Source organism: Ottowia sp. oral taxon 894 (assembly GCF_001262075.1).
GTDB lineage: Bacteria > Pseudomonadota > Gammaproteobacteria > Burkholderiales > Burkholderiaceae_C > Ottowia > Ottowia massiliensis.
In genome coordinates this window covers 1,467,092-1,522,403 of sequence record NZ_CP012073.1, presented here as the reverse complement: position 1 = coordinate 1,522,403, position 55,312 = coordinate 1,467,092, and the positions used below count along the sequence as shown (strand labels likewise).

The window sequence follows — 55,312 nt, the reverse complement described above, 5'->3', positions numbered from 1 at the left end:
TGCGCAGGGGCGCGCCCCAGAAGGCCATGACGCAGTCGCCCATGTATTTGTCGATGGTGCCTTCGTGCTCGCGGATGACTTGCGTCAGGCGCGTGAAGATGCGGTTGAGCAGGGCCTGCAATTGCAGCGGCGCCATCGTTTCCGACAGGCTGGTGAAGCCGCGCATGTCGCAGAACATGACGGTGATTTCCCGCGCCTCGGCCCGCATGGTGTACAGCTCCGGCTGGCTGGCCATGCGTTGCACCAGCTCAGGCGGCACATAGGTGCCAAAGAGGTCAATCAGGCGGCGGCGGGCGCGGCTTTCGATGAAGTAGCCATAGCCCAGATTGAGCATGAGCAGCGCCATCACCACGAACAGTTGCGCGGCCAGCGGCAGGGCCAGCCCTTGGGCGGCGTAGAGCCAGAAGTTGAGCGCGGCCAGCGCCGCCGCCAGCCCCAGGCCCAGCGCCAGCGCGCCTGCCACGCCCAGGGCGGGCAGCAGCAGCGCCAGCAGCAGGCCGCTGGCCAGCAGCAAGGCGGCGTCCAGCACGGGGGCGTAGCCGGGGCGGGCGGGCACGCGGCCATCGAGCATGCCGGAGATGAGGTTGGCGTGCACTTCCACGCCGGGATAGACGGCGCTGACGGGCGTGGCACGCAAGTCCATCAGGCCCGGCGCCGTAAAGCCCAGCAAAACGATGCGGCCTGCCAGCGCGCCTTCGGGCAGGCTGCCGCGCAGCACGTCCGCCGCCGGGTAGTAGCGAAAAGACCCGCCCCGCGCTCCGCCCGGGCCGCGATAGGGCGCCAGCGCCGCGCCGCTGGCCGTGAGCGGCACGTGCAACGCCTGCCCCGGCCCGCCTCTTGTGTGCGGCAGCCGCAGGCCTTGCAACAGGGGCGGCTCGCCCGCCCACTGAAGCGCTGGCGCGGGCAAGGCCCGCGAAGACGCCTGGGCCACGCCGCCATACAGGTACTGGCGCACCACGGCCAGCGCGAGCGATTCGCGCCAGCCGCCATCGACGGCGGCGACCAGCGGCACGGAGCGCACGATGCCGTCGCTATCGACCAGTGCGTTGAAAAAGCCCTGCGGCGCGGCGCTGGCCAGCTTGGCGATGCTGGCTCCGTAGCCATCCCAGAGCATGAGGGCGGGTGTGTCCTGCGCCGCCAGCAGCGGCGCGATGGGCGCAGGCAGCGCACCGCTGCGGCGGCCCTGGCGGTCGCTGGTGAGGTAGTAGCCCAGCACGGCGGGCCGGCCTTGCAAGGCGGCGGCAAAGCGCGCGTCGCTTTCTTCGCTGCCGCGCCCGGCTTCGGCAAACACGGCGTCAAAGCCGATGACGCTGGCGCGCTGGCGGCGCAGCACTTCTTCCACCAGCTCTGCCATGCGCTCGCGCGGCCAAGGCCACTGGCCGAGTTCGGCCAGGCTGGCCTCGTCCACATCCACGATGACCACGCGCTCGTCCAGCGTGGCGGGCATGAACAGGCGCAGCCGCGCGTCATACAGCCGCTGGTCGGCCAGCGTCAGCAGGTCCGATTCATGAACGCCCAGCGCGTGCAGCAGGGCCAGCGTGAGAACGGCCAGCGCCAAGGCCATGCGCCAGAAGCGGTGGAAGGGCAGGCGCATGGAGCAAGGCTTTCAGCAGCGAAGCGAAGGCTGCGGCGCGCTGGCGAACAGGCGGCGGGCAGACGCGGAATTCGCTCCTGTATCAATAGCAATGGGTCCTAGTGGAATGAGCGCTGATGCCATTTTTGATGCCGCTGATTTCGCTCTTCTTTTTGAATATCTGCGCGCTGGCAGCCCGCACCCGCCCGCTCTTGGCGAGGCTGCCGCAGCAGGTGAAGCGGCAGCAGGCTCAACCGTCAATGAACTCCATGCGGATGCCCGCCAGCTCAATGCGGTCATGGTTGCGCAGCATGATGGGGCCGTCATCCAGCGCCACGCCATTGACGGTGGGCACGTATGCGCCTTCCATCAGCGCCAGCTCGAAGCCTTGCGGCTTGCGCGTGATGGAGGCAACTGAAACGCCCGGCTTGCCGATGGTGGTGACTTCCTTGGTGAGCAGCAGCTCGCGCCCCGTGGCCGAGCCGTTGAGCACGCGCACGCGCGGCCCCGCTTTCTTGGGCGCGGCCGGGCGCGAGTCTTGAAAGCCCGTGGCGGCAAAGGCCGATGCCGCGCCAGCCGCCTGCTGGGCAGGCGCAGACGCTGCGGGTGAAGACGCCGGCTTGGCAGGCGGCGTCTGAGGCATGGACGGCGTGGCCCGGGCGGAGCCGGTGGCGTGGTAATCAATCTTGTAGCGGCCCACCTCGATGCGATCGCGATCGGCCAGCTTCTGGCTTGTGATGCGCGCGCCATTGACATAGGTGCCGTTGGTGCTGTGGCAGTCTTGCAGGATGACGTCGCCGTTTTGCATGAGGATGACGGCGTGCTCGCCGCTGACGGCAAGGTGGTCAATCACGATGTCGTTGTAGGGCCTGCGGCCCAAGGTGGTCCGGTCTTTGGTCAGCTGCGCTTCCTTGACCACCACTCCGTCCACCGAAATCACCAGCTTTGGCATGTATCTTTCTCCTCTGAGGCCCGCTCACGCACGCATGGACGCGCCCTGTTTGGTGCGGATCGTCATTTTCGTTGCAATTTTGAAAGAAATCCTGTTTTTTTCGCCGGCCCGGTAAAGCGGCACAACGCCACTGAAACGTTGTCGCGCCCGCCGTTGGCGTTGGCCTCGTCCACCAGGGCGCGCGCCGCTTCGTGCAGCTCGGCCGACTGGGCCAGCAGGCTGGCCAGGCGGCTGTCGTCCACCATGTCGGTCAGGCCATCGGAGCACAGCAAGATGACGTCGCCCGTGCGTGCGCGCATTTCGCTGACGTCCAGCTGCACCCAGTCTTCCACGCCCAGCGCGCGCGTGACAAAACCGCGAAAGCCCGATTCCGCCGCTTCTTCGGGCGTCATCAGGCCGGCATCCATGCGCTCTTGCAGCAGGGAATGGTCGCGCGTGATGCGCGTGAGTTCGCCGCTGCGCCACAGGTAGGCGCGCGAGTCGCCCACGTGGCCCACGTGCACACAGTCGCCGTGGCATACGGCCATGACCAGCGTGGTGCCCATGCCCAGGCATTCGGCCCGCGTGTGGGCAGCTTCGAAGATGGCGTGATTGGCGCTGGCCACGCTGGCATGCATGGCGCGGGCGATGTCCTCTGGCGCGATTTCGCCGCAGCTTTCGGCCAGCCACTGCGCCAGGGCGCTGGCCACCAGCTCGGTCGCCAGGGCGCTGGCCACTTCGCCTGCGTTGTAGCCGCCCATGCCGTCGGCCAGCACGGCCACGCCCTGCTCGGGGTGGATGACGATGGCGTCTTCATTGTTTTGCCGCACGCGCCCCACGTCGGTGAGAGTGGCGTAGCGCCACAGCGGGCTTGTGCTGGCTTCACTGGGCATGGCAAGCCGCCTTTTTGCCCCTGGCGCGCCGCGCCTTCAGCGCCTGGCCAATGGCCAGCACCAGCAGGGCGCCCGCCGCGCCCAGGGCGTAATGCCAGGACTGTTCCTGCGGAATGAGGTCTTTCAGCATGGGGTCGGTCTGGAACATGCCGCCCGCAATCCAGCCCAGCAGCATGCCGCCCAGCAAGATGATGACGGGGAAGCGGTCCATGAGCTTGAGAACGATCTGGCTGCCCCAGACGATGATGGGAATGCTGACGACGAGGCCGAGAATGACCAGCGCCATCTGGTGCTGCTCGCCCGCATTTTGCGCCGCTCCGGCAATGGCGATGACGTTGTCGATGCTCATGACCAGATCGGCCACGATCACGGTTTTGACGGCGCTCCAGAGCTTGTCGCTGGCCTGGATGTTGCCGTGCGCGTCTTCGTCGTGCGGCGTGATGAGCTTCACGCCAATCCATATCAGCAAAGCAGCGCCGGCTATTTTGAGAAAAGGCACTTTCAGCAGCGAGATGGCAAAGGCAATGAGCGCCACACGCAGCAAAATGGCGCCCGCCGTGCCCCAGAGAATGCCCTTGAGCCGCTGGTTTTCAGGCAATTGGCGGCAGGCCAGCGCAATGACGACGGCGTTGTCCCCGCCCAGCAGGATGTCGATCAGGATGATCTGGCCCACGGCCACCCAGAAATGGGCTGTCAGGAACTCTTCCACGGTCGTGCGTCTTTCTCAAGTGCATGAAAAAGCCGGATTATCCCGAAGGGAAATCCGGCTTGCCGGTCTGGCTGGCGGCGCCCTTCATGGGGCGCGCGTTTCAGAGCAGGCTTTTGAGCAGCTTGCCCATTTCAGACGGGTTGCGCGTGACCTTGAAGCCGCACTCTTCCAGGATGGCGAGCTTGGCGTTGGCCGTGTCAGCGCCGCCGGAAATCAGCGCGCCGGCATGCCCCATGCGCTTGCCCGCAGGCGCGGTAACGCCAGCGATGAAGCCGACCACGGGTTTTTTCATGTGCTGCTTGCACCAGCGGGCGGCATCGGCTTCGTCGGGGCCGCCGATTTCGCCGATCATGATGACGGCGTCGGTGTCCGGGTCGTCATTGAAGGCCTTCATCACGTCAATGTGCTTGAGGCCGTTGATCGGGTCGCCGCCAATGCCCACGGCGGAAGACTGGCCAATGCCCAGCTCGGTGAGCTGCGCCACGGCTTCATAGGTCAGCGTGCCGGAGCGGCTGACAACGCCGACGCGGCCTTTTTTGTGAATGTGGCCGGGCATGATGCCGATCTTGATTTCTTCCGGCGTGATGATGCCGGGGCAGTTGGGGCCGAGCAGCAGCGTTTTCTTGCCGCCGGCGGCTTCCTTGGCGCGCATCTTGCTGCGCACTTCCAGCATGTCTTTGACGGGAATGCCTTCGGTGATGCAGATGACGAAATCCAGATCGGCCTCCACGGCTTCCCAGATGGCGGCAGCAGCGCCTGCGGGCGGCACGTAGATCACGCTCACGGTGGCGCCGGTTTGCTGGGCGGCTTCCTTGACGGTGGCGTAGATGGGCACGTCAAAAATCTTTTCGCCAGCTTTTTTCGGGTTCACGCCCGCCACGAAGCAGTGCTTGCCATTGGCGTATTCAATGCACTTTTCCGTGTGGAACTGCCCGGTCTTGCCGGTGATGCCCTGGGTGATGACTTTGGTGTCTTTATTGACGTAAATCGACATGTGTGGCTCCGGGGCTGGTTTACTTGACGGCGGCGACGATCTTGGTGGCCGCATCGGCCATGGTGTCGGCTGCAATGATGGGCAGCTTCGAGTCGGCCAGGATTTTCTTGCCTTCTTCTTCAAAGGTGCCTTTCATGCGCACCACCAGCGGCACTTGCAGATTGACGGCCTTGCAGGCGGCCACCACGCCTGTGGCGATGGTGTCGCAACGCATGATGCCGCCGAAGATATTGACCAGAATGCCCTTGACCTTGGGGTTCTTGAGCATGATCTTGAAGGCTTCGGTCACTTTTTCGGTGGTGGCGCCGCCGCCCACGTCCAGGAAGTTGGCCGGCTCGCCGCCGAAGAGCTTGATGGTGTCCATCGTCGCCATGGCCAGGCCCGCGCCATTGACCATGCAGCCGATGTTGCCGTCCAGGCTGATGTAGGAGAGGTCGAACTTGCTGGCTTCCAGCTCGGCCGGGTCTTCTTCGTCCAGATCGCGCAGGGCCACGATTTCGGGGTGGCGGAACAGTGCGTTGCTGTCGAAGTTGAATTTGGCGTCCAGCGCGATGATGTTGCCCTTGCTGTCGCGGTTCAGCGGGTTGATTTCAACGAGCGAGGCGTCCGTGTCCATGTAGCACTTGTAGAGCTTCTTGCACACGTCGATGAACTGGGGCACGCTGCCTTCGGGCATGTTCACGCCTTTGGCCAGCTCCTGGCCTTGCGCGTCAGTCAGGCCCGTCAGCGGGTCGACGAAGACCTTGACGATCTTCTCGGGGTGGCTGTGCGCCACTTCTTCAATGTTCATGCCGCCTTCGCTGCTGGCGATGATGGCCACTTTCTGCGAAGCGCGGTCGGTCAGCACCGACAGGTAATACTCTTTCTGGATGTCCGCGCCTTCTTCAATGTAGAGGCGGCGCACTTTCTGGCCTTCGGGGCCGGTCTGGTGCGTCTTGAGCTGCATGCCCAGAATCTGGCCGGCCAGCGTCTTGACTTCATCCAGCGTCTTGGCCACTTTCACGCCGCCGCCCTTGCCACGGCCGCCTGCGTGAATTTGCGCCTTGACCACCCACACGGGGCCGCCCAGCTTTTGCGCAGCCTCAACCGCTTCCTGCACGGTAAAAGCGGGAATGCCGCGCGGCACAGGCACGCCGAAGCTGCGCAGAATCTCCTTGCCTTGGTACTCGTGAATCTTCATGGATTTCCTCTGTGAAAAGAGAAGCAGACCGGAGGGCCTGCATGAACGAAAGAATCTTCGCAGGGCAAATGTATCATGCGGCAACACCCCGGCCGCCCCAAAAACCGCCCTCAACCCGTCTGCGAGTGGCGCAAAGCGGTTTTCCCTGATTGAACGCAAATGACGAAAAAAGTATTCATCGACGGCGAAGCAGGCACCACCGGCCTGCAAATCCGCCAGCGCCTGCAAGATATGGCTGGCGTGGAGCTGGTCAGCATTGATCCGGCCTTGCGCAAAGACCTTGCGGCCAAGCGCGCGCTCATGGCAGGCGTTGATCTGGTCATTCTTTGCCTGCATGACGACGCCGCGCGCGAATCCGTCGCGCTGATTGACGAGCTGCCCGCGCCCCGCCCGCGCGTGATTGATGCCTCAACAGCCCACCGCGTGGCGCCTGGCTGGGTGTTTGGCTTTGCCGAGCTGGCGCCCGGCCAGCGCGAGGCCATTTGCCAAGCCGAGCGCGTGGCCAACCCCGGCTGCTACGCCAGCGGCGCCATCGCCTTGCTGCGCCCGCTGGTTGATGCGGGCGCGCTGCCGCCCGATTACCCCGTCACCTTGCCCGCCGTCAGCGGCTACACGGGCGGCGGCCGCGCCATGATCGAGGCTTACGAGGCGGGGCAGGCTCCCGCCTACGAGCTGTATGCGCTGGGCCTGTCGCACAAGCATCTGCCTGAAATCATGCGCTACGGCGCGCTCACGCGCCGCCCGGTTTTCATGCCCGCCGTCGCCAGCTTCGCGCAAGGCATGCTGGTGGAGCTGCCCCTGCATCTGGATTTGCTGCCCGGCCAGCCTTCGCCTGAAAGGCTGCTGCAAATCTACGCCGCCCATTACGCGGGCAGTGAATGGGTCACGGTGCAGGCCTCGCCTGAAAACGGCAAGCTGGACGCCCTGGCGCTGGCGGGTTCCGACTCGCTGGAAATCCGCGTGTTCGGCAACGCCGCCCACCATCAGGCTGTGTGCGTGGCCCGGCTGGACAACCTGGGCAAAGGCGCCAGCGGCGCGGCCGTGCAGAACTTGCGGCTGATGCTGGGGTTGTGAGAACCTGTTCAAAGTCTGGCTGGAAACCGCCTCCCAGGCCCGGGCATTCAACTTGGATTTCTGGCTCCCATTTAGCTACTGTATTCGTAGCATGAGGTCCTAGTAGAAAGAGTGCAGAAGCCTCTTTTAGACCCTCTAAATTCGCTCCTTTTTCTGAACCTATTCAGCCTCTTTGACAGCGCGCAAGCGGGTTTTCGGTGCAAAAAAAAGCCCCGGGCCGAAGGGCCTGGGGCTTGAATCCACCTTAGGAGGGGTGGAGGAGACAAGGAGTGCAAAGCGGTCTGACCGTTTCAGCCAGGCTGTCTGCGTGGGCGCGGAGTGTAGACCCATCCCCGTTTTTCTGCACGCCAACCCGCCATCCAACCTGACAGACGGTCGTTTTGTTGCGGCGAAGCGCCCAGGCATGTTGCTTTCGGGCCAAAAATTGGCGCTTTCGCGTTTGGTTTTGCGCGTTTTCCTCAGACTCTGAACAGCTTCCCAAACCCTTCACCACAGGAGAAACCCATCATGGAATGCACCGTCAGCTGGAGCGCCCCCGCCGGGTCGCGCTCGGGCATGAGCTTCATCGCCGAAACCGGCAGCGGCCACGTTCTCGCCATGGACGGCGCGCCCGACGCTGGCAGACCCGAGCAGGGCGGGCAGAACCTGGCGCCGCGCCCGCTGGAGGCCATGCTGGCAGGCGCGGGCGGCTGCACGGCGTATGACGTGGTGCTCATCCTGCGCCGGGGCCGCCATGACGTGCGCGGCTGCACGGTGCGGCTGAGCGCCGACCGCGCCGAAACCGACCCCAAGGTTTTCACCCGCATTCACATGCACTTTCGCGTGACAGGGCGCGAGCTGCCCGCGCAGGCCGTGGAGCGGGCCATCCACCTGAGCCACAGCAAATACTGCTCGGCAGCCATCATGCTGGGCAAGACGGCGGAAATCACCACCTCTTTTGAAGTGCTGGATGCCTGAGCCGAAAACGCCATCTTCCGCAGCGCCATCCTCCGCGCCGCCGCCTGCCCAGCAGCCCATCGAAACGCACCCCTTCGCCGCCGTGCTGCCGCCGAAGGCCACGGTGATGATGATGGGCAGCTTTCCGCCCGCGCCCGAAAAGCGCTGCATGGACTTTCACTATCCCAACTACCAAAACGACATGTGGCGCATCTACGGGCTGGCCTTCTTTGGCGACGTGGCGCACTTTCAGGTGGCGGGCAAAAAGCGTTTTGATGCCGTGCGCATCCGCGCCTTTCTCATGGAGCGCGGCATTGCCCTGTGCCCCGCCGTGCGCCGCGCGCGGCGCGAGCAGGGCAATGCGTCCGACGCCTTCCTGACCGTGATCGAGCCGGTGAACCTGGCCGCCGTGCTGCCCCAGGTGCCGCACTGCCGCACCCTGTTTGCCACCGGCGGCAAGGCCGCCGAAGTGCTGCTGGGCCTGCTGGCGGCCCAGTCACCCAAAGCCCCTGCGCCCCAGCTGCCCAAACCCGGCCACAGCATTCCTTACGGCTACGCGGGCCGCAGCTTGCAGCTGTACCGCCTGCCATCCACCTCGCGCGCCTATCCCATGCCGCTGCTGCAAAAGGCGCAAATCTGGCGCGCGTTCTTCAAGTCGCAGGGGCTGCTGGATTAAGCCGCCCCGCCTTTCCTTGAAATGCACCGGTCCGGCGGCAACTCCTGTTTTTTGTCATTCCTTGAGCAGCCTTTCGCCCATGAACACGCCCGAAAAACCCGACACGACCGATCCCGCCCAGCCTGCGCCGCAGCCTGACCCCATGCAATTTCCCATGCGCTTTCCCATCAAGGTCATGGGAAAGAATGAAGACGGCTTCGTGCATGCCATCACCGAAATCGCCCGTCGTTTTGACCCCACGTTTGACGCCGCCACCGTGGAGCTGCGCGAAAGCTCCGGCGGCAACTACTTGAGCGTGACCGTCACCGTGCTGGCCACCAGCCGCGAGCAGCTGGACGGCATCTACCGCGCCATCACCAGCCATCCCAAAGTGAAATGGGCGCTGTAGCCGCCGGGCGCTGAAAAAACCATGAAAGTCATCCACCTCGGGCGCGCCGATTACGTGCCCACCTGGCGCGCCATGCAAGCCTTCGCCGCCCGGCCCTTCGGCGTGAAAGGCGAAGAGCTTTGGCTGTGCGAACACCCGCCCGTCTTCACCCTGGGCATGGCCGGCCGCCCCGAACACGTGCTGGCCGCAGGCGGCATTGATGTGGTGCAGACCGACCGTGGCGGGCAGGCCACCTACCACGGCCCCGGCCAGGTGGTCGCCTACCCGCTCATCAATCTGGGCGAGCGCCCCTACTTCGTCAAGGAATACGTGCACCGGCTGGAAGAAGCCGTCATCCGCACCCTGGGCGAATGGGGCCTGCCTGGCCACCGCGTGGCGGGCGCGCCGGGCATCTACATCCGCCTGCAAGACCCCTACAGCCACGCCCCCTTGCCCCAGCGCCCCATGCGCCGCCTGCCCGGCACGCCCGCGCCGCAGCCCGACTTCACGGGCCTGGCCAAAATCAGCGCGCTGGGCATCAAAGTCAGCCGCCAGCACGCCTACCATGGCGTGGCGCTGAACGTGGACATGGCGCTGGAACCCTTTGAGCGCATCAACCCTTGCGGCCACGCGGGCCTGCCCGCCATTGACCTTTCCAGCATCGGCGTGCGCGCCTCCTGGGACGAAGCCGCCAGCGCCCTGGCCGCGCACCTCACACGCCTGCTGGCCCCCTGAAACCCGCCTCTTTGCAAGAAAAAACACGTCATGACCGAAGTCATCCGCGAAGCGCCCGCTCCCCACGCCTACAACCCCAGCGCCAAGCAAAAAGCCGCCGCCAAGCTCGCCCGCATCCCCATCAAGGTGCAGCACACCGGCCCGGCCCTGCCCAAGCCTGACTGGATTCGCGTCAAGGCCGGCAGCCCCAGCACGCGCTACTACGAAATCAAGGACATCCTGCGCCAGAACAAGCTCGTCACCGTCTGCGAAGAAGCCAGCTGCCCCAACGTGGGCGAATGCTTCGGGCGCGGCACCGCCACCTTCATGATCATGGGCGACAAATGCACGCGCCGCTGCCCTTTCTGCGATGTCGGCCACGGCCGCCCCGACCCGCTGGACGCCCAGGAGCCGATCAACCTGGCCCGCGCCATCGGCCAAATGCGCCTCAAATACGTCGTCATCACCAGCGTGGACCGTGACGACTTGCGCGACGGCGGCAGCCAGCACTACGTGGACTGCATCCGCGCCGTGCGCCAGGCCTCGCCCGGCACCCGCATCGAAATCCTCACGCCCGACTTCCGTGGCCGCGACGACCGCGCCCTCGAAATCCTCAAGAGCGCCCCGCCCGACGTGATGAACCACAACCTCGAAACCGTGCCGCGCCTCTACAAGCAAACCCGCCCCGGCAGCAACTACGAATTCAGCCTCAACCTGCTCAAGAAATTCAAGGCCCAGCACCCCGGCATCCCCACCAAAAGCGGCCTCATGGTTGGCCTGGGCGAAACCGACGAAGAAATCCTGGCCGTCATGCGCGACATGCGCGCGCACCACATCGAAATGCTCACCATCGGCCAATACCTGGCCCCCACCAGCGCCCACCTGCCCGTGCAGCGCTACGTCACCCCCGACACCTTCAAGATGTTTGAAGCCAAGGCTTACGAAATGGGCTTCACCCACGCCGCCGTCGGCGCCCTCGTGCGCAGCAGCTACCACGCCGATCAGCAGGCCCAAGGCGCCCTGTCCGGCAGCGCCGGCTGCGGCCACTGAGAGCCAGCGATCCGGCCCGCTCCTTGACCGCACCCATGTAAAAACAGGAGCAAAAACAAAGGGGCATAAATGCCGTTCCGCGCTTTATCCACTAGGACATCATGCTATTTTTAAAGGAGCAAATCAAGGGAGCAGCCCCGCGCGCTCTGATGACCACAGGAGCAAGCCAGGCCGGCACTCGCATTGCAAAACCGTGAAACGCGCACGGGTGTTTTCTTCCGACTCTCATGGGCGCACTGGAACGTGGCAGAAACATGATCGCCAGCAAGCTCCGGAAGGGGGGCGCCGCCTGCGTGGCGGCGGCGTCTGTCCCTTAGACTCGCACGCTTGCCCGCGCCTTCTCCATGCCTCTTTACTGGTTCATCCTGCTCCCCTTCGTCGGCAGTCTTGTGGCTGCCATGATGCCAACCAAGGCCCGCAATGCGGCGGCAAGCTGGGCGGCGCTGGTGGCCGCTGGCGGGCTGGGCGGGGTGCTGCTGCTGTATCCGCAGGTGCAGGGCGGGCAGGTGCTGCGCGAGCAAGCGGCATGGCTGCCGCAGGCGGGGCTGGCGTTTGTGGTGCGGGTGGACGGCTTTGCCTGGCTGTTTGCGCTGATGGTGACGGGCATCGGCTTTCTGGTGGCGGTGTACGCGCGCTACTACATGAGCAAGGACGATCCGGTGCCGCGCTTTTTCTCCTTTTTTCTCGCCTTCATGGGCGCGATGATGGGCGTGGTGCTGTCGGGCAATCTGATTCAGCTGGTGTTTTTCTGGGAGCTGACGAGCCTGTTTTCTTTTTTGCTCATCGGCTACTGGCATCACCGCAAAGACGCACGGCGCGGCGCGCGCATGGCGCTGACGGTGACGGGCGCGGGCGGCCTGTGCCTGTTGGCGGGGGTGCTGGTGCTGGGCCGCATTGCGGGCAGTTATGACCTGGATGCCGTGCTGGCCGCCGGGCCGCAGATTCGTTCGCACGCGCTGTATGCGCCCATGCTGGCGCTGGTGCTGCTGGGGGCGCTGACCAAGAGCGCGCAGTTTCCTTTTCACTTCTGGCTCCCGCGCGCGATGGCCGCGCCCACGCCGGTTTCCAGCTATCTGCATTCGGCCACGATGGTGAAGGCGGGTGTGTTTCTGATGGCGCGGCTGTGGCCGGCGCTGTCGGGCACGCAGGAGTGGTTCTGGATTGTGGCGGGCGCGGGCGCTTGCACGCTGGTGCTGGGGGCGTACGCGGCCATGTTTCAGAACGATTTGAAGGGGCTGCTGGCGTATTCGACGATCAGCCATCTGGGGCTGATCACGCTGCTGCTGGGCATGAACCGCGAGCTGGCGACGGTGGCGGCGGTGTTTCACGTGATGAATCATGCGACGTTCAAGGCTTCGCTTTTCATGGCGGCGGGCATCATCGATCACGAGACGGGCACGCGCGATATCCGGCGGCTGGACGGCCTGTTCAAGGCCATGCCGGTGACGGGCACGCTCGCTTGCGTGGCCAGCGCAGCCATGGCGGGCGTGCCGCTGATGAACGGCTTTCTCTCCAAAGAAATGTTTTTTGCCGAAACGGTGGACTTCATGAGTCCCCAGCCGTGGGTGGAAGACGCGCTGCCCATTGCCGCCACGGTGGCGGGCATGTTCGCGGTGGTGTATTCGTTGCGCTTTACGGTGGACATCTTCTTTGGCCCGCTGGCAACCGATTTGCCGCGCAAGCCGCATGAACCCGTGCGCTGGATGCGCCTGCCGGTGGAGCTGCTGGTGGTGGCCTGCCTGGTGGTGGGCATGGCGCCCAACTGGTCGGTCGGGCCGGTGCTGGAAATGGCGGCGCAAGCGGTGCTGAACGGGCCAACGCCGCATTACAGCCTGGCGGTGTGGCACGGCTTGAACAAGCCCCTGGTGATGAGCCTGGTGGCGCTGGCGGGCGGCTTTGCGCTCTATCTTTGGCTGGGCCGCGCGATGGAGGCGGGGCGCTTCAAGAAGCCGCCTTTCATTGGCGGTCTGGATGGGCAGCGCCTGTTTCAGGGCGCGCTGGTGTGGCTGGATGGCGCCGTGCGCCGGGCGCTGCGCCTGGCCAGCAGCCAGCGCTTGCAGCCGCAGATGTTTTTGCTGGTGTTCGCGGCCGTGGCGGTGGCGGCGGCGTCGCTGGGCGGCAATGGCATCAACTGGGGCGACCGCGAGCGCGTGCCGGGCAGCGTGCTTTTCGCGCTGCTGTGGACGGCAGGCGGCCTGTGCGCGCTGACGGCTGCGGCGCAGGCCAAGTTCCATCGCCTGGCGGCGCTCATCCTGGTGGGCGGCGTGGGGCTGATGGTGTGCCTGACCTTCATGTGGTTTTCTGCGCCCGATCTGGCGCTCACGCAGATTGCGGTGGAAGTGGTGACCACCATTCTTTTTCTGCTGGGCTTGCGCTGGCTGCCCAAGCGGCTGGATACGGAGCCGGCGCGCCTGGGGCTGCGGGTGCGGGTGCGGCGCGCACGCGATCTGGTGCTTTCGGTGGTGACGGGCGGCGGCATGGCGCTGCTGGCTTACGCCATGATGACGCGGCCTGCGCCGCAGAGCATTTCGCCCTTTTTCATTGACCGCGCGCTGCCCGAAGGCGGCGGGGCCAACGTGGTGAATGTGATGCTGGTGGACTTTCGCGCTTTCGACACGATTGGCGAAATCACGGTGCTGGGCATCGTGGCGCTGACGGTGTATGCGCTGCTCAGGCGCTTTCGTCCCCCGCGCGAGAGCGTGCAGGCGCCAGAGCAGCAGCGCGTGATTCCGGCAGACCTGAATACCGATCTCATCAATCCGCGCACGGCCAAGGACTCGGCCCTGGGCTACATGCAGGTGCCTGCCACGCTGGTGCGGCTGCTGTTGCCGATTGCGGGCGTGGTGGCTGCTTACATCTTCATGCGCGGGCATAACGAGCCGGGCGGCGGCTTCGTGGCGGGGCTGGTGCTGTCCATCGCCCTGCTGGCGCAATACATGGTGGCGGGCACGCAGTGGGTGGAAGCGCGGTTTCAGCTTCAGGTGATTCGCTGGATAGGCGTGGGCTGGCTGCTGGCGCTGGGCACGGGGCTGGGGTCGCTGTGGTTCGGCTACCCGTTTCTGACCACGCATGCCATGCACGTGACGCTGCCGCTGGTGGGCGAAGTGCATGTGCCCAGCGCCACGTTCTTTGACGCGGGCGTGTTCACCGTGGTGGTGGGCGCCACGCTGCTCATTCTCACGGCGCTGGCGCACCAGTCGCTGCGCGCGCACCGCACGGCGCTCAAAAAGGCCGCTGCACATGCCGCCGCGCCGCAAGGCGAAGGAAAGCAAGACTGATGGAAGTCATTCTGGCCATCGTCATCGGCGTGCTGGGCGGCTCCGGCGTGTGGCTGGTGCTGCGGCCGCGCACGTTTCAGGTGCTCATGGGGCTGTCGCTGCTGTCGTATGCCGTCAATCTGTTCATTTTTGCCATGGGCAGCCTGCTGCTGGCGCGCGAGCCGATCGTGCAGGCGGGCGTCGCGCCCACGCTGGAGAACTACACCGACCCGCTGCCGCAATCGCTGGTGCTCACGGCCATCGTCATCGGCTTTGCCACGTCGGCGCTGTTTCTGGTGGTGATGATGGCCCTGCGCGGCCTGACCGGAAACGACCACGTGGACGGGCAGGAGAGGGACGGCTGATGGATGTGCTGATTGCCCGCTTGATGCCGCATCTGATCGTGATGCCCGTGCTGCTGCCGCTGGGCACGGCGGCGCTCATGCTGCTGCTCGGGCCGCAGCGCAGGCCGCTGAAGGCCGTGGTGAACGTAGCTTCGTGCCTGCTGGGGCTGTGCGTGTCGCTGGCGCTGCTGCGCTGGACGCTGACCGAGGGCGGCGCAGCGGCAGTGGGCATTTACATGCCTTCCAACTGGCCCGTGCCTTACGGCATCGTGCTGGTGCTGGACCGGCTCTCGGCCATGATGCTGGCGCTGACTTCGCTGCTGGCGCTGGCGGCGGTGCTTTATTCGTCGGCGCGCTGGCACAAGGCGGGGGTGTATTTCCACCCGCTGTTCCAGTTGCAGGTGATGGGCCTGTCGGGGGCTTTTCTCACGGGCGACTTGTTCAACCTGTTCGTTTTCTTCGAGATCATGCTCACGGCCTCCTACGGCCTGCTGCTGCATGGCTCCAGCCCGGCGCGGGTGCGCGCGGGGTTGCACTACATCGCCGTCAATCTGATGGCTTCCACGCTGTTTCTCATCGGCATTGCCATGCTCTATGGCGTGACGGGCACGCTGAACCTGGCTGACATGGCCATGATGGTGCCCGCCATCGCCGAAGACGACCGGGGCCTGCTGCACGCGGGCGCGGCCATCATGGCCATTGCCTTTTTGGTCAAGGCGGCCGCCTGGCCGCTCAATTTCTGGCTGCCAGCGGCCTACTCCAGCGCCGCCGCGCCGGTGGCTGCGCTCTTTGCCATCATGACCAAGCTGGGCGTGTATGCCGTGCTGCGCGTGTGGACGCTGCTGTTTCCGGCCAGCGCGGGCGTATCGGCCCTGTTTGGCGGCGATTTGCTCATCTGGATGGGGCTGGCGACGGTTGCCTTCGGGGCCATTGGCGTTTTGGCCACGCAGCAGCTGGCGCGCATGACGGCGTTTGCCGCCATCTTGTCATCAGGCACGCTGCTGGCGGCCATTGGCTTTGGCCAGCCTGCCGTGACGGGCGCGGCGCTGTATTACGCCTTCAGTTCCACGCTGGCGATTGCGGCGCTGTTTTTGCTGATTGAGCTGGTCAAGCGCGCCAGCGAGAGCGAAGAGCAAATTGCCCTGATCAGCGACACGGTTTTCGAAGAAGACGAGGCTTTTGCCGACTACCAGGCCAGCCCCGCTTCGCTGCCCGACGTGAATCTGGACGATGACGAGCAGGCGCTGATTGGCCGCGCCATTCCCTTCGCCATGGCGTTTCTGGGCCTGTCGTTCGCGCTCTGCGCCCTGCTGATTGCGGGGCTGCCGCCGCTGTCGGGCTTCATTGGCAAGTTCGCCATGCTCACGGCGCTGCTTCAGCCAGCGGGCATGGGCGCGGCCATGCCAGAGGCTGCCAGCTTGCCGGTTGATGAAGCCGCAGGTCTGTCCGCAAGCCTGCCTATTGACGCAGCTGTCGCCTTGCCGGGCATGGCTGAAGCGGCGGGCGTGCCAGTGGCCGCCTGGACCTTCATGGCGCTGCTGATTGCGGGCGGGCTGCTATCCACCATTGCGCTTTCCCGCGCGGGCATCCGCCTGTTCTGGGCGCCGCAAGGCAGGCCGGCGCCGCGCCTGCGGGTGATCGAGACGCTGCCCATTGCCGCGCTGCTGCTGGTGACAGTGGTCATGGTGTGGCAGGCGCAGCCCGTCATGCAGTTCGCGCACTGGGCCGCGCAAGGGCTGCACGAGCCGCGCAACTACATCAACACCGTGATCGGTACGCGCCCCGTGCCTTCGCCCGGCGAGACGGACGGCGCCAGCGAAGAACTGGGCGGCCAGGCGCTGCCTGAAAACGCCCCCGCGCCCGCAGAGGAGGCGCAGCCATGATGCGCAAGCTGCTGCCCGCCCCGCTGCTGTCGCTGGCCCTGCTGGTCATGTGGCTGCTGCTGGTGCGCTCCTACACCCTGGGGCAGGTGCTGCTGGGCGCGCTGGCGGGCTGGGCCATGCCCTGGTTCTTCGCCTCGCTGCGCCCGCACCGCCCGCGCATTCGAAGGCCCCTTGTGCTGGCCCTCTACATCCTCACCGTGGGCTGGGACGTGCTGCTGTCCAACCTGCAAGTGCTGCGCGGCGTGCTGCGCGTCTCGGCCCGCGCGCCCGCGCAGGATGGCTTTGTCATCATCCCCTTGCAGTTGCGCGACCCTTCCGCACTGGCGGCGCTGGCCATGGTCACCACCGTCGTGCCCGGCACAGTGTGGTGCGAGATGGCGCGCGATGGCAGCGCCTTGCTGCTGCACGTGTGGGACCTGGAGGACAAAGCCGCCTTCATCGCCCACTACAAACAACGCTACGAGCAGCCGCTGATCGAGATTTTTGAATCATGAATCCCCTGCTTCACGGCTCCATCCTCGCCACCTTGTTCGCCTATGGCCTGGCCATGCTGCTGTGCCTGTGGCGGCTGCTGCGCGGCCCGCGCGCGCAAGACCGCGTGCTGGCGCTGGACACCATTTACGCCATCGGCATGCTCATCGTGCTGGTTGCGGGCATCCGCTACGCCAGCCAGATGTACTTTGAAGCGGCGCTGCTGATTGCCCTATTCGGCTTCGTCGGCACGGCCGCCATGGCCAAGTTCTTGCTGCGCGGCGAGGTCATCGAATGAGCGCCGCTGCCCTGCCCGTGCCTTTGTGGGCCGAAATCCTGGTGTCGCTGCTGCTGCTGGCCAGCGCCGTTTTCACGCTGGCTGCCGCCATTGGCCTGGTGCGCCTGCAAAGCTTTTTCCAGCGCATGCATCCGCCCGCGCTCATCTATACGGGCGCAGCCTGGTGCGTCACCCTGGCTTCCATCACCTACTTTTCAGCGCAGGGGCACGGCCTGGTGCTGCATGTGTGGATCATCATCATCTTGCTGTCCATCACGGTGCCCATCGCCACGGTGCTGCTGGCTCGCGCAGCGCTTTTTCGCAACCGGCAAGAACGCTTGGCGGGCACGCCCCTGCCGCTGCAACCGATGGTGGAGCCCAGCCTGGCTGAGGGCGAAAGCGCCGATCCTCAAACATGAAACGGCGCAAAGCAGGCGCTGGCGCGGCAATTCATCCGCCACGCCGGGCGGGCACGGCGGCTCGCCTACACTGCCCGCGCGTGCGCAAAAGCACGCACTTTTTTCTCCCTCTTTTTCTTGAAAGGAACGCACCGTGTTCAAAAAACTGCTGCTCCTGGGCGCCATGCTCTGCTGCTCCACCTTGTTTGCCGCAGACGTCAATACAGCCACTGCCGCCGAGCTGGATGCGATCAAGGGTATCGGCCCGGCCATGTCCGCCCGCATCATGAGCGAGCGCGAAAAAGCCCCGTTCAAGGACTGGGAAGATTTCAAAACCCGCGTCAAGGGCGTTGGCGACAAAAACGCAGCTAAGCTCTCTGACGCCGGGCTGACCGTAGGCGGCGGCGCTTACCCGCAAGCCAAGGCGGCCCCCCCGGCCGCTGCGGAAAAGCCTGCAGCCGAAGGCCGGAAGGGGAAGAAAGCCGAGAAGGCGGCCAAGGCTGAAAAACCAGCCGAATCGGCCAAGCCGTAAAAGCGGCCCTCTGCTCACGCAAAAAAGCCCGCACACGCGGGCTTTTACGATTGAAGGCAGAGCTGCAAATACTGACGTCACAAGGGCTTCCCAGCTTTTGCCTCTACCAACAAGCCAACGCCATTAGCTCAGCCAGACAGACGCAAGCTCTCGTTTGGCATCTGTCTGCCGCCAGTCAGGCCTGCGAGGCACAGAAAGAGCTCGCCTGGCCCGGTAATGCACAGGCATAAACTTAGCTCCTCTATTCATAGCAATAGGTCCTAGTCAAAACTGCGCAGAATGGCATTTCACCCCATCTTTATTCGCTCCTGTTTTCAATGTAGACAGCAGGCAAAGCCAGGCCGCGCAAACCTAGAATGCCCTTTTCTTCACTTCCTGCGATGCTGTCATGACCCTGCCACGCCCCGCCGCCAAGCCCCGCTGCCCCCATTTTTCTTCCGGCCCTTGCGCCAAGCGCCCCGGCTACAGTCTTGCGGCGCTGGAGACGCAAACGCTGGGCCGTTCGCACCGCTCGGCCATCGGCAAGCAGGCGCTGGCTAGGGCATGCAGCGAAACGCACCGCCTGCTGGGGCTGCCAGCCGACTGGCGCCTGGGCATCGTGCCCGCCTCGGACACCGGCGCGATGGAAATGGCGCTGTGGAGCCTGCTGGGGCCGCGCGGCGTGGACGCGCTCGGCTGGGAAACCTTTGGCCTGACCTGGGTGAAAGACGTGACGCAGCAGCTGAAGCTGCCCGACGTGCGCGTGTTCCAGGCCCCTTACGGCGAGCTGCCTGACCTGGCGCAAGTCGATTGCGACCGCGACGTGGTCTTCGCCTGGAACGGCACCACCAGCGGCGTGTGCGTGCCCGATGGCGACTGGATTGCCGACGATCGCCAGGGCCTGACCATTTGCGATGCGACCAGCGCCGCCTTTGCGATGGAGCTGCCCTGGCACAAGCTGGACGTGGCCACCTTCTCGTGGCAAAAGGCGCTGGGCGGCGAAGGCGCGCACGGCGTCATCGTGCTGTCGCCGCGCGCCGTGGCCCGGCTGCAAAGCTACACGCCGCCCTGGCCCATGCCCAAAATCTTCCGCATGACCACGCCCGACAAGCAAACGGGCGGCAACCAGCTGAACGAAGGCATCTTCCGGGGCGAAACCATCAACACCCCTTCCATGCTCTGCGTGGCCGACTGGCTGGACACCTTGGCCTGGGCCGAAGCGATGGGCGGCGTGCCCGCCCTGGCGGCCCGCAGCCGCCAGAGCCTGGCGCACATCGAGGCCTTTGTGGCGCAGCGCGACTGGATCAGCTTTCTGGCGCGCGATGCGGCCACGCGCTCATGCACCAGCGTGTGCCTGAAGCTGGCGCTGCCAGACGAGCAAGTCAAACAGCTGGCCAAACTGCTGCAAGACGAAGGCGTGGCCTACGACATCGGCTCCTACAAAGACGCCCCCGTGGGCTTGCGCATCTGGTGCGGCGCCACTGTGGAGCCGGAAGATGTGCGCGTGCTGCTGCAATGGCTGGACTGGGGCCGCGCGCAGCTTGGTCAGGCGTGAGCGGCGCATGCGCAAGATGGCGGCGCGGCGCTGTCTTGCGCCGTTCATCCCCTTCATTCGCTCTTTTATCAAGAGCAAGATGTCCTAGTGAAACCTGCGCAAGGCGTCTTTTTGCCCCCTTCAGATTAGCTCCTGTTTTTGATGTTCCTTGAGCTGGCCGCCGGATCAGGCTGAAAGGCTAGGGCGCGCGCAGCGCCGCCGCGTGGTGCGCCATGTGATCGGCCATGAAGCTGGCCATGAAGTAGTAGCTGTGGTCATGGCCCGCGTGCATGCGCAGCGTGAGCGGGTGGCCCGCCCGCTCGCAGGCGGCTTGCAGCAAATCGGGCCGCAGCTGGGGCAGAAATTCATCCGCCTCGCCCTGATCGACCAGCAGCGGCAGGCGCTCGCGCAAAGGCTGGGCGATGAGGGCCGTGGCATCGTGCGCCTGCCAGGCGGCGGGGTTGTCGCCCAGATAGGCGGCAAACGCCTTGCGCCCCCACGGCGCTTGCGCGGCGGCGCAAATGGGCGCAAAGGCGCTCACGCTGCGATAGCGCCCCGGATGCCGCAGCGCCAGCGTGATGGCCCCGTGCCCGCCCATGCTGTGGCCGCTGATGCCGCGCACGGGCAGCGCGGCAAAGTGCCGCTCCACCAGCGCGGGCAGCTCCTGCGCCACGTAATCTTCCATGCGGAAATGCGCGGCCCAGGGCGCTTGCGTGGCGTTGACGTAAAAGCCCGCGCCCTGGCCCAGGTCATAGGCCGCGTCATCCGGCACGCCAGCGCCGCGCGGGCTGGTATCGGGCGCCACCACGATCAGCCCGTGCTGCGCCGCCCACTGCTGCGCCCCGGCCTTGGTGATGAAGTTCTGCTCGGTGCAGGTCAGCCCCGAAAGCCAATACAAAACCGGGCATTTTTCTCCCGCCAATGCCGCTGGCGGCAGGTAAATGCCGAATTTCATGGGCGTGCCCGTGCTGGCGGCGTCGTGCTGCCAGACTTCCTGGCGGCCGCCAAAACTGGCGTGCTGTTCAAGGCGTTGCATGATGGTTTTCCTGATTTGGCTTGTTTTCAAAAACCGTGCGTCATGAATTCATTCATCCAGATTCAAATAACGCAAATAACATGAATCGCGCAAATGGCGGAATCAATAATGCACCACGCTGCGAATGGATTGGCCCGCGTGCATCAATTCAAATGCCTCGTTGATATTTTCCAGCGGCAGGGTGTGCGTCACGAACGGGGCCAGTTTGATTTCGCCTTTCATGGCCTGCTCGACCATGCCGGGCAACTCGCTGCGGCCCTTGACGCCGCCAAAGGCGCTGCCCAGCCAGCGGCGGCCGGTGACGAGCTGGAAGGGGCGGGTGGCAATTTCCTGCCCCGCGCCTGCCACGCCGATGATGACGCTCTGGCCCCAGCCCCGGTGCGCGCATTCCAGCGCGGCGCGCATGACTTGAACGTTGCCAATGCATTCAAAGCTGTGGTCCACGCCCCAGCCGGTCATTTCGATGATGACTTGCTGGATGGGCTGCGCGTGGTCTTTGGGATTGACGCAATCGGTCGCGCCGAAGGTGCGGGCCAGCTCGAATTTGGCGGGGTTGGTGTCGATGGCGATGATGCGGCCCGCCTTGGCGAGCTTTGCGCCCTGGATGACGGCCAGGCCGATGCCGCCCAGCCCGAACACGGCCACGCTGTCGCCCGGCTGCACTTTGGCGGTGTTTTTCACGGCGCCCAGGCCGGTGGTTACGCCGCAACCCAGCAGGCAGACTTGCTCCGGATTGGCGGCGGGGTTGATCTTGGCCAGCGAGACTTCGGCCACCACCGTGTATTCGCTGAAAGTGGAGCAGCCCATGTAGTGATACACGGGCTGGCCCTGGTATGAAAAGCGCGTGCTGCCGTCGGGCATCAGGCCCTTGCCTTGCGTGGCGCGCACGGCAGTGCACAGGTTGGTTTTGCCGCTCTTGCAAAACAGGCACTGGCGGCACTCGGCGGTGTAAAGGGGGATGACGTGATCGCCCGGCTGCACGCTGGTAACGCCCTCGCCCGCTTGCACGACGACGCCCGCGCCTTCGTGCCCCAGCACGGCGGGAAAGACGCCTTCGGGGTCATCGCCGCTCAAGGTGAAGGCGTCGGTATGGCACACGCCGGTGTGGGTGATGCGCAGCAGCACTTCGCCCGCGCGGGGCGGGGCCACGTCGATTTCAACAATCTGCAAGGGTTTGCCGGGTTCAAAGGCAACGGCGGCGCGTGATTTCATGGCCTGGCCCTCCTGTGAATGATGGGGAGCGGGCAGTGTAGGCCCCGCCGCCCGGACTGGCGCGAGAGAAGGCGGGCGATGAAACAGACGGGTAAACAGGCGCGGGAGACAGGCACGAAATGGGCGAGAGGGCGGGCCGCGTGGTCAGTCCATGTCACAGGCCGTGCCGTTTTGCAGGCGGCGGGCGCGGTCATGCGTGTCGGGGTGGGTGCTGAACCAGTTGTCGCCGCCGGGGGCCGGAGAGTCGGCTGGTTTGCGCCGTTCAGGCTGGTTTTCAGGTTGGGGGGCCTGGCCCGCCTTGCGGGATGGGGAGGGCGCTGGCGGCTTGTCGTTCCATTTTTCAGCGGCCAGCAGCAGCGTGCCCAGCGGGGCGGCGGGCATGTGCAGCGCGTGCAGCAGGTGCTGGGCGTAGCAGTCGGCTTCGCGTTCGTGGCTGCGGCTGTAGGAGGTGGCGGCCAGCAGCGTGGTGGCGGAAGCGGTGACGGTGGGCAAGTCGCCTAGCGCGAAGCCCAGGCCCAGGCCGATAACGCTTTGCTCCAGCACGGAGCGGGTGCCGTGGCGGTGCTGCACGTGGCCGATTTCATGGGCGAGCACGCCCATGAGCGCTTCGTCGCCCGCGCCGGGGGTGCTGCCGGCCAGCTCCACCATCGCGTCGGTCATGACGATGGCGCCGCCGGGCATGGCGAAGGCGTTGGGCGGCATGCCGGAGCGAAAGCGCAGCTCCAGCGGGGGCGCGTAGCCGCTGTAGTGGTGCAGGGCGGCGTCTTGCTGCACGGCGGCGGCCAGGCGGGCGAATTGCGCTTGCAGTTCAGCCTGGCGCGCGGGCGGAATTTTGCTGGGCTTGAGGTAGCCGCCGTCCAGCTGATCAAGCACTTGCCGGGTGACTTGCCGCTCCCAGGCCAGCGGCACGGCGCGCGCCAGATGGCGGGCGGCCCAGGGCGTGCCGTGGTGGTAGAAGGTCCACAGCCCCGCGCCCACGAGCAGCAGCATGCCCAGCAGCGCGGGCCAGCGCGTTTGCATTTTCTCGGCCAGCGTGGGCCGCCCGCCAGCAGCGGCCAAGGCGGCCTGCCAGGCGGCGGGATCGTGCACTTGCAGGCTGCCGTGCGGCCCCAAGTCGATGGAGAGGGTTTCGGGCGTGCGGCGCGCGCTCCAGCGTTCGGGCCACTGCACGTCTTTGCGGGGCACGGCAAAGGGCGCGCCGCCTTCGGGGCGCAGCCACAGCACGGGGCCTTGCGGACTGGCCTGAAGCAGCGCCTGCGCGGGCCGCGCGCGGGTGCTGCGGCCATCGAACCAGTGAACGTTCAGGGGGGTCATCGCGGGGCGCTCAGATCAAATCCAGCCCCAGCACATCGGCCACGGCGTCGCCGAAAGCGCCTTGCTGGCGCACCATTTCACCGCTCACCTGGTCCAGCCCGCCGCGCACGTACAGCGTGACGGAATTGGCGCGCGCCGCGTATTCGCTGACCACGGCATAGGGGCGGTAAAAGCCCAGGGTGAGCAGCGTCAGCAGCATGTTCCTGACGCACAGCCACACGTAGGCGCCGGCCTTGAGGCTGGTTTTGGAGCGGGCCATGCCGCCCAGCCCGGCGCCGTTCCACACCAGCTGGAACCGGCGCGCCACGCGGAAGGCGCGCGCGGGCACCGTGACGGCCACCACGAGCGTGAGGATGACCAGCGCCGCCATCACCAACATGCCAATGTTGCCGGGGCGGCCCCCGCCCGCCGCCGCTCCCATGATGCCCACAAAGGCAAGCATCATCAGCACCCAGGCGGCCACCATGCCGATGGCGCCGATGATGCCTATCTGCACGTACATCACCACCCACTCGCTGAAGGCCAGCCGCAGCCGCCCTGGCTGCTGGCCCAGAAAGGCGCGCCGCACGCGCAGCACGCAGTAGTTGTATTCCAGCCGCATGAACGCCAGCCAGCCGCCCAGCACGGCCAGCAGCATGCCGCCCAGCGCCAGCATCATGTGTTCCGGCAGCTCCGGCTCGCGGGCATCGCCGGCGGGTTCATCGCCGGATTCGTCAAGCTCGCCAGATTCGCTTTCTCCGGCTTCGCTTTCTCCGGCTTCGCTTTCTCCGGTTTCGCTCTCGTCTGCGCCAGGTTCGCCGGATTCAGGCGCGCGCGCTTCAGCTTCATCGCCTTCTGGCGGCAGCCCGTCCGGCGTCGCAGCCTGCGGGCCGCTGCCGCTGGCAGCGGAATGAGATGCGGCAGAGGATGCCGCGCTGGCGGCCGTTTCTTTTTCGTCTTCCAGCACTGCGGCGGCGAAGCCCACGCCCATCATCAGCGCGCCCGCCAGCGCCAGCGGCCAGCTGGCCTTGTACACCTCGCCCCAGGTGGCGCGAAACGACATGCGCACCCCGCGCCAGCGCGTGCAGCCAAAGCGAAAACGCATGGCGCTGCCCCACAGAAATGGCAGCACCGCCAGAAAGGCTGCCCATAGCCCGATTGCCAGCTTCTGGAAGCCGAAGTGATTGGCCGCCTCGAACAGGCCGTAGAACGAGAGCATGACCACAAAGCCCAGAAACATGCGCCACGGCCTGCGCACCGAAAACTCCAGCGGGCTGCCCGCCACCTGCGTGTGCCCGTAAAAGTATTTGATGCTGCGGTAGCGCGCAAAGGGCGTGTACAGCCCCAGCGTGGCCAGCATCAGCAGCACATTGACGATCCACACCCTGAAATATTCACTGCCCAGCCCCGTGAAGCGGACGGCATGGGCCTCAATGGCGGGGCGCTGCGCCGCCGCTGGCAAAGGCGGCGGCGCGAAAGGCGGTGAAGGCAGCAATGGCGGTGTGACTGACATGGCTCAATTGTTTCATGAGGTGACGGTCACGCCCCTTCATGGCCTGGCCGTAAAAGAAGGAGAAGGCGGACCGCTACAGGCAGAGCGCGGCAATCCCAGGTGGTTATTCGCTCGCCAGAGATTGTTCTCAGCGAATTTCTTCTCCATGGACATGCCGGAAAGCGAAAAGAATTTGATGGTTGGCCGCTGCCAGGGCTTGCCGTAACCATTACGCCCAGCCCAGCCCCAGGCGCAAGGGCAAATACACGGCCATGCCCGCGCCGATCACGCCCGGCAGCGTCCAGGGGCGGCCCTGGAACTGCCTGTAAAACAGCGCAGCCGCCAGCGCGGCCCACAGGCGGGCGTCGCGCCACTGGAAAAAGTCCTGCATTTGCAGCGCCAGCACATCCGGGGCCACCACGGCAGCCAGCGCGGCAATGGGGGCGTATTGCAGGCCGCGCTCCAGCCAGCGGGGCATGGGCAGCGGCCGTGCGGAGATGAAAAACAGGCAGCGCGTGATGACCGTCAGGGCCGTCAGCCCCGCCAGCGCCAGCAGCGTCCAGCCGTCGGTTGCGCCCGCACTCATGGGCACTGCCCTCGCGGGCGGGCCAGGCCCTCCAGCGCCAGCCCGGCCGACACGGCAGCGGCAATGGCCGCGACGATGCCCAGGCGATACGGCATGGCATGGGCGGCCACGGCCGCCGCGCCCGCCACCAGGGCGGCTATGCCGCGCAAGCGCCGCCCCGCCAGCGACAGCGTCACGCCCAGCAAGGCCAGCGTGCCCGCAAACTCCAGCCCCCAGCCCGGCGGCATGGCATGACCGGCGAAGATGCCCGCCAGGCCCGCCGCCTGCCAGCTGCACCAGCCCAGCGCGTTGCCGCCCCACAGATAAGCCAGCCGCGCGCGGCGCTGGCGCGGCGTGCGGCCCAGCGCGGGAAAGCGCCGCACCAGCAGCACATAGCTCAAGTCGCCCGTGGTGTAGCCCAGCAGCAGGCGGCGCAGCAGCGGCAGGTGAATGAGGTAGGCGCGCAAATGCAGGCTGAAGACGACAAAGCGCAAGTTCACGCACAGCGCCGTCAGCCAAATGACCCACAGCGGCGCGGCAGCGGCAATCAGGGGCAGCGCCGCCAGCTGCGCGCTGCCCGCATAGACAAGTAGCGCCATCAGCACGCTTTCAGCCACCGACATGCCGGACTTGACCATGGCCACCCCCGTCATGAACGACCAGACGGATGTGCCCAGGGCCACGCCCGCCATGTCTTGCGCACCGGCGCGAAAGAAAGGGTTATGCAGCAGCTGAAAAAAAGCGCGCCGCCGCTGCCCGCATGCCGCGCGCGCGCCGGCATCAGTCAAGCAGCGCTCCGGCTTGCAAGGCGGGCAGGCCGCGCACGAAATCGCTGGCAGGCAGGCGCTTGCCGCCAGCGCGTTGCAGCTCGCTCACGCACACCGCGCTGGCTCCCGCGCCTGTTTCAGCGTCAGCCCCGCAAGCGATGTGTATGCCCTGCCCGTCAATGGCCAGCACCTGCCCCGGCCGGCTGCCAGCGGGCACGGGCAACGGGCTTAAGGCGCTGCGCCAGAGCTTGAGCGTTTCCGCGCCCAAGCGGGCGCTGACGCAAGGAAAGGGGTTGAACGCGCGAATGCGGCAGTCAATCTGCCGCGCCGGCAGCGCCCAGTCGATGGCGCTTTCGGCTTTTTCCACCTTGCGCGCGTAACTCACGCCTTCTTCGGGCTGCGGCGTGGCGCGCAAGCCGCCGCAAGCGGCGATTTCCAGCGCCTCGACGATGAGCCGCCCGCCCAGCGCGGCCAGTTTGTCGTGCAGCGTGGCCGTGGTGTCTTGCGCGGCGATGGGCAGGCGCTCGGTCAGCAGCATGCCGCCCGTGTCCAGGCCCTCGTCCATTTGCATGATGGTCACGCCCGTTTGCGCGTCGCCCGCCTCGATGGCGCGGTGTATGGGCGCTGCGCCCCGCCAGCGCGGCAGCAGGCTGGCGTGAATGTTCAGGCAGCCCAGGCGCGGCATTTGCAGCGCCCAGGCCGGCAGGATGAGGCCGTAGGCGGCCACCACCATCACATCGGCTTGCACCGCCTCCATCGCCGCGCGGGCCGCTTGCGCCTCGTCGGCAAAGCGCCCATCCAGCCGCAGGCTGCGCGGCTGAAGCACCTGGCTGGCGGCCAGGCCGTGCGCCAGCGCCCATTGCTTGACGGGCGAAGCCTGCTCTTTCATGCCCCGGCCGGCGGGCCGGTCAGGCTGGGTGAGCACCAGCGGCACTTCAAAGCGGGCCGCGCACAGGCGCTCCAGCGCCACGCGGGCAAATTCGGGCGTGCCAGCGAAGATGACTTTCATGGCTTTTTCCCCGGCTTTTCCGGTTTTGCTTCCGGCTTGATTTCCGGCTCAGGCAGGGTGGCGGCAGCTTCGCAAGGCGTCAGGCGTTGGCCGGCCAGGCTGCGGGCCAGGCGTTCGCGCCAGGGGCGCAAGGCGCGCGTGACAGCCTCGACAAGAGCCTGCTGGTTGTGCGGGTTGGAAACATAGGCTTCGTCCGTGCGGTCCACCAGCACGCCCGCTTCCAGCAAAACGGCGGGCATGGCAGTTTTGCGCAAAACGGCCAGCCCGTCATATTGGTAAATGCCCAGGCGCTGGTGGAGCAGCGGGCGGTTTTCACCTTCCACCGCCTCGGCGTGGTGCAGCGTGGGCGGACGGCCCAGGGCCAGTATTTCTTCGCCCAGGCTTTCGGCCAGGCAATAGGAATTGCGAAATTGCGGGTTCTGGCCCGAAACAAACAGCGAATAACCGCGAATGGGGCGCGTGGCCTCATAAACCTCGCCATTTTCCGTCTGCTTCTTTTCCAGAAACTGCAATTGCGCCGAATCGTGGTGAATGGACAAAAACACGTCGGCCTTGAGCCGGTTGGCCAGGGCGGGGCGCTGCCCCAGCGCCATTTCCTGGCCGCTTTGGCGCGTCAGGCGCACGCGCCAGCCGTCTTTTTGCAGCGCGGCAGCCAGCTGGGCCACAAGGCGGTCGTTGTAGGCCAGTTCATGAACGCCGCGCACGCCCAGCGCGCCGGGAGCGGCGGGGCTATGCCCGGCGTCCAGCACCAGCAGGGGCTGCCGCTGGCTGGCGGGCAGCGCGGCGGCAGGCCACGCCAGCCAGCAGGCAGCGGCGGCCAGGGCCAGGCGCCGCTTCCACTTCCACATGACAGGGCGCGGCATTACCAGCTTTGCTGCGCAATCATGTCGGGGCGGCAGGTGCCGGCCTTGCATTCGCGCAGGCGGTCGCGCAGATATTCGGTGCGCTCGCGATTGACGCGGTAATTGCAATCCACATTGATGGTGCCGGATTCAGGCTGGCAAACGCTGTCGCGGTATTTCATCCATTCGCGCTGGATGATTTTCAAGTCCTCGCGGACGTCGGCATTGATTTGTTTGCCCAGCGCCTTGTAAACCTCGTTGAGTTCCTTGTCTGATTCAATAAAGAGCTTCGCAAGGCAATAAGTCCGGTCATACGAGGTGGTGTATTTGTCGCATTCACCGGCGGCATGCGCGGATGAGCAAAAAGCCCACGCCGCCAAAGCGGCAGCCATGATTCGAGAGATTTTCATCATGATTCTCCTGGTTTGAAAAACTGCTTTGCAGGCCGCGCGCCGCTTGGCATGGCGAAAGATGCAGCGGCAGGAAAGCCTTCATCACAGCGGCTGAAGAAACCCGCGAATTGTGCATGGAGCCGTTTCATGACCCGCCCATAACGGCCAGGAGCAAACAGAGAACCGAGAGAATGATTCAGCTCCTGTATTCATAGCAATAGGTCCTAGATGAACCTGCGCAGAACGGCATCTCAGCGCCTTTGTTTTTGCTCCTGTTTCTGGTGCAAGTGCTGCGCTCCTGGCGGCTCATGCGAACTGTGAGCAGGCTGCATTGAAGCCCTTTTTTCAAGTCTGGCCCTGGGGGCGGCGGTTCAGAATGGGCTGCAAGGCGCAGTTTTGCGCCTCATCAAGGATTTGCGGCGCCCAGGAGCATCCCCATCTGCGCTTTCACGCTCACGGACGAGCCGTGGCTTTGAATACCAGGGCGGCACGGGCGGCGGGCCATTTTGAATATGAATGCGCCGCCAATCCGGAAAAGAAAATGGGCAAAAAAAAAGCCGCCTGAATAATCAGGCGGCTTTTTGAATCCTTTGGCGGAGTGGACGGGACTCGAACCCGCGACCCCCGGCGTGACAGGCCGGTATTCTAACCGACTGAACTACCACTCCGCGCCGGTGCGACTTTTTGCTTTCTTGCGAAAGCCAAGCGCCGCAAAACTTGGCGACCCTACGGGGATTCGAACCCCGGTACTCACCGTGAAAGGGTGATGTCCTAGGCCTCTAGACGATAGGGTCAAAAACCGATTTTTTGGTGGAGGTAAGCGGGATCGAACCGCTGACCTCTTGCATGCCATGCAAGCGCTCTCCCAGCTGAGCTATACCCCCGTTTCATCTGCGCTGGCTTTTGCCTTGCAGCGAAAGCGCGAATTCTATATCAATTTTCAGGCTTTGCGCAAGCAGTCCAGAACTTTTTGCTGGTGGTGCAGCGCCAGCACGGCGTCGAGGCTGGGCGTCTGGTGCGTGCCCATGACGAGCACGCGCACGGGCATGGCCAGCTGGGGCATTTTCAGGCCGTGCTCGGCCAGCGTTTGCTTGACGGCGGCGGAGATGGCGGCGGCGTTCCATTCGCTGACAGCTTTCAGCTTGTCATGCAGGCTGGCGATGGCAGGGCGAATGGCGTCGGTGACGAACTGGTCCAGCTCTTGTTGCGGCGGCTGCACGTCGGCGTAGTAGGCGCGCGCCCAGCCGGCCAGGGCCACGGTGGTTTCGCAGCGGTCTTTGAAGAGGGCGCAGATGGCGGGCAGGCGTTCGTCGGTTTGCGCGATGCCGCGCTTTTGCAGCTGATCGGCCACCAGCGGGGCCAGCTCGGCGTCGGGCATGGCCTTGATGTGCTGGGCGTTCACCCAGCGCAGCTTGGCTTCGTCGAACTGGGCGGCGCTTTTGCCCAGGTGATCCAGGTCGAACCAGGCCAGGAATTGCTCGCGGCTGAAGATTTCATCGTCGCCGTGGCTCCAGCCCAGGCGGGCCAGGTAGTTGATCATGGCGTCGGCCAGGTAGCCTTCGTCGCGGTATTGCGTCACGGCCTTGGCGCCGTTGCGCTTGCTCATTTTTTCGCCCTGTTCGTTGAGCACGGTGGGCAAGTGGGCGTAAACGGGCGGCTCGTGGCCCAGCGCGCGGAAGATGTTGATCTGGCGCGGCGTGTTGTTCACGTGGTCGTCGCCGCGTATGACGTGGGTGATGCCCATGTCCATGTCGTCCACCACCACGCAGAAGTTGTAGGTGGGCGTGCCGTCGGGGCGGGCGATGACCAGATCATCCAGCTCGGCGTTGCTGATTTCAATGCGGCCTTTGACTTTGTCGTCCCAGGCCACCACGCCGTCTTTCGGGTTTTTGAAGCGCAGCACGGGCTGCACGCCTTCGGGCACGGGCGGCAGCGTTTTGCCCGGTTCGGGCCGCCACGTGCCGTCGTAGCGCGGTTTTTCGCGCGCGGCTTCCTGGCGGGCGCGCAGCGCGTCGAGTTCCTGCTTGCTCATGTAGCAGGGGTAGACGTGGCCGGCCGCTTGCAGCCGGGCCAGCACTTCTTTGTAGCGGTCCATGCGCTGCATTTGGTAGTAGGGGCCTTCATCCGGCTTCATGCCGAGCCAGTCCATGCTTTCCAAAATGACATCGACGGCGGCCTGGGTGGATCGCTCCAGGTCGGTATCTTCGATGCGCAGCACGAAATCGCCCCCCTTGGCGCGGGCGAAGGCCCACGGGTAAAGCGCGGAGCGGATGTTGCCCAGGTGAATGAAGCCCGTGGGCGAAGGGGCAAAGCGGGTGCGCACGCGGGCGGGAGCTGGGGAAGATGGCTTGGTCATGGGATTGGGAAAAAAGAAAACGGCGGCGGTTCAGCCTTGCAGCCCGCGCAGCAAGTCGGCGCGGATGTCGTCCAGGTGCTCCAGCCCCACGGCCACGCGAATCAGGCCCTGGGTCACGCCGGCGGCCTGGCGCTGCTCTTCGCTCAGGCGGCCATGCGAGGTGCTGGCGGGGTGGCTGACGATGGTTTTCACATCGCCCAGGTTGGTGGCAATGCTGCACACGCGCAGCGAGTCAATGAGATGGAAGGCCCGGCGGCGCGCTTCATCGGGCGTGCTGCCGGGCAGGCTGAAGGCCAGCACGGCGCCGCCCAGGCCGCCTTGCTGCTGCATGGCCAGCGCGTGCTGCGGGTGCGAGGGCAGGCCGGGGTAATACACGCGCTCCACGGCGGGCTGGCTCTCCAGCCACCGGGCCAGTTGCAAGGCGGCTTCGCTTTGGGCGCGCACGCGCAGCGAGAGCGTTTCCAGCCCCTTGTGCACCACCCAGGCGTTAAAGGGCGAGAGCGTCAGCCCCGCTGCGCGCGCCACGGGCGAGAGCTGGCCAATGAGTTCGCTGCTGCCGCACACAGCGCCGGCCATGACGCGGCCTTGCCCGTCCAGAAACTTGGTGCCCGAATGCACCACCAAGTCAGCCCCCAGCGCCAGCGGGCGTTGCAGCACAGGCGTGGCAAAGCAGTTGTCCACCACCAGCAAGGCGCCGGCCTGATGGGCGATGGCCGCCAGCGCGGCGATGTCGCACACCTCGGTGAGCGGATTGGTCGGCGTTTCGGCAAACAGCAGGCGCGTGTCCGGGCGCACGGCGGCTTGCCAGGCGGCGGGGTCGGTTTGCGAGACAAAGCTCGTTTGCACGCCAAAGCGCGCGAAGTCCGTGCCGAACAGCCGCATGGTGGAGCCGAACATGGAGCGCGAGCAAATCACGTGATCGCCCTGTTTGAGCAGCGCCAGGCCCAGCAGCAAGATGGCCGACATGCCGCTGGCCGTGGCCAGCGCCCGTTGCGCGCCTTCCAGCGCGGCCAGGCGCTGCTCGAAGGCGGTGACGCTGGGGTTGCCCGTGCGGCTGTAGGTGTAGCCCTCGTCCGGGCTGGCGAAGTTGCGCGCCGATGTTTCGCTGTCCGGCTGCACAAAGCAGCTGGTGAGATACAGCGCCTCGGAGTGCTCGCCGTAGCCGCTGCGCGGGATGGTGGTGCGCACGGCCAGGGTGTCCGGGTGCAGGCCGGGGGGCAGAGGCAGGGTGTCGGTGGGTTGGGTCATGGCAGGCCTTCAGGGCGGACTAAAGAAAAGAGGAGCAAATTCAAGGCCCAAAAAATAGGCCTTGCGCTTATTCCACTAGGACATCATGCTATGAATCAAGGAGCGAAATAAGCCGCTTGCTCAGGCATCCGCGTCTTCCTGTTTGGCGGCCTGGGCGGCCTCGGCGGCGCGGCGCTCCTGCTGCATGCGCGCCAGCGTCTCTTCGGTGATGTCGCCCGTGACGTAGATGCCGTCAAAGCACGAAGCGTCAAAGCCCGGCAGCGCCGCATTGAGCTGGCCGATGGCCTGCTTCATCGCCTCCACGTCCTGGTAGATGAGCGCGTCGCAGCCGATGAGCTGGCAAATTTCTTCCGTGCTGCGGCCATGCGCCACCAGCTCCTCGCGCGTGGGCATGTCGATGCCATACACGTTGGGAAAGCGCACGGGCGGCGCGGCGCTGGCCAGGAAAACCTTGCTGGCCCCGGCGTCGCGCACCATCTGCACGATTTCGCGGCTGGTGGTGCCGCGAACGATGGAGTCATCGACCAGCAGCACGTTCTTGCCCGCGAACTCGCTGGCGATGGGGCTGAGCTTTTGCCGCACCGATTTTTTGCGCACGGCCTGCCCCGGCATGATGAACGTGCGGCCCACGTAGCGGTTTTTCACAAAGCCTTCCCGGCACGGCAGCCCCAGCAGCTGCGCCAGCCGCGCGGCGCTGGGGCGGCTGGTTTCGGGCACGGGAATGACCACGTCAATTTGCGTGGGCGGCACGGTGGAAACCACGCGCCTGGCCAGCGCCTCGCCCAGCGCAATGCGGGCCTGATAGACGGAGATGCCATTCATCACCGAATCGGGCCGGGCCAGATACACGTATTCAAAGATGCAGGGCGTGCAGCGCGGCTGCTGAGCGCACTGCATGGCGCTGCGCTCGCCGCTGGCGCCAATGAACACGGCCTCGCCCGGCTCCAGATCGCGCTCCAGCGTGCAGCCCAGCCCTTCCAGCACCACGGATTCGCTGGCCACCATCGTCAGCCCGTCGGCGCTGCGGCCCATGCACAAAGGGCGGATGCCGTGCGGATCGCGGAAGGCCAGCAGGCCATGCCCCGCAATCATGGCAATCACGGCATACGAGCCGCGCACGCGCTGGTGCACGCCGCGCACGGCGGCGAACACATCCTCTTGCGTGAGCGTGTGCCCGCGCGAAACGCGCTCCAGCTCATGCGCCAGCACGCCCAGCAGCACCTCGGAATCGCTGCTGGTGTTGGTGTGGCGGTGATCGGTGGAAAACAGCTCGGCCTTGAGCGCCGGCGCGTTGGTGAGATTGCCGTTGTGCACCAGCACGATGCCAAAAGGCGCGCTCGTGTAGAAAGGCTGCGCCTCTTCTTCGCTGTAGGCGTTGCCCGCCGTGGGGTAGCGCACCTGGCCCAGCCCCATGTTGCCGGGCAGCGCGCGCATGTTGCGGGTGCGGAACACATCGCGCACCATGCCGCGCGCCTTGTGCATGAAAAAGCGGCGCTCGTGCTGGGTGGCGATGCCCGCCGCGTCCTGCCCCCGGTGTTGCAGCAGCAAAAGCGCGTCATAAAGAATCTGATTGACAGGGGCGCTATGGACTGCGCCAGCAATGCCGCACATGGTGGTTGGCTCCGGGTTGAGGTGGGAAAAAGCAGTTTTTCAGTAATGCACGCCCTGCCGCAGGGTAATGCTGCGGCGCTCGGCGGGCTGGGGTTCGGCGGCAGCGGGCTGCGCCTGGGCCGGCGGCGGCGCCACGGCGGGCGTGGACGCAGGCACGGGGGCGGGCGCAACCGCAGGAGCCGGGACGGAAACGGGGGCAGGGGTTGCATGGCGGCGGCCGTGCGCGCCATGCTCCGTGCCATGCACGCGATGCGGTCTCGCGCCATGCCCGGCAGGCTCAGCTGGCGCGATAGGCGCGGCAGGGGCCTCTGGCGCAGCTTGGGCGGGCGGCGGCGCCACGTCAGGCGGCGGCGCGGAGGCCGCCTGGGGCGCCGCAGGCGCGGCGGCGGCCGGATGGGCGGGAACAGAAGCTGGCGCGCCGCCGCCCAGCAGGGACGGGTCATGCAGCAGGGCGGCCCACGCATCGGCAGGCGGCAGCGAAGGCGGCTCCTTGGGCAGCAGAGGCACAAAACCGGAAGCCACCCGCAAGCTCCAGGAATGCGGCCACCACGGCTTGCGGGCCAGCGGGGTAGCGCCGCACAGCCACACCATGAGCACCACGATGAGCAGCGCGCGGCAGACGCCGAACACCGCGCCCAGGCCCCGGTCCACGGCGCGCAGGCCCACGGCCTCGGCGCCGCGCGAGACCATCCAGGCCACGAAGCCTCCCGCGAAAACCGCCAGCACGTAAATCAGCGCGAAGCCTGCGGCCAGCCGCACGCCAGGCAGGGAGTTCTCCATGGGCAGCCAGGCCGCCACATCGGCTGCGAAGGCGCGGGCCAGAAAAAAGCCGCCCACCCAGCCGCACAGCGCAATGGCCTCGATCAGAAAACCGCGCATGAACCCCGCCAGCAGCGACACCAGCAGCACTGCCAGGGCCACCCAGTCCAGGGGAGTTGGAAAGATTTCGGCAGACATGTCGTTCACGCTCCTTGAAGGTGAGTGAAAAAACCAAAACAGGCGTCAGCGCCCTGAAGCCTGCGCCACAGCATGCGCGCCCTCACTGCGCCTGCACGGCGGAGGGCAGGCCCGCGCGTTTGAGCGCGGCGGCGGCCTTGTCAGCCTCTTCGCGGGAGCTGAAAGGGCCAGCCCGCACGCGGGTGCGCTGGCCGGCGGCCGTACTGACCGCCTGCGTGTAGGTGTGCACGCCCGCGCGCTCGGCTTTCTGGCGGGCGCTGGCCGCGCCTGCCGCATCGGCAAACGCGCCAATCTGGATGAAAAAGCGGCTGCTGCCAGCGGCGGGCTTGCTGGCGGGTTTGTCTGCGGCCTTGTCGGCAGCCTTGTCTGCCGGCTTGGCGCTGCGGCCTTCCAGCAGCGCGCGCGCGCGGTCGCCGTCGCTGGCTTCGGCCGCGCGCGAAGGTTTGCCGCCCTGGCCGTGCAGCAGGGCCAGGGCGCGCTGCGCGTCGCCGCTGCTTTCGCGCGCAGCGGCGCGAGGCTTGTCGGCAGCCTTGTCCGCCGGTTTTTCCGCAGGTTTCTCCACCGGCTTGTCCGCAGGCTTGACGGGTTTGCGGTCAGCTGGTTTTTCCGCCGGCCTGGCCGGTTTTTCGGCGGGCTTGGCTGGTTTCTCGACGGTTTTTTCAGGTTTGGCGGGCTTGGCTGCGGGTTTTTCAGCCGGTTTTTCCGCTGGCTTGTCCGCCGCAGGCCGGGGCTGGGGCGGCTGCGGTTGATAGGGCGTGAGCGGCTGCGGGCGCGCAGACGCGGCGGGCGGTTCAGGCGCGGCTCCAGTGGCGGCAATGAGTTCTTCGCGCTCATTCAGGCTGTCTGCCGTGTCAATCTGGCTGCTGCGCGCGGAGGCGGCGGATGAAGGCGGCGGAGGCAGTGGAGCGACCTGATCGCGGTCTGGAATGACCACGGGCGCTTGCACGGCCACGGGCCTGGGCTGCGAAGAAAACAGCATGGGCAGCCCGATGATGGCGGCAGCCACCAGCACCAGCGCGCCCAGCAGGCGCACGCGCGCCTGGCGGCGCAGCTCATCGACCGACAGGGCGGGCGCCGCCGGCTCTGACCGCTTGCGGCCCGCACGAGCAGGCGAGGGTTTGTCCTGGCCGGGGGGGCGAAAAGGAGGAAAGGCCATGAGCGGTAAGGCGGACGAAAGTGTGAAGGCGAAGGCGTGAAGGCGTGCTGGAGGCGGGCGGGGCCGGTCAGGCGGATAGGCGCGCCGCCCAAGGCAAGCCGTGTGGCGACTCGTCAGTTTGGCGTGGCCCTGGGCGGCGGCACGGGCTGGCCCGGCTCCAGATGCGGCACGCCATGCCGCAGCACGCCGCCGACGGTGAAAAACGAGCCAAAGACGACGATTCTATCGGTCGCCTCAGTCGCCAGCGCTGCGGCGTTCAGGGCCTGGGCGGGGCTGGCAAAGCACTCGGCGGGCACGTTCTTGCGCCGGGTTTGCGCCTGCCACAAAGCCTGCAATTGGGCGGCAGGCAGGGCGCGGGGCGTGGGCAAATCGGTGAAATACCAGTGGTCGATGATCGGGTCAATGCGCGCAAGGATGCCCGGCAGGTCTTTGTCGCGCATGGCGCCGAACACGGCGCGGGTGGTGGGATAAAAGCCCATCGCGTCCAGATTGGCCGCCAGCGTGGCCACGGCGTGGGGGTTGTGCGCCACATCCAGCACCAGGGCGGGCTTGCCCGGCACGATCTGAAAGCGCCCTGGCAGCGTGACGTGCGCCATGCCGCCCCGCACAGCCTGCGCCGTCACGGGCAGGCGGCTGCGCAGGGCCTCCAGGGCAGCCAGCGCGCCAGCGGCGTTCACCAGCTGGTTGGCGCCGCGCAGGGCCGGGTAGGCCAGGCCGCTGTAGCGCCGCCCGCGCCCGGCCCAGGCCCATTGCTGCTTGTCGCCGCTGACGTTGAAGTCGCGCCCTGACAACCACAAATCCGCCCCGATGGCCGTGGCGCGCTCGATCACGCTTTGCGGCGGCACGGGGTCGCTGACGATGGCGGGACGGCCCGCGCGCAAGATGCCCGCCTTCTCGCGGCCGATTGCCTCGCGCGTGGCGCCCAGAAATTCGGCGTGGTCGATGTCCACGCTGGTGATGATGGCGCAGTCGGCGTCGATGATGTTCACGGCATCCAGCCGCCCGCCCATGCCCACTTCCAGCACCACGGCATCCAGCCCGGCCCCTGCGAGCACATGCAAGATGGCCAGCGTGGTGAACTCAAAGTAGGTCAGCGCCACGCCGCCGCGCGCCTGCTCCACGGCGACGCAGGCCGCCGCCAGCGTTTGGGCGTCGCAAGGCTGGCCGCGCACGCGGCAGCGCTCTTCAAAATCCACCAGATGCGGCGAGGTGTAGACGCCCACGCGGTAGCCCGCATGCGTGAGCACGGCCTCCAGCATGGCGCAAGTGGAGCCTTTGCCGTTGGTGCCCGCCACGGTGAAAACAGGGCAGGCAAACGCCAGCCCCATGCGCGAGGCCACCTCGCGCACGCGCTCCAGCCCCAGCGCGATGTTTTCAGGATGCAGGCGCTCGGCATGCGCGAGCCATTCGGCCAGAGTCTTCGGGGTGCTCATGATGCAAGGAGATCGCTGTATTGACTATGCTTTTGATAGCGGCCTGCGCTGATTTCACTAGGACAAACGGCCGATTCGATGCCTGAACCTGATGCCTGGCCCTTGATCGAAGCCCGCGCCTTGGCGCCCCGCTCACGCAGCCGACTTGGCGGCCTCGCGCGGCACGCGCAGCGGCGGCTGGTTTCCGGTGATGACGGCTTCTTCGATGACGACTTTGGCCACGTCTGGCGTATTGGGCAGGTCAAACATGGTGTCGATCAGCGCCTGCTCCATGATGGAGCGCAGGCCGCGCGCGCCCGTTTTGCGCGCCAGCGCCTTGCGGGCAATGGCGCGCAGCGCGGCGGGGGTGATTTCCAGCTCCACGCCTTCCATCGCGAACAGGCGCTCGTATTGCTTGACGAGGGCGTTTTTCGGCTCGGTGAGGATTTGAACGAGCGCGTCTTCCGTCAGCTCCGCCAGCGTGGTCACCACGGGCATGCGGCCTACCAGCTCGGGAATCATTCCGTATTTGATGAGGTCTTCCGGCTCCACGTCGGCGAACACCTGCGTGAGCGAGCGCTCCTGCTTGCTGCGCACGGTGGCGCCAAAGCCGATGCCGCCCGATTCCATGCGCGCCTCGATCACCTTTTCCAGCCCGGCGAACGCGCCGCCGCAGATGAACAGAATGTTGGTCGTGTCCACTTGCAGGTATTCCGAGTTGGGCACTTTGCGCCCGCCTTGCGGCGGCACGCTGGCCACGGTGCCTTCAATGAGCTTGAGCAGCGCCTGCTGCACGCCTTCGCCCGAGACGTCGCGCGTGATGCTGGGGTTGTCGGCCTTGCGGGTGATCTTGTCGATTTCGTCGATATAGACGATGCCGCGCTGCGCGCGCTCCACGTTGTATTCGCAGTTTTGCAGCAGCTTGGCGATGATGTTTTCCACGTCTTCGCCCACGTAGCCGGCTTCGGTGAGCGTGGTGGCGTCGGCCATTGCGAAGGGCACATTGAGCTGGCGCGCCAGGGTTTGCGCCAGCAGCGTTTTGCCGGAGCCGGTCGGGCCGATGAGCAGGATGTTGCTTTTGGCCAGCTCCACATCGCCGCCCAGGCTGTCGTCCTTGTGGCGCAGGCGCTTGTAGTGGTTGTACACGGCCACGGCCAGCGTGCGCTTGGCCTTTTCCTGCCCGATCACGTAGTTGTCCAGGTGCGCCTTCAGCTCCGCCGGCGTGGGCAGGCTGTCGCTGGCGCAAGCCGCCGCGTCATTTTTCAGCTCCTCTTGCAGGATGCTGGAGCTTTGCTTGACGCACTCGTCACAGATGAAGGCGAAATGGCTGCCCACCTTGCCTTCAATGAGTCGGTGCACCTCATGCTGGCTTTTGCCGCAAAAGGAGCAGTGAAGGGGCTTGTCGCCCGGAAAGTTTTGCTTGTCGGCCATGAGAGCGAAGGGTGGGGGTTGCCCGCGAAAAATGCAACTGCGCATGATAGCAACGGGGTGCTTGCAGCAGGTGCAGGCAGAGCAAGTCTCCGGGCAGGGCCGATCGCCAGGAAATATCAAAAATAGGAGCGAATTCAAGGGGTTCAAAATGCCGCTTTGCTCAGCCCCTACTAGGACATCATGCTATTGTTAGAAGAGCAATCTAGAAGAAAGTGGCGCGCACCTGAAAGAGCTTGTCTGCTTCCCGGATGGCGCGTTTGTGGGGCAGAAAGAGAATGACGTGGTCATCGGCTTCGATGACGGTGTCATGGTGGGGCATGAGCACTTGCGTGCCCAGGGTGGAAGGGCGCACGATGGCGCCAACGCGCGCGCCTTGCGGCAGTTCGATTTCGTCGATGCGGCGGCCCACAAGGCGTGAAGTCTTGGCGCTGCCCCGGGCCACGCCTTCCAGCGCTTCGGCGGCGCCCCGGCGCAGGCTGTGAACGGCAACCACTGCGCCGCGCCGCACGTGGGTGAGCAGCTCGCCGATGACGGCGTGCGCGGGCGAGATGGCAATGTCGATGGCGCTGCCTTCGAGCATGTCGGCATAGGCGCGGCGATTGACCAGGGCCATGACGCGCCGCGCGCCCATGCGCTTGGCGAGCATGGCCGAGAGGATGTTGTCTTCGTCGTCGCTGGTGACGGCCACGAACAAATCCATTTCGCCTACGTTTTCGTTGCGCAGCAGGTCTTCGTCGGCGGCGTCGCCCAGCAGCACGAGCGAATCGGGCAGCTCGCCAGCCAGGTATTTGCAGCGCAGACGGTCGTGCTCGATGACCTTGACGGCGCATTGCCCCGCTAGGCTGCGCGCCAGGCTCAGGCCCACGCGGCCGCCGCCCACAATCATCACGCGGCGCACGGGCTGGTTGGCGTTGCCGATGGCGCGCAACACTTGGTACGCCTGCTCGCGGGCGACCAGCACGAATACTTCATCTCCCGCACACACGCGCGAGGCCGAGTCGCAGGCTATTTCTTCGCCCAGGTGGTAGATGGCGACGATGCGGAAATTCATCTCCCCGTGTTCTTGGCTGAATTCGCCCACGGTACGCCCGGCCAGGTCGCTGTGGCCTGACACGCGCACGGCCACCAGGCAGACGCGGCCTTGCGAGAATTGCAGCGCTTGCAGCGCTTCCGGGTATTCCACCAGCTGGCGGATGTAGCGCGTGACGGAGTCTTCAGGGCAGATGACGCGGTCTACCGCAAAGCCGTCTGGCCCCAGCAGCGCCTCACTGTCCTTGATTTCGGGGGAGCGTACGCGGGCGATGCGGGTGGGCACGTTGAACACGTCGTGCGCGATCTTGCAGGCCACCAGGTTGGTTTCGTCCTGCGGGGTGCAGGCAACGAACATGTCGGCATCTTGCGCGCCCGCATTGCGCAGCACCGAGGGCTGGATGCCATTGCCGATGACGCCGCGCAGCTCCAGGCGGTCTTCCAGGCGGCGCAGGCGCTCGGGGTCGGGGTCGATGACGGTGATGTCGTTTTGCTCGCTGGCCAGGTTTTCGGCCACGCTTTCGCCAACGCGGCCTGCGCCAAGGATGATGATTCGCATGGGTCTGCTTCAGAAATAAGGGCAGCCAATCCTCGCGGCCCCGGAACCTGTTCAAAGAAAAGCGGGCCGGGCGGCCCGCTTGCGCGTTGTCTGCTCAGGCTCAACCTGCTCTGCGGCCTGTGGCGCTCACAAGGCTTGCAACAAGTTGGCCAAGTCGACGGCGGATTTGACGCGCATCTTGTCAAACACGCGGGCGCGATGCACTTCCACCGTGCGCACGCTGATGCCCAGCTCGTCTGCCGTGGCCTTGTTGGCCAGGCCCCGGGCAATGCAGTACATCACTTCCTGCTCGCGGTCGGTCAGCTCGTTGATGCGGGCGACAACGTCATGGCGGTCATGCAGCACTTCCATGCGTTCGGCGGAGACTTGCAGGGCCTGTTCGATGCGGTCCACCAGCGCGTTGTCGGAGAAGGGTTTTTCGCAGAAGTCGAAAGCGCCGCGCTTGATGGAGGCCACGGCCATGGGCACGTCGGCATGGCCCGTGAGGAAGATGACGGGCCACACCCAGGCGATGCCGCGCGCCAGCAGTTTTTCAAACAGCTCCAGACCGCTCATGCCGCCTTCCAGGCGCACGTCCAGCACGATGCAGGCCGGGTGCGGCGGCACGGGGGGCGGCTCATCGCCGTCAAGCTCCGGGGCCGGGCCGAGCATGGCCTCAAAGGCTTCGGCGCTGGAAAAAGCCTCAGGCACCAGGCGGCGCGAGCGCAGCAGCCAGGCAAGGGCTTCGCGCACGCTGGCATCGTCGTCGATCAGGAAAACAAGGGCGTCTTTGGAGTTGGACATTTCAATACTTCTAAAAAATCCTGCGGCGAATCAGCCGCGAAAAAACATCAAACAACGATGCGGAGCTATCTAGCATGACACGCTTTTCGGGTTTTTCATAGCATTTTTCGTGCCATATTCATGTAATAGGCGCGCTTGTCTCTTTCTTTGCATTCATTAATGGCGCGCGGCGGCCGCGCCCAGTGCGCGCCGGTATTGCACGGCTTCGGCCACGTGGGCGGCGGCCACGGTGGGGCTGCCGGCCAGGTCGGCAATGGTGCGGGCCACTTTCAGGGCGCGGTGCGTGGCGCGGGCGCTCCAGCCCAGGCGCTCGGCGGCGGTTTGGGCAAAGCGGGCGGCTTCGGGCTGCAAATGCAGATATTCATCCAGCGCCTGCCCGGCCAGATATTGATTGGGCATGCCTTGCCGCGCCAGCGCGCGCTGCCAGGCGGCGGCGCAGCGCGCGCGTATGGCGGCGCTGCTTTCGCCAGGCGGGGCGGCCAGCAGCTCGGCGGCGGGCAGGGCGGGCACTTCCACGTGCAGGTCGATGCGGTCCAGCAGCGGGCCGGAGAGCTTGCCTTGATAGCGGGCGATTTGGTCCGGCGTGCAGCGGCAGGCGTGACGCGCATCGCCCAGGTGGCCGCAAGGGCAGGGGTTCATGGCGGCTACGAGCTGAAAGCGCGCCGGAAATTCGGCCCGCTGCGCGGCGCGCGAGATGGTGATGTGGCCCGATTCCAGCGGCTCGCGCAAGGCTTCCAGCGCGGCGCGGGGGAATTCGGGCAGTTCATCCAGAAACAGCACGCCGTTGTGCGCCAGCGAAATTTCGCCCGGCTTGGGCGGCGAGCCGCCGCCGACCAGCGCCACGGCGCTGGCCGAGTGGTGCGGTGCGCAAGTAGGGCGCAAACCCCATTGGGCCAGCGAAAAGCGCCCGGCCAGGCTGGCGATGGCGGCGCTTTGCAGCGCGTCTGGCGCGCTCATGGGCGGCAGCAGGCCCGCAAAGCGCTGCGCGAGCATGGATTTGCCCGTGCCCGGCGGCCCGGACATGAGCAGGCTGTGGCCGCCAGCGGCGGCGATTTCCAGCGCGCGCTTGGCGGCGGCCTGGCCTTTCACATCGGCCAGATCGGGGTATTGGGGCGCAGCGGCGGGCGTGGCGCCGGCCAGCTTGGCCCAGCCGCTGGCCGCGTCTGAAGCGGGCGGCGGCGCGCCGTCAGGCAGAAATTGCGCCACCACGTCCAGCAAATGGCGGGCGCGGTACACGTCAATGCCTGGCGCCAGCGCCGCTTCTTCCGCGCTGCCGGGCGGCAGCACGAGGCGAACGCGGGCGGCGTCTTCCGTCTGCGCCGCGTGCAGGGCCGCCGCCGTGGCCAGCGCGCCGCGCACGGGGCGCAGCTCGCCTGAAAGCGACAGCTCGCCCGCAAATTCCCAGCCCGCGAGCTTGCGCCCGTCAATCTGGCCGCTGGCTGCCAGAATGCCCAGCGCAATGGGCAGATCAAAGCGGCCCGAATCCTTGGGCAAATCAGCCGGGGCCAGATTGACGGTGATGCGCTGGTTGTGCGGAAATTGCAGGCCGCTGTTAAGCAAGGCGCTGCGCACGCGCTCGCGCGCTTCTTTCACCTCTATATCGGCCAGGCCCACCAGCGTGAACGCGGGCAGGCCATTGGCCAGGTGCGCTTCCACCGCCACGGCGGGCGCGGCCAGCCCCATCAGGGCGCGGCCCTGCACCAGACTCAATCCCATGCTCGGCTCCCTTCCATTTTTCGCTGGCCTGTTTGACTATGAAAATAATAGCTGCCCGGGCTTGTTTCACGGGCGCAAGCGGCTCAAAAGGCCCCCGGAAACTCAATATTGAAAGGCGCGGGACACCTGTGCTGAACGCATGGGACTGGCCATTTCACGAGCGGGCGTTTTCAGCGTCCGCTTGAGAGTTTCATCACGGCCACGCCGCTGATGATCAGCGCCGCGCCGAGCCAGCGGCCAAAGGTGGCAGCGTCGTTGAAAAAGAGAACGCCCACGAGAAATGTGCCTGCCGCGCCAATGCCCGTCCACACCGCATAGGCGGTGCCCATCGGAATTTCCTTCTGGGCGAGAAAAAGCAGGAAACCGCTGCCTGCCATGAAGAGAACGGCGGCGGCGATGCCCGCGAGGCGGCAGCCGTCTTGCTGCGCGTATTTGAGGCCCAGCGGCCAGCCGATTTCCAGCAGCCCGGCGGTGATGAGAAAAAGCCAGCTCATGTCGTGGTTTCTGTAATGAAAAAGAGGGCGCGCGCTGCATCTGCCCGATAAGGATTCACAAGGGTTCGCCAGGCGGCGCACGCCGCCATGATGCATGAAAAAAAGGAGCAAATTTAAGAGGCGGAAATACCGTCTTGCGCAGATTCCACTAGGACCCCTTGCTCTGATTCAAGGAGTAAAAGAATGCTGCGCATCCGCCCTTCACATTCGGCCCCGCGCAGCCAGCCGCGAGCGGGCGCTCACAGCATGACCCAGTCCGCCACATAGGCGCTGGGTCGCTGGAAGTTGTCGTTGAGCAGCCTGCCGGGGGCCAAGTCCAGGCTGTAGCCCAGTTCGGGCAGCGGGCTGCGGAACCAGCGCTGGTACATCTCCTGCATGGCGCCGCTGCGGTACAGGCGCTTCATTTCGCCATCCACCAGGCTGCCCAGCTCCCGGTCGGCCTTGCTGAATGCCAGGGACAGCGGCTCAATGGACAAGGCAGGCCCCACCAATTCCAGATGCCGGGACGACTGGCGCGCGCGCACCAGCAGCTGAACGTCGTCTGTCAGGATGCCGTCGATCCTGCCTTGCTCCAGCGCGGTCACGCCGTCATTGGTGCTGTCAAACAGCTGCGTTTTCCAGCCGTCGGTGTGCTGGCGCTGGTGTTTTTGCATCACCAGCTCGCCCGTGGTGCCTTTGACCAGCCCCAGCGTCTTGTTCTTCATGTCCTGCAAGGAGAGGATGCCCTCGCCTTCGCGCACCAGCAGGCGCGCGCCCGCATAAAAGTAGGTCAGCCCCAAGGCCACCAGCTCGCGCCGGGCGGGCGTGTTGGTGGTCACGCCGCATTCAAGGTCAATGCGCTTGTCAAGAATGGAGCGCACGCGGTCCGCCGAGGTCACGGGAACGTAGCGCACTTCCAGGCGAGGCAGCTTCAAATGCTCCTGCACGGCGGCGGCCAGGCGCTGGCAGGTTTCAATGGCGTAGCCCACCACTTGTCCGCTTTTGGTTTTCCATGAGAACGGTATGGCGTTTTCGCGGTAACCCAGGGTCATGCGCCCCGTGTTTCTGATGGCATCCAGGGTTTCACCCCCCCATGCGCTGCCTGCGCCCAGCAAAGCCAAGGAAAACACGCAGACAGCGCGGCGGACAGAGTTGTTCAACAGCATTTCATCAACCTCATTCGCAGCCTTGTCGCAGGAATGCGACGAACCCAGCGCAACAAAGTGTGGAATATTACCGGAATATGGCTTTCCGCGCTTTTTCACCGCCACGGCGCTTGCGCAAAGAGGGTGTTTCTGGCTGGCTGCTGGCTGATTGAGGCCGCCTCAAGCTGAAATATGTGAATATTGCTTATCGACAGGATATTGACGATAAATTCACGATATGCCTGAATCAAAATTGAACGGATTAATTCTCACGCCTTGACCCAAGCGCTCATATGCTGTGAAAAACCGATGTGCGGATAGTAACCAGCGGCGTCCGGCGCGGCCAGCAAAATGATTTTGCACGCGGGATGCAGCGCCGATTTCACCTTGTCAATCAAGGCGATGCCGACACCTTGTTTCTGGTGCGATTCACGCACGGCCAGATCAGACAGATAGCAGCAGTAGGCAAAATCCGTCACGCAACGGGCCACGCCGATCAGCGAGGCCGCATCCCAGGCCGTCACCACCAGATTGGCATGCGCAAGCATGGCGGCGATGCGAGCGGAATCATCCAGGGGCCGCCGCGCGCCCAGGCTGGTATTTTTCAGCAATTCCACGAATTGGCTGCCGCTGATGGGTTCATTGATTTTGAAAGTAATCATGCCGTGCTCAGTGAATATATCCAGGCCTCACATGGCAGCCTTTGTCGCAATTTGAGAAATGGATTTTGAAACGCGCCAAAAACAATCCGGCGGATTTCCCGCCAGACTGGCGCTTGGCCTTGAGATGAAGCGAAAGACGCCGACGCGCAGCAGGCCGGCTTGCGGCGGCCTTGAAAAATCGCTGGAACACGCAGGGAGCAGGCAGAGTTATTTAGCTCCTTTATTCATAGCGCGATGTCCTAGTGGAAACTGCACGAAGCGGCATTTTTAGCCCTTGAATTCGCTCCTGTTTCTGACGCTTGCAGGCGGGCTGAGCAGGCTCCTACATCACCGTCCAGTCGGTCACGTAAGCCGTGGGGCGGCGCAGGTTGTCTTGCAGCAGGGCGCCCATTTTCAGGTTCAGGTTGTAGCCCAGGCCGGGCAGGGGAGAGAGAAACCAGCGCTTGTAGATGGCGTCCATTTCTCCGTCGCGGTAGAGCTGCTGCATGATTTGCAGCACCACCCGTTCCAGCTCCGGATCGCTTTTGCTGAACATGGGGGCCAGCGGCTCAATGGAGTAACGCTGCGCCGGAACGGAAAATTTGCCGCCGGATTGCGCGGCGATGGTGAGCAAAGTGACATCGTCGTCGAGCAGGGCGTCGATCTCGCCTTGCTCCAGCGCGGTTGTGGCTTCGCGCATGGATTTGAAGGTTTTGAGCGTCCAGCCGCCGCTGCGGTTTTTGTGGATGTCGATGATTTGGTTGCCGGTGGCTCCTTCGAGCACGCCCAGATTCTTGCCCCTGAGGCCGCTCAGGCCCGTGATGCCGCTGCCTTCACGAACCATCAGCGCCGAGCCGGCATAGAAATAGGCCAAGCCAAAAGCCACTTGTTCGCGCCGCGCCTTGTTGTTGGTGGTGCCGGCGCATTCCATGTCGATTTCGCCATTGACGACGGCGGGAATGCGCGTGGATTCAAGCACGGGCACAGCCTGCACTTGCAGCTTGGGCAGTTTCAGATGGGCGGCAATGCCTGCGGCAATGCGCTGGCAAATGTCAGGCGCGTAGCCTGTTGCAGCGCCGGGGCTGGTTTCCCATGAAAAGGGCACGCCATTCGGGCGGTAGCCCATCTTGAACACGCCGGTGGCCTGGATGCGGTTCAGCACCGGCCCCGCATGCGCAGGCGACGCCAGGGCCGCGCAAGCAGCCAAGCCCGCCAGCAGGCGCAGGGCCAGGCGGGAGAAAGAAGCAGAAGCGATTGTCATGATTTGCAAGGGTTTTCACCGAGGGAATGTAATTATGGATTGCATTCTGCTTGCGCGGGTGAAAGCGCTTGCAGCAAAGTTCGTTTCAGTATTTCCTGTGCAGATACACAGAGAGGCTGTCTGCTGATTCTCCTTGGGGGAGAAGGAGGCGTGCTTACACCACCGTCCAGTCCGCCACATAGCTTGTGGGGCGGCGCAGGTTGTCTTGCAGCAAGGCGCTCATTTTCAGGTTCAGGTTGTAGCCCAGACCAGGCAGGGGGGAGAGAAACCAGCGCTTGTAGATGGCGTCCATTTCTCCATCGCGATAAAGCTGCTGCATGGCTTGCAGCACCACTTTTTCCAGCTCGGGATCAGACTTGCTGAACATGGGCGCCAGCGGTTCGATGGAGTAGCGCTGCGCCAGCACGGAAAGCTTGCCGCCGGATTGCGCCGCTGCGGTGAGCAGGGTGACGTCGTCGTACATCAGCGCGTCAATCTCGCCGCGCCCCAGCGCCGCCGTGGCCTCGTTCATGGATTTGAAGGTTTTGAGCGTCCAGCCGCCATTGTCGTTTTTGAGTTCGGCAATCTGGCTGCTGGTGGAGCCTTCGATCGTGCCCAGCTTTTTGCCTCTGCAATTGCCAAGACCCGTGATGCCGCCGCCTTCACGAACCATCAGCGCCGAGCCGGCATAGAAATAAGGCAAGCCGAAAGCCACTTGTTCGCGCCGCGCCTTGCTGTTGGTGGTGCCAGCGCATTCAATGTCGATTTCTCCATTGATGACGGCCGAAATGCGAGTGGATTCAAGCACGGGCACAGCCTGCACTTGCAGCTTGGGCAGTTTCAGATGGCTGGCGATGCTGGCGGCGATGCGCTGGCAAATATCCGGCGCATATCCGGTCGCTGCGCTTGGCCCTGTTTCCCACGAGAAAGGCGCGCCGTCGGCCCGGTATCCCATTTTCAATACGCCCGTGGACTGAATGCGATCCAGCACGGAACCGGCCTGCGCCACGGACGGCGCGGCGCAGACAAACAAAGAGGCCGCGCAGGCAGCCAGCAGGCAGCGCGCGAAAGAAAGAGTCGTTGCGTGTTTCATGCGGCATGAGCGGGTTGAAGAAAAAGCATTTTAAATGACGAATTGTTTCAGACACATTCATAAAAGCGCGGCGCGAATAACCCAATCGGCTCTGCTTCATATAATTTCAGCCCAGGCCCGCATTCATTGCCGGGCTTTTTTTGTTTATGAAATCAAGCACTGTTTTTCCCCGCCGATTTGACGTGATTGTGGTGGGCGGCGGCCACGCTGGCGCTGAAGCGGCCCTGGCGGCGGCCCGCATGGGCTGCGCCACGCTGCTGCTGACGCACAGCATTGAAACCCTGGGGCAAATGAGCTGCAACCCCAGCATTGGCGGCATTGGCAAGGGCCATCTGGTGCGAGAGGTGGATGCGCTGGGCGGCGCGATGGCGCTGGCGGCGGATGAAGCGGGCATTCAGTTCCGCACGCTCAACGGCAGCAAAGGGCCGGCCGTGCGCGCCACGCGCGCGCAAGCCGATCGCGTGCTGTACCGCGCGGCCATGCGCGGGCGGCTGGAAAACCAGCCCAATCTCTGGCTGTTCCAGCAGGCAGTGGATGATGTGCAAGTGCAAGGCGGGCGCGCCGTGGGCGTGGTCACGCAAATGGGCCTGGCCTTCGAGGCGCGGGCGGTGGTGCTGACGGCAGGCACGTTTTTGAATGGGCGCATCCACATCGGGCTGGACAACTACGCGGGCGGCCGCGCGGGCGATGCGCCTTCCATTTCGCTGGCGGCGCGGCTGAGGGAACTCCAGCTGCCGCAAGGGCGCCTGAAAACAGGCACGCCGCCGCGCCTGGACGGACGCACGATTGATTTTTCCGCCTGCACGGAGCAGCCCGGCGACGCAGACCCCGTGCCTGTTTTCAGCTTCATGGGCCACGCCAGCATGCACCCTCGGCAAGTGCCATGCTGGATAACCAACACCAACGAGCGCACGCACGACATCATTCGCAGCGGCTTTGACCGCAGCCCCATGTTCACGGGGCAGATCGAGGGCGTGGGGCCGCGCTACTGCCCCAGCGTGGAAGACAAGATCAACCGCTTCGCGGGCAAAGACAGCCACCAGATTTTTCTGGAGCCGGAGGGCTTGAGCACGAACGAGTTTTACCCCAATGGCATTTCCACCAGCCTGCCTTTCGATATCCAATACGCGCTGGTGCGCAGCATTCGCGGGCTGGAAAACGCGCACATTCTGCGGCCCGGCTACGCCATCGAATATGACTATTTCGATCCGCGCGCGCTGAAAAGCAGCTTTGAAACCAGGCAAATCGAAGGCCTGTTTTTTGCTGGCCAGATCAACGGCACCACAGGCTACGAGGAGGCAGCGGCGCAAGGGCTGTTTGCAGGCCTGAACGCCGCCTTGCAAGTCAAGGGCGAGCCGCCGTGGCTGCCGCGCCGCGACGAAGCCTATCTGGGCGTACTGGTGGACGACCTGATCACCAAGGGTGTAACCGAGCCATACCGCATGTTCACCAGCCGTGCCGAATACCGCCTGCAATTGCGCGAAGACAACGCCGACATGCGGCTGACGGAAACGGGCCGCCGTCTGGGCCTGGTGGATGACGCGCGCTGGGATGCGTTCTGCCGCAAGCGCGATGCTGTTTCACGTGAAACACAGAGGCTGAAATCCACCTGGGTGAATCCGCGCACGCTGCCTGCCAGCGAGGCGGAGCGCGTGCTGGGCAAGGCCATTGAGCACGAGCATCATCTTTTTGATTTGCTGCGCCGCCCGGGCGTGAGCCATGCCGCGTTGATGACGCTGCCAAACGCGGCCGCCGGGCGTGACGATGCCAACCTGACGCCAGCCGCCATCGAACAAGTGGAAATCGCCGCCAAATACGCAGGCTACATCGACCGCCAGAAAGATGAAGTAGCCCGCGCGGCGCATTTTGAAAATCTGCGTCTGCCGCCGCAACTGGATTACATGCAGGTGACAGCGCTGTCGATCGAGGCGCGCCAAAAGCTCAATGCGCACAAGCCAGAAACGCTGGGACAGGCCAGCCGCATTTCCGGCATCACGCCCGCCAGCATTTCGCTGCTGCTGATTCATCTGAAAAAAAGCGGTTTCAAAGGACTGGTTCCATGAAAGCGGCCCTGCTGCAAGGCGCGCAAGCGCTGGGGCTGGCGCTGGATGATGGGCAGTTCGAATCCCTGCTGGCCTATCTGGCTCTGCTGGCCAAATGGAACCGCGTTTACAACCTCACGGCGGTTCGCAGCGCGCCAGACATGCTCACGCATCACCTGCTGGACAGTCTGGCCGTGCTGCGCCCTTTGCAGGCGCAAACGCAGGGCAGGGCGCTGAAGCTGCTGGACGCAGGCTCTGGCGGCGGCCTGCCAGGCGTGGCGCTGGCCATTTGCCGCCCTGAACTGGACGTGACATGCGTGGATGCCGTGGCCAAAAAGGCTGCTTTCATTCAGCAAGCAGCGGCCACTCTGAAACTGCCCAATCTGCGCGGCCTGCATGCGCGCGTGGAAAGCTTGGGCGGCCCGTTTGACCTCATCACATCGCGCGCCTTCGCTTCCCTGGCTGATTTCACGGCCTGGACCGCGCAGGCGCTGGCTCCGCATGGCGTCTGGATGGCCATGAAAGGCAAGCTGCCCGATGAAGAAATCGCCGCCTTGCCGCCTGATGTGGATGTGTTTCACGTGGAACATCTGACCGTTCCGGGGCTGAATGCCGAGCGCTGCATCATCTGGTTGCGCAAAAGGGCAGGGCAGTAGGGCTGCTGCGTTTCGGATGAGCATGGGTTTGCCTGAAAATAGGCGGCCCAAAAAGCACCGCCAGCGTCTTCATTCTTCTCGCGCCGTTTTCATCATGTCCCGCATCTTCTGTATTGCCAACCAAAAAGGCGGCGTTGGCAAAACCACCACGACCGTCAATCTCGCCGCAGGGCTGGCCCGCATCGGGCAGCGCGTGCTGCTGGTGGATATGGACCCTCAAGGCAATGCCACGATGGGGTCGGGCGTGGACAAGCACAGCCTGCCGCATAGCGTGTATGACGTGCTCATCGGCAGCGTCACCGTGGCCGAAGCGGTGCGCCGCCCGGCTGATCTGGCCGAGGCGGGCTGCGGCTATGCCGTGCTGGGCGCCAATCGCGAGCTGGCGGGCGCTGAGGTGGAGCTGGTTCAGCTTGAACAGCGTGAAAAGCGCCTGAAAAACGCCCTGGCGGCGGTGCGCGGGGATTACGACTTCATCCTCATCGACTGCCCGCCCGCCTTGAGCCTGCTCACGCTCAACGGCCTGTGCGCGGCCCAGGGCGTGATCGTGCCCATGCAGTGCGAATATTTCGCGCTGGAGGGGCTGGCCGACCTCACCAACACCATCAAGCTCGTGCACGCCAATCTCAATCGCGATTTGCGCCTGATTGGCTTGCTGCGGGTCATGTTCGATCCGCGCATCACCTTGCAGCAGCAAGTGAGCGACCAGCTCAAGCGCCACTATGGCGACCGGGTGTTTGACACCGTCATTCCCCGCAATGTACGCCTGGCCGAAGCGCCCAGCTACGGTCTGCCGGGCGTCGTATTCGATTCCCACGCCAAAGGCAGCCAGGCCTTCATCGCCTTCGCCCATGAGATGGTTCAGCGCGGCCTTCAGGCTTGAGCATCCAAACCGCCGCAAGTCCCCGTGAAATCAGCGCAGGCAGCTATTATTTTTGTAGTTATTTCATGAGCGCCATGCCTGAATCCCGGTGAATAGACTCACGCCATGCCCAAAACCGCCCCCAACGCCAGCGCCACGGCTTGCACACTGAAGCTGCCCGCCGCGCTGCATCAGCAAATTGAAGCGGCCGCACAGGCCGCAGGCCAGGAAACCGCCGAGTGGATGCTGGCCGCCCTGCAAGCGGCTGCCGAGCGGCACCAGCTCGGCCACCAATTCATGCACGACGCGCAAGCCGCGCAACGCCACCTGAGCGAAAGCGGCCAAGGTCACCCTTGGGAAGAAGTGCGTTCGTACTTCGCCCGGCTGGCGCAGCACCGCGCCGGCCATGCCAGCCTGCCGCCCGCGCCCGTGGCCCGCCCCATTGACTGAACCTGCGCCGCAAGCCATGCCTTTTTCTGCCGCCCTCACAGCCGCCGTCAGGCTCATCCTCGCGCCCCACGCCTTGCAAGACCTCATGCGCATCGAGCAAACCCTGTGGTGCGAGCGCGGCCCGCAAGCCGCCCCCGTCTTCACCTTTTTGCTGGATGGCCTTCAATCGCTGTCTGCCCAGCCCGGCGTGGGCCGCCCGGTGGGCGACGGCCTGCGCGAGCTGGCCATCCGGCGGGGCCGCGACCACTATCTGGCCCGCTACCACTACGACGCCCCCCGCCAGCGCGTGCTCGTGCTGTGCTTGCGCGGCAAGGCCGAACTCATTTGTCACTGCGGCGAAGCCCATTGACCCTTGCCGCTGGTTCAACACCCGATTCAAGCTTTTTTCAACTCATCATGGCAACCAAAAAAACCAAAGGACTGGGCCGTGGCCTGGACGCCCTGCTCATTCCCGAACCCGCCGCCGCCGATCCCGCTGGCGTGCCCATGCTCTTGCCGCTGGAAGAAATCAGCCCCGGCCAGTACCAGCCGCGCACCCGCATGGACGAAGGCGCGCTGTACGAGCTGGCCGAAAGCATCCGCGCGCAAGGCATCATGCAGCCCATCCTCGTGCGCCAGCTGGCGCAGCCCAGGGCCGTGACGCTGCCAGCGGCAGACGGCGCAGGCGAAGAAACCGCAACAGCGCACTACGAAATCATCGCGGGCGAGCGGCGCTACCGCGCAGCCCGTCTGGCCGGGCTGACGCAAGTGCCCGTGCTCGTGCGCGAAGTGGCCGACGAAGCCGCCGCCGCCATGGCCCTCATTGAAAACATCCAGCGCGAAAACCTCAACCCGCTGGAAGAAGCGCAAGGCATCAAGCGCCTGGTGAACGAATTTGGCCTCACGCACGAGCAAGCCGCGCAAGCCGTGGGCAAAAGCCGCAGCGCCGCCAGCAACCTGCTGCGCCTGCTCAACCTGGCCGAGCCAGTGCAAACCATGCTCATGGCCGGCGACATCGACATGGGCCACGCGCGCGCCCTGCTGGCCTTGTCTGGCGCGGCGCAAATCACGGCCGCCAACCAGGTGGTGGCCCGCAAGATGAACGTGCGCGAGGCCGAGCGCCTTGTGCGCCAGCTCTCGCAGCCCCAGCCAGCCAGCGCCGCTCAAGAGGCCGCTCAGGCCGCCCCCGAAAAATCCGGCGACGTGCGCCGCGTGGAAGAAGAACTCTCTGACCTGCTGCTGGCGCAGGTGCAGGTGCGCGTGAAAAAAACCCGCCGCCAGGGCGCGCCCATCTCTGGCGAACTGGCCGTGCAGTTCGCTTCGCTGGACGAACTCAATGGCCTGATAGAGCGGCTGCGGCAAAGCGCCTGAGCGTCCGTGAGAACAGGTTCTGATGCGGGCGGGAAATGGGCGCCCAGGAAAATTTGCTCCTTTATCAATAGCATGAGGTCCTAGTGAAAAGAGCGCGAAACCGCTTTTTGACCCCTTTGAATTTGCTCCTGCTTTTGATACCCTTCAGCGCCTGCACGGCATGAAAAAACGGCTCCGCCGCGAGGCTGGAGCCGTTTGCTTTTGGCGTTTGCGCCTGGATGGGCGGCGCTTCAGGCGGCGGGCAGGTAGCCGTCCACCGAGAGGTAGCGCTCGCCCGTGTCGTAATTGAAGCCCAGCACGCGGCTGCCAGCGGGCAGTTCGGGCAGCTTTTGCGCAATGGCGGCCAGCGTGGCGCCGGTGCTGATGCCCACCAGAATGCCTTCTTCGCGCGCGCAGCGGCGGCCGTATTCCAGCGCGGCCTCGTTGGGCACGGCAATCACGCCGTCCAGCGCCGCCGTGTCCAGGTTGCGGGGGATGAAGCCCGCGCCTATGCCTTGCAGCGGGTGCGGGCCGGGCGCCTTGCCGCTGATGACGGCGGAAGCGGCCGGCTCCACGGCAAACACTTTCAACTGCGGCCACTGGGCCTTGAGCACGTGCGCCGCTGCCGAAATGTGGCCGCCGGTGCCCACGCCGGTGATCACGGCATCCAGCCCCTCGGGAAAGTCTTGCAGGATTTCCTGCGCCGTGGTGCGCTCGTGCGCGGCGGTGTTGGCCAGGTTGTCAAACTGTTGCGGAATCCAGGCGCTGGCGCCGGAGGCGGTGATTTGCGCGGCCAGCTCTTCGGCGCGGGCGATGGCGCCTTTCATGCCTTTTTCCCGGGGCGTGAGATCGAATGTGGCGCCATAGGCCAGCATCAGGCGGCGGCGCTCCACGCTCATGCTTTCGGGCATGACCAGAATGATTTTGTAGCCCTTGACGGCGGCCACCATCGCCAGCCCCACGCCGGTGTTGCCGCTGGTGGGTTCGATGATGGTGCCGCCGGGCTTGAGGGCGCCGCTTTTCTCGGCTTCTTCCACCATGGCCAGCGCAATGCGGTCTTTGATGGAGCCGCCGGGGTTGGCGCGCTCCAGCTTGAGCCACACCTGCGCGGGCGGGGCAAAAAGGCGGTTGATGCGCACGTGCGGCGTGCGGCCTATGGTTTGCAGGATGTTGTCGGCTTTCATGGTGCGGGCGCTCCTTGCGCGGGTGGTGAAAGCGCGCATTCTGAATGAACGGGCGCTGATGCCGCTGCGTGATATGGGTATGCCTGCGCTGGATAAGAGCCGGCCCCGGACGCGGCTGGCCCCAGACTGGAATAGCTGGCAGCACGGACGCGCGGCGCGCCAAGAATCTGTTCGGAGCCTGACCGCGAGGGATGCCCGGGCGGGCCGTTGCAAGGCGCAGACGGGCCTTCGCCACTTGCCGCTTCTTTTGCCGCCTTGCTTTACCTTTGCTCCCTTTTCCCGCCCGGCAAAGTCCGGCCCCGCGCCCCAGGCCGCTGAACCGGGCGGCCGCATCCGCCTGATGCCATCAAAAAAAGGAGCAAATTCAAGAGGTAAAAATGGGCGCCAGCACAATTTCCACTAGGACATCACGCTATTGATTCGAGAGCGAAAACGGCTTGCCTGCGTCAGTCTTCACGCCAGCGCAGCAGGCGCAGCCCCAGGGTGACGACGAGCAGGCTGGCGCCGACATCGGCGAATACGGCCATCCACATGCTGGCGTGGCCCGTGACGGCCAGGGCCAAAAAGGCCAGCTTGATGCCCAGCGCCACGGCGATGTTGGCCCACAGCACGCGGTGGGTGTGGCGCGAAAGGCGGATGAGCGTGGCCACGCGGTTCAGGCCGCCGCTCATCAGCGCCACGTCGGCCGCTTCCAGCGCCACATCCGCGCCGGCGCCGCCGACGGCGATGCCAATGTCGGCGGCGGCCAGCGCGGGGGCGTCGTTGATGCCGTCGCCCACCATCGCCACGCGGCCTTGCGCTTGCAGGGCGCGCAGCTGCGCCAGCTTGCCGCCCGGCAGCAGTTCGGCGTGCGCCTGGCTGATGCCTGCGGCTTGCGCCACGGCGCCGACGGCTTGCGCGTGGTCGCCAGAGAGCATGACGGTTTGCACGCCCAGCTGGTGTAGCGCCTGCACGGCGGCGGCGGCTTCGGGTTTGATGGCGTCGGCCACGGCATACAGCGCCAGCGGGGTGAGGGTTTCGCCGCTTTCGCTTCCGATTCCGCTGCCTTCGCCTTCAGCGCGCGCCAGCAGGCTGACGCTGCGGCCCGCTGCCTGGTGCGCTTGCAACGCGGCTTGCCATTCAGGGGCGGATTCGGGGGCGGATTCAGAAGCGCGGGCCAGGCCCGCCGCGCGCGGGCTGATCAGGCACAGGCGCTGGCCTTGCACGGTGGCGCGCACGCCCAGGCCGGGCACGTCTTGCGCATCGGGCAAGTCCACGCTGGCGGCAAAGCCTTGCGCGGCCAGGCCGCTGGCGATGGCGCGGGCCACGGGGTGGTCGCTGTGCGCGGCCAATGCGTGCGCCCGGGCGTGCAAGGCGGCTTCATCCGCTTCGTCTGACAGCGGCTGGAGCGCGGCCAGCGCGGGCTGGCCCAGGGTGAGCGTGCCGGTTTTGTCAAAAGCCACGGTGCGCAGCTGGCGCGCCTGCTCCAGATACACGCCGCCCTTGATGAGCACGCCCAGCTGCGCGGCCCGCGCCAGCGCGCTGACCACGGTGGCGGGCGTGGCAATCACCAGCGCGCAAGG

At 65.4% G+C, this 55,312-nt stretch carries 53 protein-coding genes and 3 tRNA genes (2 of these 56 cut by a window edge); 21 read left to right on the top strand and 35 right to left on the bottom strand.

Annotation, left to right across the window (positions count from 1 at the left end; genetic code table 11):
* From ADJ79_RS06540 to sucC, 6 genes are all read right to left on the bottom strand, one after another.
* Positions 1–1,594, bottom strand: partial view of a CHASE2 domain-containing protein gene (locus ADJ79_RS06540; protein WP_050715287.1) — the 5' portion only. 575 nt of this gene lie to the left of the window's left edge; only the first 1,594 of its 2,169 coding nucleotides appear in the window; it begins with the start codon at positions 1,592–1,594; its stop codon lies off the left edge, out of view.
* 229 nt (positions 1,595–1,823) lie between these two features.
* Positions 1,824–2,525 (bottom strand): FHA domain-containing protein, encoded by a 702-nt coding sequence (locus tag ADJ79_RS06535; protein WP_050715286.1) that lies wholly within the window; start codon positions 2,523–2,525, stop codon positions 1,824–1,826.
* A gap of 62 nt (positions 2,526–2,587) precedes the next feature.
* A complete protein-coding gene (locus tag ADJ79_RS06530) occupies positions 2,588–3,397 on the bottom strand; it encodes a Stp1/IreP family PP2C-type Ser/Thr phosphatase (protein WP_050715285.1) in 810 nt (269 codons plus the stop codon).
* The gene (locus tag ADJ79_RS06525) at positions 3,387–4,106 is read right to left on the bottom strand and encodes a TerC family protein (protein ID WP_050715284.1); all 720 of its coding nucleotides are present in this window, start codon (positions 4,104–4,106) and stop codon (positions 3,387–3,389) included. The genes ADJ79_RS06530 and ADJ79_RS06525 overlap by 11 nt, the downstream gene beginning before the upstream one ends.
* 100 nt (positions 4,107–4,206) lie before the next feature.
* On the bottom strand, positions 4,207–5,100 hold the full coding sequence (gene sucD / locus ADJ79_RS06520; protein WP_050715283.1) for a succinate--CoA ligase subunit alpha: 894 nt from the start codon (positions 5,098–5,100) through the stop codon (positions 4,207–4,209).
* A 19-nt stretch (positions 5,101–5,119) separates the two neighbouring features.
* Positions 5,120–6,280 (bottom strand): ADP-forming succinate--CoA ligase subunit beta, encoded by a 1,161-nt coding sequence (gene sucC / locus ADJ79_RS06515; protein ID WP_050715282.1) that lies wholly within the window; start codon positions 6,278–6,280, stop codon positions 5,120–5,122.
* A gap of 159 nt (positions 6,281–6,439) precedes the next feature.
* On the opposite strand from sucC, the gene argC reads away from it, so the two are divergent.
* From argC to ADJ79_RS06445, 14 genes are all read left to right on the top strand, one after another.
* Positions 6,440–7,354 (top strand): N-acetyl-gamma-glutamyl-phosphate reductase, encoded by a 915-nt coding sequence (gene argC / locus ADJ79_RS06510; protein ID WP_050715281.1) that lies wholly within the window; start codon positions 6,440–6,442, stop codon positions 7,352–7,354.
* A gap of 507 nt (positions 7,355–7,861) precedes the next feature.
* Positions 7,862–8,311 carry an OsmC family protein gene (locus ADJ79_RS06505; RefSeq protein ID WP_050715280.1) on the top strand — a complete coding sequence of 150 codons (450 nt, stop codon included), beginning with the start codon at positions 7,862–7,864 and terminating at the stop codon, positions 8,309–8,311.
* Positions 8,304–8,966, top strand: coding sequence for a DNA glycosylase (locus ADJ79_RS06500; RefSeq protein WP_050715279.1), 663 nt, complete (start codon positions 8,304–8,306; stop codon positions 8,964–8,966). The genes ADJ79_RS06505 and ADJ79_RS06500 overlap by 8 nt, the downstream gene beginning before the upstream one ends.
* Before the next feature lie 79 nt (positions 8,967–9,045).
* Positions 9,046–9,354 carry a YbeD family protein gene (locus ADJ79_RS15200; RefSeq protein WP_050715278.1) on the top strand — a complete coding sequence of 103 codons (309 nt, stop codon included), beginning with the start codon at positions 9,046–9,048 and terminating at the stop codon, positions 9,352–9,354.
* Positions 9,355–9,375: 21 nt separating this feature from the next.
* Positions 9,376–10,068 (top strand): lipoyl(octanoyl) transferase LipB, encoded by a 693-nt coding sequence (lipB, locus tag ADJ79_RS06490; RefSeq protein WP_050715277.1) that lies wholly within the window; start codon positions 9,376–9,378, stop codon positions 10,066–10,068.
* Positions 10,069–10,098: 30 nt separating this feature from the next.
* Positions 10,099–11,097 (top strand): lipoyl synthase, encoded by a 999-nt coding sequence (gene lipA, locus ADJ79_RS06485; RefSeq protein WP_050715276.1) that lies wholly within the window; start codon positions 10,099–10,101, stop codon positions 11,095–11,097.
* A gap of 344 nt (positions 11,098–11,441) precedes the next feature.
* Complete coding sequence (locus tag ADJ79_RS06480) at positions 11,442–14,375, top strand: monovalent cation/H+ antiporter subunit A (RefSeq protein WP_050715275.1); 2,934 nt, start codon at positions 11,442–11,444, stop codon at positions 14,373–14,375.
* Entirely contained in the window at positions 14,375–14,719 is a 345-nt protein-coding gene (locus ADJ79_RS06475; RefSeq protein WP_050715274.1) for a Na+/H+ antiporter subunit C, read from the top strand. The genes ADJ79_RS06480 and ADJ79_RS06475 overlap by 1 nt, the downstream gene beginning before the upstream one ends.
* Positions 14,719–16,581 (top strand): monovalent cation/H+ antiporter subunit D, encoded by a 1,863-nt coding sequence (locus ADJ79_RS06470; RefSeq protein WP_050715273.1) that lies wholly within the window; start codon positions 14,719–14,721, stop codon positions 16,579–16,581. The genes ADJ79_RS06475 and ADJ79_RS06470 overlap by 1 nt, the downstream gene beginning before the upstream one ends.
* Positions 16,578–17,075 (top strand): Na+/H+ antiporter subunit E, encoded by a 498-nt coding sequence (locus ADJ79_RS06465; RefSeq protein ID WP_216597106.1) that lies wholly within the window; start codon positions 16,578–16,580, stop codon positions 17,073–17,075. The genes ADJ79_RS06470 and ADJ79_RS06465 overlap by 4 nt, the downstream gene beginning before the upstream one ends.
* Positions 17,072–17,350: a K+/H+ antiporter subunit F gene (locus tag ADJ79_RS06460; RefSeq protein WP_050715271.1), complete on the top strand. Its 279-nt coding sequence runs from the start codon at positions 17,072–17,074 to the stop codon at positions 17,348–17,350. The genes ADJ79_RS06465 and ADJ79_RS06460 overlap by 4 nt, the downstream gene beginning before the upstream one ends.
* Positions 17,347–17,748, top strand: coding sequence for a Na+/H+ antiporter subunit G (locus ADJ79_RS06455; RefSeq protein ID WP_050715270.1), 402 nt, complete (start codon positions 17,347–17,349; stop codon positions 17,746–17,748). The genes ADJ79_RS06460 and ADJ79_RS06455 overlap by 4 nt, the downstream gene beginning before the upstream one ends.
* A gap of 133 nt (positions 17,749–17,881) precedes the next feature.
* Positions 17,882–18,259 carry a DUF655 domain-containing protein gene (locus tag ADJ79_RS06450; RefSeq protein ID WP_050715269.1) on the top strand — a complete coding sequence of 126 codons (378 nt, stop codon included), beginning with the start codon at positions 17,882–17,884 and terminating at the stop codon, positions 18,257–18,259.
* Positions 18,260–18,647: 388 nt separating this feature from the next.
* Entirely contained in the window at positions 18,648–19,793 is a 1,146-nt protein-coding gene (locus ADJ79_RS06445) for a phosphoserine transaminase (protein ID WP_050715268.1), read from the top strand.
* A 178-nt stretch (positions 19,794–19,971) separates the two neighbouring features.
* Here ADJ79_RS06445 and fghA read toward each other — a convergent pair whose 3' ends face one another.
* The 4 genes from fghA to ADJ79_RS14970 all read right to left on the bottom strand — a co-directional run bounded on the left by fghA (position 19,972) and on the right by ADJ79_RS14970 (position 24,826).
* Positions 19,972–20,808, bottom strand: coding sequence for an S-formylglutathione hydrolase (fghA, locus tag ADJ79_RS06440; RefSeq protein WP_050716467.1), 837 nt, complete (start codon positions 20,806–20,808; stop codon positions 19,972–19,974).
* Positions 20,809–20,910: 102 nt separating this feature from the next.
* Positions 20,911–22,020: an S-(hydroxymethyl)glutathione dehydrogenase/class III alcohol dehydrogenase gene (locus ADJ79_RS06435; RefSeq protein ID WP_050715267.1), complete on the bottom strand. Its 1,110-nt coding sequence runs from the start codon at positions 22,018–22,020 to the stop codon at positions 20,911–20,913.
* 144 nt (positions 22,021–22,164) lie between these two features.
* Positions 22,165–23,334: a M48 family metallopeptidase gene (locus tag ADJ79_RS06430; RefSeq protein ID WP_050715266.1), complete on the bottom strand. Its 1,170-nt coding sequence runs from the start codon at positions 23,332–23,334 to the stop codon at positions 22,165–22,167.
* A gap of 10 nt (positions 23,335–23,344) precedes the next feature.
* Positions 23,345–24,826 (bottom strand): YjgN family protein, encoded by a 1,482-nt coding sequence (locus ADJ79_RS14970; RefSeq protein WP_082203163.1) that lies wholly within the window; start codon positions 24,824–24,826, stop codon positions 23,345–23,347.
* Between ADJ79_RS14970 and ADJ79_RS14150 the strand changes: the two genes are divergently transcribed.
* Positions 24,816–25,031 carry a hypothetical protein gene (locus ADJ79_RS14150; RefSeq protein ID WP_156304059.1) on the top strand — a complete coding sequence of 72 codons (216 nt, stop codon included), beginning with the start codon at positions 24,816–24,818 and terminating at the stop codon, positions 25,029–25,031. The two genes, ADJ79_RS14970 and ADJ79_RS14150, sit on opposite strands and share 11 nt — an antisense overlap.
* Before the next feature lie 3 nt (positions 25,032–25,034).
* On the opposite strand, the gene ADJ79_RS06420 is transcribed toward ADJ79_RS14150, so the two are convergent.
* The 23 genes from ADJ79_RS06420 to ADJ79_RS06310 form a co-directional block, all read right to left on the bottom strand.
* The gene (locus ADJ79_RS06420) at positions 25,035–25,391 is read right to left on the bottom strand and encodes an AzlD domain-containing protein (RefSeq protein WP_050715264.1); all 357 of its coding nucleotides are present in this window, start codon (positions 25,389–25,391) and stop codon (positions 25,035–25,037) included.
* On the bottom strand, positions 25,388–26,158 hold the full coding sequence (locus tag ADJ79_RS06415) for an AzlC family ABC transporter permease (RefSeq protein WP_253273793.1): 771 nt from the start codon (positions 26,156–26,158) through the stop codon (positions 25,388–25,390). Before ADJ79_RS06415 ends, ADJ79_RS06420 begins: the two co-directional genes overlap by 4 nt.
* Positions 26,151–27,146, bottom strand: a complete 996-nt coding sequence (gene fmt / locus ADJ79_RS06410) for a methionyl-tRNA formyltransferase (protein ID WP_050715263.1) — start codon at positions 27,144–27,146, stop codon at positions 26,151–26,153. The genes ADJ79_RS06415 and fmt overlap by 8 nt, the downstream gene beginning before the upstream one ends.
* Entirely contained in the window at positions 27,143–28,009 is an 867-nt protein-coding gene (locus ADJ79_RS06405) for an N-acetylmuramoyl-L-alanine amidase (RefSeq protein WP_050715262.1), read from the bottom strand. Before ADJ79_RS06405 ends, fmt begins: the two co-directional genes overlap by 4 nt.
* Positions 28,009–28,398: a lysozyme inhibitor LprI family protein gene (locus ADJ79_RS06400; RefSeq protein WP_253273792.1), complete on the bottom strand. Its 390-nt coding sequence runs from the start codon at positions 28,396–28,398 to the stop codon at positions 28,009–28,011. Before ADJ79_RS06400 ends, ADJ79_RS06405 begins: the two co-directional genes overlap by 1 nt.
* Positions 28,399–28,971: 573 nt before the next feature.
* A tRNA-Asp gene (locus tag ADJ79_RS06395) sits at positions 28,972–29,048 on the bottom strand.
* A gap of 50 nt (positions 29,049–29,098) precedes the next feature.
* Positions 29,099–29,174: transfer RNA gene (locus ADJ79_RS06390), tRNA-Glu, on the bottom strand.
* A 14-nt stretch (positions 29,175–29,188) separates the two neighbouring features.
* Positions 29,189–29,264, bottom strand: a tRNA-Ala gene (locus tag ADJ79_RS06385).
* A gap of 56 nt (positions 29,265–29,320) precedes the next feature.
* Entirely contained in the window at positions 29,321–30,736 is a 1,416-nt protein-coding gene (gltX, locus tag ADJ79_RS06380; protein WP_050715260.1) for a glutamate--tRNA ligase, read from the bottom strand.
* Positions 30,737–30,766: 30 nt separating this feature from the next.
* Complete coding sequence (locus ADJ79_RS06375) at positions 30,767–31,984, bottom strand: O-succinylhomoserine sulfhydrylase (protein ID WP_050715259.1); 1,218 nt, start codon at positions 31,982–31,984, stop codon at positions 30,767–30,769.
* 120 nt (positions 31,985–32,104) lie between these two features.
* Entirely contained in the window at positions 32,105–33,595 is a 1,491-nt protein-coding gene (gene purF / locus ADJ79_RS06370) for an amidophosphoribosyltransferase (protein ID WP_050715258.1), read from the bottom strand.
* 39 nt (positions 33,596–33,634) lie between these two features.
* Complete coding sequence (locus tag ADJ79_RS06365) at positions 33,635–34,552, bottom strand: CvpA family protein (protein ID WP_050715257.1); 918 nt, start codon at positions 34,550–34,552, stop codon at positions 33,635–33,637.
* 82 nt (positions 34,553–34,634) lie between these two features.
* The gene (locus ADJ79_RS06360; protein WP_050715256.1) at positions 34,635–35,708 is read right to left on the bottom strand and encodes an SPOR domain-containing protein; all 1,074 of its coding nucleotides are present in this window, start codon (positions 35,706–35,708) and stop codon (positions 34,635–34,637) included.
* Between the two features lie 113 nt (positions 35,709–35,821).
* The gene (gene folC / locus ADJ79_RS06355; RefSeq protein WP_371256786.1) at positions 35,822–37,141 is read right to left on the bottom strand and encodes a bifunctional tetrahydrofolate synthase/dihydrofolate synthase; all 1,320 of its coding nucleotides are present in this window, start codon (positions 37,139–37,141) and stop codon (positions 35,822–35,824) included.
* 132 nt (positions 37,142–37,273) lie between these two features.
* Positions 37,274–38,551, bottom strand: a complete 1,278-nt coding sequence (gene clpX, locus ADJ79_RS06350; RefSeq protein ID WP_050715254.1) for an ATP-dependent Clp protease ATP-binding subunit ClpX — start codon at positions 38,549–38,551, stop codon at positions 37,274–37,276.
* A gap of 202 nt (positions 38,552–38,753) precedes the next feature.
* Positions 38,754–40,139, bottom strand: a complete 1,386-nt coding sequence (trkA, locus tag ADJ79_RS06345; protein WP_050715253.1) for a Trk system potassium transporter TrkA — start codon at positions 40,137–40,139, stop codon at positions 38,754–38,756.
* Between the two features lie 126 nt (positions 40,140–40,265).
* Positions 40,266–40,922: a response regulator transcription factor gene (locus ADJ79_RS06340; RefSeq protein WP_050715252.1), complete on the bottom strand. Its 657-nt coding sequence runs from the start codon at positions 40,920–40,922 to the stop codon at positions 40,266–40,268.
* A 156-nt stretch (positions 40,923–41,078) separates the two neighbouring features.
* Positions 41,079–42,638: a YifB family Mg chelatase-like AAA ATPase gene (locus ADJ79_RS06335; protein ID WP_050715251.1), complete on the bottom strand. Its 1,560-nt coding sequence runs from the start codon at positions 42,636–42,638 to the stop codon at positions 41,079–41,081.
* A 170-nt stretch (positions 42,639–42,808) separates the two neighbouring features.
* Positions 42,809–43,132, bottom strand: a complete 324-nt coding sequence (locus ADJ79_RS06330) for a multidrug efflux SMR transporter (RefSeq protein WP_050715250.1) — start codon at positions 43,130–43,132, stop codon at positions 42,809–42,811.
* A gap of 239 nt (positions 43,133–43,371) precedes the next feature.
* A complete protein-coding gene (locus ADJ79_RS06325; RefSeq protein ID WP_050715249.1) occupies positions 43,372–44,277 on the bottom strand; it encodes an amino acid ABC transporter substrate-binding protein in 906 nt (301 codons plus the stop codon).
* A gap of 248 nt (positions 44,278–44,525) precedes the next feature.
* Entirely contained in the window at positions 44,526–44,873 is a 348-nt protein-coding gene (locus tag ADJ79_RS06320; protein ID WP_253273791.1) for a GNAT family N-acetyltransferase, read from the bottom strand.
* Positions 44,874–45,240: 367 nt separating this feature from the next.
* Positions 45,241–46,158 (bottom strand): amino acid ABC transporter substrate-binding protein, encoded by a 918-nt coding sequence (locus ADJ79_RS06315; protein ID WP_156304058.1) that lies wholly within the window; start codon positions 46,156–46,158, stop codon positions 45,241–45,243.
* A gap of 154 nt (positions 46,159–46,312) precedes the next feature.
* Positions 46,313–47,230, bottom strand: coding sequence for an amino acid ABC transporter substrate-binding protein (locus ADJ79_RS06310; protein ID WP_050715246.1), 918 nt, complete (start codon positions 47,228–47,230; stop codon positions 46,313–46,315).
* Positions 47,231–47,376: 146 nt separating this feature from the next.
* Between ADJ79_RS06310 and mnmG the strand changes: the two genes are divergently transcribed.
* The 6 genes from mnmG (at position 47,377) to ADJ79_RS06280 (ending at position 52,587) form a co-directional block, all read left to right on the top strand.
* Positions 47,377–49,293 (top strand): tRNA uridine-5-carboxymethylaminomethyl(34) synthesis enzyme MnmG, encoded by a 1,917-nt coding sequence (mnmG, locus tag ADJ79_RS06305; RefSeq protein WP_050715245.1) that lies wholly within the window; start codon positions 47,377–47,379, stop codon positions 49,291–49,293.
* Complete coding sequence (gene rsmG / locus ADJ79_RS06300; RefSeq protein WP_050715244.1) at positions 49,290–49,928, top strand: 16S rRNA (guanine(527)-N(7))-methyltransferase RsmG; 639 nt, start codon at positions 49,290–49,292, stop codon at positions 49,926–49,928. Before mnmG ends, rsmG begins: the two co-directional genes overlap by 4 nt.
* 94 nt (positions 49,929–50,022) lie before the next feature.
* Complete coding sequence (locus ADJ79_RS06295; RefSeq protein WP_050715243.1) at positions 50,023–50,808, top strand: ParA family protein; 786 nt, start codon at positions 50,023–50,025, stop codon at positions 50,806–50,808.
* Positions 50,809–50,913: 105 nt separating this feature from the next.
* Entirely contained in the window at positions 50,914–51,237 is a 324-nt protein-coding gene (locus tag ADJ79_RS06290) for a hypothetical protein (protein WP_050715242.1), read from the top strand.
* Positions 51,238–51,253: 16 nt separating this feature from the next.
* Positions 51,254–51,586 (top strand): type II toxin-antitoxin system RelE/ParE family toxin, encoded by a 333-nt coding sequence (locus ADJ79_RS06285; RefSeq protein ID WP_050715241.1) that lies wholly within the window; start codon positions 51,254–51,256, stop codon positions 51,584–51,586.
* 47 nt (positions 51,587–51,633) lie between these two features.
* Entirely contained in the window at positions 51,634–52,587 is a 954-nt protein-coding gene (locus ADJ79_RS06280) for a ParB/RepB/Spo0J family partition protein (protein ID WP_050715240.1), read from the top strand.
* 230 nt (positions 52,588–52,817) lie between these two features.
* Here ADJ79_RS06280 and cysK read toward each other — a convergent pair whose 3' ends face one another.
* Positions 52,818–53,750 (bottom strand): cysteine synthase A, encoded by a 933-nt coding sequence (gene cysK, locus ADJ79_RS06275; protein ID WP_050715239.1) that lies wholly within the window; start codon positions 53,748–53,750, stop codon positions 52,818–52,820.
* A gap of 446 nt (positions 53,751–54,196) precedes the next feature.
* Positions 54,197–55,312: the 3' portion of a cation-translocating P-type ATPase gene (locus ADJ79_RS06270; RefSeq protein ID WP_253273790.1), read on the bottom strand. Its footprint extends 1,251 nt past the window's final position; 1,116 of the gene's 2,367 nt are visible here — the last part of the coding sequence; its start codon lies beyond the right edge, outside the window; it ends in the stop codon at positions 54,197–54,199.

Excerpts from the sequence above, each read along its gene's own strand:
- ADJ79_RS06535 (WP_050715286.1), bottom strand. The coding sequence starts at position 2,525 with ATGCCAAAGCTGGTGATTTCGGTGGACGGAGTGGTGGTCAAGGAAGCG.
- ADJ79_RS06530 (WP_050715285.1), bottom strand. The coding sequence starts at position 3,397 with ATGCCCAGTGAAGCCAGCACAAGCCCGCTGTGGCGCTACGCCACTCTC.
- sucD (WP_050715283.1), bottom strand. The coding sequence starts at position 5,100 with ATGTCGATTTACGTCAATAAAGACACCAAAGTCATCACCCAGGGCATC.
- sucC (WP_050715282.1), bottom strand. The coding sequence starts at position 6,280 with ATGAAGATTCACGAGTACCAAGGCAAGGAGATTCTGCGCAGCTTCGGC.
- argC (WP_050715281.1), top strand. The coding sequence starts at position 6,440 with ATGACGAAAAAAGTATTCATCGACGGCGAAGCAGGCACCACCGGCCTG.
- ADJ79_RS06505 (WP_050715280.1), top strand. The coding sequence starts at position 7,862 with ATGGAATGCACCGTCAGCTGGAGCGCCCCCGCCGGGTCGCGCTCGGGC.
- ADJ79_RS06500 (WP_050715279.1), top strand. The coding sequence starts at position 8,304 with ATGCCTGAGCCGAAAACGCCATCTTCCGCAGCGCCATCCTCCGCGCCG.
- ADJ79_RS15200 (WP_050715278.1), top strand. The coding sequence starts at position 9,046 with ATGAACACGCCCGAAAAACCCGACACGACCGATCCCGCCCAGCCTGCG.
- lipB (WP_050715277.1), top strand. The coding sequence starts at position 9,376 with ATGAAAGTCATCCACCTCGGGCGCGCCGATTACGTGCCCACCTGGCGC.
- lipA (WP_050715276.1), top strand. The coding sequence starts at position 10,099 with ATGACCGAAGTCATCCGCGAAGCGCCCGCTCCCCACGCCTACAACCCC.
- ADJ79_RS06480 (WP_050715275.1), top strand. The coding sequence starts at position 11,442 with ATGCCTCTTTACTGGTTCATCCTGCTCCCCTTCGTCGGCAGTCTTGTG.
- ADJ79_RS06475 (WP_050715274.1), top strand. The coding sequence starts at position 14,375 with ATGGAAGTCATTCTGGCCATCGTCATCGGCGTGCTGGGCGGCTCCGGC.
- ADJ79_RS06470 (WP_050715273.1), top strand. The coding sequence starts at position 14,719 with ATGGATGTGCTGATTGCCCGCTTGATGCCGCATCTGATCGTGATGCCC.
- ADJ79_RS06465 (WP_216597106.1), top strand. The coding sequence starts at position 16,578 with ATGATGCGCAAGCTGCTGCCCGCCCCGCTGCTGTCGCTGGCCCTGCTG.
- ADJ79_RS06460 (WP_050715271.1), top strand. The coding sequence starts at position 17,072 with ATGAATCCCCTGCTTCACGGCTCCATCCTCGCCACCTTGTTCGCCTAT.
- ADJ79_RS06455 (WP_050715270.1), top strand. The coding sequence starts at position 17,347 with ATGAGCGCCGCTGCCCTGCCCGTGCCTTTGTGGGCCGAAATCCTGGTG.
- ADJ79_RS06445 (WP_050715268.1), top strand. The coding sequence starts at position 18,648 with ATGACCCTGCCACGCCCCGCCGCCAAGCCCCGCTGCCCCCATTTTTCT.
- fghA (WP_050716467.1), bottom strand. The coding sequence starts at position 20,808 with ATGCAACGCCTTGAACAGCACGCCAGTTTTGGCGGCCGCCAGGAAGTC.
- ADJ79_RS06435 (WP_050715267.1), bottom strand. The coding sequence starts at position 22,020 with ATGAAATCACGCGCCGCCGTTGCCTTTGAACCCGGCAAACCCTTGCAG.
- ADJ79_RS06430 (WP_050715266.1), bottom strand. The coding sequence starts at position 23,334 with ATGACCCCCCTGAACGTTCACTGGTTCGATGGCCGCAGCACCCGCGCG.
- ADJ79_RS14970 (WP_082203163.1), bottom strand. The coding sequence starts at position 24,826 with ATGTCAGTCACACCGCCATTGCTGCCTTCACCGCCTTTCGCGCCGCCG.
- ADJ79_RS06420 (WP_050715264.1), bottom strand. The coding sequence starts at position 25,391 with ATGAGTGCGGGCGCAACCGACGGCTGGACGCTGCTGGCGCTGGCGGGG.
- fmt (WP_050715263.1), bottom strand. The coding sequence starts at position 27,146 with ATGAAAGTCATCTTCGCTGGCACGCCCGAATTTGCCCGCGTGGCGCTG.
- ADJ79_RS06405 (WP_050715262.1), bottom strand. The coding sequence starts at position 28,009 with ATGCCGCGCCCTGTCATGTGGAAGTGGAAGCGGCGCCTGGCCCTGGCC.
- ADJ79_RS06400 (WP_253273792.1), bottom strand. The coding sequence starts at position 28,398 with ATGAAAATCTCTCGAATCATGGCTGCCGCTTTGGCGGCGTGGGCTTTT.
- gltX (WP_050715260.1), bottom strand. The coding sequence starts at position 30,736 with ATGACCAAGCCATCTTCCCCAGCTCCCGCCCGCGTGCGCACCCGCTTT.
- ADJ79_RS06375 (WP_050715259.1), bottom strand. The coding sequence starts at position 31,984 with ATGACCCAACCCACCGACACCCTGCCTCTGCCCCCCGGCCTGCACCCG.
- purF (WP_050715258.1), bottom strand. The coding sequence starts at position 33,595 with ATGTGCGGCATTGCTGGCGCAGTCCATAGCGCCCCTGTCAATCAGATT.
- ADJ79_RS06365 (WP_050715257.1), bottom strand. The coding sequence starts at position 34,552 with ATGTCTGCCGAAATCTTTCCAACTCCCCTGGACTGGGTGGCCCTGGCA.
- ADJ79_RS06360 (WP_050715256.1), bottom strand. The coding sequence starts at position 35,708 with ATGGCCTTTCCTCCTTTTCGCCCCCCCGGCCAGGACAAACCCTCGCCT.
- folC (WP_371256786.1), bottom strand. The coding sequence starts at position 37,141 with ATGAGCACCCCGAAGACTCTGGCCGAATGGCTCGCGCATGCCGAGCGC.
- clpX (WP_050715254.1), bottom strand. The coding sequence starts at position 38,551 with ATGGCCGACAAGCAAAACTTTCCGGGCGACAAGCCCCTTCACTGCTCC.
- trkA (WP_050715253.1), bottom strand. The coding sequence starts at position 40,139 with ATGCGAATCATCATCCTTGGCGCAGGCCGCGTTGGCGAAAGCGTGGCC.
- ADJ79_RS06340 (WP_050715252.1), bottom strand. The coding sequence starts at position 40,922 with ATGTCCAACTCCAAAGACGCCCTTGTTTTCCTGATCGACGACGATGCC.
- ADJ79_RS06335 (WP_050715251.1), bottom strand. The coding sequence starts at position 42,638 with ATGGGATTGAGTCTGGTGCAGGGCCGCGCCCTGATGGGGCTGGCCGCG.
- ADJ79_RS06330 (WP_050715250.1), bottom strand. The coding sequence starts at position 43,132 with ATGAGCTGGCTTTTTCTCATCACCGCCGGGCTGCTGGAAATCGGCTGG.
- ADJ79_RS06325 (WP_050715249.1), bottom strand. The coding sequence starts at position 44,277 with ATGCTGTTGAACAACTCTGTCCGCCGCGCTGTCTGCGTGTTTTCCTTG.
- ADJ79_RS06315 (WP_156304058.1), bottom strand. The coding sequence starts at position 46,158 with ATGACAATCGCTTCTGCTTCTTTCTCCCGCCTGGCCCTGCGCCTGCTG.
- ADJ79_RS06310 (WP_050715246.1), bottom strand. The coding sequence starts at position 47,230 with ATGAAACACGCAACGACTCTTTCTTTCGCGCGCTGCCTGCTGGCTGCC.
- mnmG (WP_050715245.1), top strand. The coding sequence starts at position 47,377 with ATGAAATCAAGCACTGTTTTTCCCCGCCGATTTGACGTGATTGTGGTG.
- rsmG (WP_050715244.1), top strand. The coding sequence starts at position 49,290 with ATGAAAGCGGCCCTGCTGCAAGGCGCGCAAGCGCTGGGGCTGGCGCTG.
- ADJ79_RS06295 (WP_050715243.1), top strand. The coding sequence starts at position 50,023 with ATGTCCCGCATCTTCTGTATTGCCAACCAAAAAGGCGGCGTTGGCAAA.
- ADJ79_RS06290 (WP_050715242.1), top strand. The coding sequence starts at position 50,914 with ATGCCCAAAACCGCCCCCAACGCCAGCGCCACGGCTTGCACACTGAAG.
- ADJ79_RS06285 (WP_050715241.1), top strand. The coding sequence starts at position 51,254 with ATGCCTTTTTCTGCCGCCCTCACAGCCGCCGTCAGGCTCATCCTCGCG.
- ADJ79_RS06280 (WP_050715240.1), top strand. The coding sequence starts at position 51,634 with ATGGCAACCAAAAAAACCAAAGGACTGGGCCGTGGCCTGGACGCCCTG.
- cysK (WP_050715239.1), bottom strand. The coding sequence starts at position 53,750 with ATGAAAGCCGACAACATCCTGCAAACCATAGGCCGCACGCCGCACGTG.